The organism is Sphingomonas sp. PP-CC-3A-396, assembly GCF_004343105.1.
Lineage (GTDB): Bacteria > Pseudomonadota > Alphaproteobacteria > Sphingomonadales > Sphingomonadaceae > Sphingomonas.
This window is the reverse complement of record NZ_SLYF01000002.1, coordinates 454,040-511,180: the sequence shown is the minus strand read 5'-3', so window position 1 is coordinate 511,180 and position 57,141 is coordinate 454,040. Positions and strand designations below refer to the sequence as shown.

51 protein-coding genes, 1 tRNA gene and 1 pseudogene (2 of these 53 only partly in view) are annotated in these 57,141 nt (G+C 66.1%); 24 read left to right on the top strand and 29 right to left on the bottom strand.

Annotated features, from left to right (window positions below):
• On the bottom strand, positions 1-2,332 hold the 5' portion of the coding sequence (locus C8J40_RS06075) for a bifunctional [glutamine synthetase] adenylyltransferase/[glutamine synthetase]-adenylyl-L-tyrosine phosphorylase (RefSeq protein ID WP_132896207.1). 347 nt of this gene lie to the left of the window's left edge; only the first 2,332 of its 2,679 coding nucleotides appear in the window; the start codon lies at positions 2,330-2,332; the stop codon falls past the left edge of the window.
• An 83-nt stretch (positions 2,333-2,415) separates the two neighbouring features.
• Between C8J40_RS06075 and C8J40_RS06070 the strand changes: the two genes are divergently transcribed.
• Positions 2,416-2,598: a hypothetical protein gene (locus C8J40_RS06070; protein ID WP_207901152.1), complete on the top strand. Its 183-nt coding sequence runs from the start codon at positions 2,416-2,418 to the stop codon at positions 2,596-2,598.
• A 178-nt stretch (positions 2,599-2,776) separates the two neighbouring features.
• Here C8J40_RS06070 and C8J40_RS06065 read toward each other — a convergent pair whose 3' ends face one another.
• The 3 genes from C8J40_RS06065 to C8J40_RS06060 form a co-directional block, all read right to left on the bottom strand.
• Positions 2,777-3,430 (bottom strand): sigma-70 family RNA polymerase sigma factor, encoded by a 654-nt coding sequence (locus C8J40_RS06065; RefSeq protein WP_132896205.1) that lies wholly within the window; start codon positions 3,428-3,430, stop codon positions 2,777-2,779.
• Between the two features lie 128 nt (positions 3,431-3,558).
• Positions 3,559-3,696 (bottom strand): hypothetical protein, encoded by a 138-nt coding sequence (locus C8J40_RS20195; protein ID WP_165886511.1) that lies wholly within the window; start codon positions 3,694-3,696, stop codon positions 3,559-3,561.
• 133 nt (positions 3,697-3,829) lie between these two features.
• Positions 3,830-4,633 carry a response regulator gene (locus tag C8J40_RS06060; RefSeq protein ID WP_132896204.1) on the bottom strand — a complete coding sequence of 268 codons (804 nt, stop codon included), beginning with the start codon at positions 4,631-4,633 and terminating at the stop codon, positions 3,830-3,832.
• A 247-nt stretch (positions 4,634-4,880) separates the two neighbouring features.
• Here C8J40_RS06060 and C8J40_RS06055 point away from each other — a divergent pair, with 247 nt between their 5' ends.
• The 3 genes from C8J40_RS06055 to C8J40_RS06045 all read left to right on the top strand — a co-directional run bounded on the left by C8J40_RS06055 (position 4,881) and on the right by C8J40_RS06045 (position 7,185).
• Positions 4,881-5,084 carry a NepR family anti-sigma factor gene (locus C8J40_RS06055; RefSeq protein WP_132738058.1) on the top strand — a complete coding sequence of 68 codons (204 nt, stop codon included), beginning with the start codon at positions 4,881-4,883 and terminating at the stop codon, positions 5,082-5,084.
• 119 nt (positions 5,085-5,203) lie between these two features.
• Positions 5,204-6,733, top strand: coding sequence for a sensor histidine kinase (locus C8J40_RS06050; RefSeq protein ID WP_165911376.1), 1,530 nt, complete (start codon positions 5,204-5,206; stop codon positions 6,731-6,733).
• Between the two features lie 317 nt (positions 6,734-7,050).
• Positions 7,051-7,185: an entericidin A/B family lipoprotein gene (locus C8J40_RS06045; protein WP_132738056.1), complete on the top strand. Its 135-nt coding sequence runs from the start codon at positions 7,051-7,053 to the stop codon at positions 7,183-7,185.
• Positions 7,186-7,262: 77 nt separating this feature from the next.
• Here the strand turns inward: C8J40_RS06045 and tatC are convergent, their stop codons facing one another.
• The 8 genes and pseudogenes from tatC to C8J40_RS06005 all read right to left on the bottom strand — a co-directional run bounded on the left by tatC (position 7,263) and on the right by C8J40_RS06005 (position 17,963).
• The gene (gene tatC, locus C8J40_RS06040) at positions 7,263-8,045 is read right to left on the bottom strand and encodes a twin-arginine translocase subunit TatC (protein WP_132738053.1); all 783 of its coding nucleotides are present in this window, start codon (positions 8,043-8,045) and stop codon (positions 7,263-7,265) included.
• Positions 8,046-8,427: 382 nt separating this feature from the next.
• Positions 8,428-8,658, bottom strand: a pseudogene (gene tatB / locus C8J40_RS20700) (Sec-independent protein translocase protein TatB); the annotation flags it as partial.
• Between the two features lie 52 nt (positions 8,659-8,710).
• Positions 8,711-8,956: a Sec-independent protein translocase subunit TatA gene (locus C8J40_RS06030; RefSeq protein WP_056416986.1), complete on the bottom strand. Its 246-nt coding sequence runs from the start codon at positions 8,954-8,956 to the stop codon at positions 8,711-8,713.
• Between the two features lie 28 nt (positions 8,957-8,984).
• Positions 8,985-9,593 (bottom strand): SMC-Scp complex subunit ScpB, encoded by a 609-nt coding sequence (gene scpB, locus C8J40_RS06025; protein WP_132896202.1) that lies wholly within the window; start codon positions 9,591-9,593, stop codon positions 8,985-8,987.
• Positions 9,590-10,312: a ScpA family protein gene (locus C8J40_RS06020; RefSeq protein ID WP_132896201.1), complete on the bottom strand. Its 723-nt coding sequence runs from the start codon at positions 10,310-10,312 to the stop codon at positions 9,590-9,592. The genes scpB and C8J40_RS06020 overlap by 4 nt, the downstream gene beginning before the upstream one ends.
• Positions 10,313-10,720: 408 nt before the next feature.
• The gene (locus C8J40_RS06015; protein WP_132896200.1) at positions 10,721-11,722 is read right to left on the bottom strand and encodes a glycoside hydrolase family 3 N-terminal domain-containing protein; all 1,002 of its coding nucleotides are present in this window, start codon (positions 11,720-11,722) and stop codon (positions 10,721-10,723) included.
• Between the two features lie 107 nt (positions 11,723-11,829).
• The gene (locus tag C8J40_RS06010; protein ID WP_132896283.1) at positions 11,830-15,909 is read right to left on the bottom strand and encodes a translocation/assembly module TamB; all 4,080 of its coding nucleotides are present in this window, start codon (positions 15,907-15,909) and stop codon (positions 11,830-11,832) included.
• A 62-nt stretch (positions 15,910-15,971) separates the two neighbouring features.
• Positions 15,972-17,963, bottom strand: a complete 1,992-nt coding sequence (locus C8J40_RS06005; RefSeq protein ID WP_132896199.1) for an autotransporter assembly complex family protein — start codon at positions 17,961-17,963, stop codon at positions 15,972-15,974.
• 218 nt (positions 17,964-18,181) lie between these two features.
• On the opposite strand from C8J40_RS06005, the gene C8J40_RS06000 reads away from it, so the two are divergent.
• On the top strand, positions 18,182-18,379 hold the full coding sequence (locus C8J40_RS06000) for a hypothetical protein (protein ID WP_132738033.1): 198 nt from the start codon (positions 18,182-18,184) through the stop codon (positions 18,377-18,379).
• Between the two features lie 387 nt (positions 18,380-18,766).
• Here the strand turns inward: C8J40_RS06000 and C8J40_RS05995 are convergent, their stop codons facing one another.
• Positions 18,767-19,399 (bottom strand): S24 family peptidase, encoded by a 633-nt coding sequence (locus C8J40_RS05995; protein ID WP_243693226.1) that lies wholly within the window; start codon positions 19,397-19,399, stop codon positions 18,767-18,769.
• An 89-nt stretch (positions 19,400-19,488) separates the two neighbouring features.
• Between C8J40_RS05995 and C8J40_RS20190 the strand changes: the two genes are divergently transcribed.
• The 4 genes from C8J40_RS20190 (at position 19,489) to C8J40_RS05980 (ending at position 22,510) form a co-directional block, all read left to right on the top strand.
• Positions 19,489-19,665: a hypothetical protein gene (locus C8J40_RS20190; protein ID WP_165911374.1), complete on the top strand. Its 177-nt coding sequence runs from the start codon at positions 19,489-19,491 to the stop codon at positions 19,663-19,665.
• A gap of 2 nt (positions 19,666-19,667) precedes the next feature.
• A complete protein-coding gene (locus tag C8J40_RS05990; protein WP_132896198.1) occupies positions 19,668-19,988 on the top strand; it encodes a hypothetical protein in 321 nt (106 codons plus the stop codon).
• Between the two features lie 67 nt (positions 19,989-20,055).
• Positions 20,056-21,240, top strand: coding sequence for an acyl-CoA dehydrogenase (locus tag C8J40_RS05985; protein WP_132896197.1), 1,185 nt, complete (start codon positions 20,056-20,058; stop codon positions 21,238-21,240).
• Positions 21,241-21,376: 136 nt separating this feature from the next.
• Positions 21,377-22,510: a CaiB/BaiF CoA-transferase family protein gene (locus tag C8J40_RS05980; RefSeq protein WP_132896196.1), complete on the top strand. Its 1,134-nt coding sequence runs from the start codon at positions 21,377-21,379 to the stop codon at positions 22,508-22,510.
• Between the two features lie 139 nt (positions 22,511-22,649).
• Here the strand turns inward: C8J40_RS05980 and C8J40_RS05975 are convergent, their stop codons facing one another.
• Complete coding sequence (locus tag C8J40_RS05975) at positions 22,650-23,936, bottom strand: sugar MFS transporter (RefSeq protein ID WP_132896195.1); 1,287 nt, start codon at positions 23,934-23,936, stop codon at positions 22,650-22,652.
• A 105-nt stretch (positions 23,937-24,041) separates the two neighbouring features.
• Here C8J40_RS05975 and C8J40_RS05970 point away from each other — a divergent pair, with 105 nt between their 5' ends.
• From C8J40_RS05970 to C8J40_RS05950, 5 genes are all read left to right on the top strand, one after another.
• Positions 24,042-24,587, top strand: coding sequence for a (2Fe-2S)-binding protein (locus C8J40_RS05970; protein ID WP_132738018.1), 546 nt, complete (start codon positions 24,042-24,044; stop codon positions 24,585-24,587).
• 419 nt (positions 24,588-25,006) lie between these two features.
• Positions 25,007-25,945: an RcnB family protein gene (locus tag C8J40_RS05965; protein WP_132896194.1), complete on the top strand. Its 939-nt coding sequence runs from the start codon at positions 25,007-25,009 to the stop codon at positions 25,943-25,945.
• Between the two features lie 170 nt (positions 25,946-26,115).
• A complete protein-coding gene (locus tag C8J40_RS05960) occupies positions 26,116-26,760 on the top strand; it encodes a 2OG-Fe(II) oxygenase (RefSeq protein ID WP_132896193.1) in 645 nt (214 codons plus the stop codon).
• A gap of 458 nt (positions 26,761-27,218) precedes the next feature.
• A complete protein-coding gene (gene recJ / locus C8J40_RS05955; RefSeq protein WP_132896192.1) occupies positions 27,219-28,994 on the top strand; it encodes a single-stranded-DNA-specific exonuclease RecJ in 1,776 nt (591 codons plus the stop codon).
• Positions 28,995-29,055: 61 nt separating this feature from the next.
• Positions 29,056-29,130 (top strand) — tRNA-Glu (locus C8J40_RS05950).
• Positions 29,131-29,273: 143 nt separating this feature from the next.
• Here the strand turns inward: C8J40_RS05950 and C8J40_RS05945 are convergent.
• The 6 genes from C8J40_RS05945 to C8J40_RS05920 are packed head-to-tail and all read right to left on the bottom strand — an operon-like array spanning position 29,274 to position 35,466.
• A complete protein-coding gene (locus C8J40_RS05945) occupies positions 29,274-30,116 on the bottom strand; it encodes a CoA ester lyase (RefSeq protein ID WP_132896191.1) in 843 nt (280 codons plus the stop codon).
• Positions 30,113-30,565 (bottom strand): MaoC family dehydratase, encoded by a 453-nt coding sequence (locus C8J40_RS05940; RefSeq protein WP_132896281.1) that lies wholly within the window; start codon positions 30,563-30,565, stop codon positions 30,113-30,115. Before C8J40_RS05940 ends, C8J40_RS05945 begins: the two co-directional genes overlap by 4 nt.
• The gene (locus C8J40_RS05935; protein ID WP_132896190.1) at positions 30,565-32,418 is read right to left on the bottom strand and encodes a biotin carboxylase N-terminal domain-containing protein; all 1,854 of its coding nucleotides are present in this window, start codon (positions 32,416-32,418) and stop codon (positions 30,565-30,567) included. Before C8J40_RS05935 ends, C8J40_RS05940 begins: the two co-directional genes overlap by 1 nt.
• 2 nt (positions 32,419-32,420) lie before the next feature.
• Positions 32,421-32,696 carry a barstar family protein gene (locus tag C8J40_RS05930; RefSeq protein ID WP_165911373.1) on the bottom strand — a complete coding sequence of 92 codons (276 nt, stop codon included), beginning with the start codon at positions 32,694-32,696 and terminating at the stop codon, positions 32,421-32,423.
• A gap of 5 nt (positions 32,697-32,701) precedes the next feature.
• Positions 32,702-34,297: a carboxyl transferase domain-containing protein gene (locus C8J40_RS05925; protein WP_132896188.1), complete on the bottom strand. Its 1,596-nt coding sequence runs from the start codon at positions 34,295-34,297 to the stop codon at positions 32,702-32,704.
• The gene (locus C8J40_RS05920; RefSeq protein ID WP_207901151.1) at positions 34,297-35,466 is read right to left on the bottom strand and encodes an isovaleryl-CoA dehydrogenase; all 1,170 of its coding nucleotides are present in this window, start codon (positions 35,464-35,466) and stop codon (positions 34,297-34,299) included. Before C8J40_RS05920 ends, C8J40_RS05925 begins: the two co-directional genes overlap by 1 nt.
• Before the next feature lie 93 nt (positions 35,467-35,559).
• Here C8J40_RS05920 and C8J40_RS05915 point away from each other — a divergent pair, with 93 nt between their 5' ends.
• Positions 35,560-36,438 (top strand): LysR family transcriptional regulator, encoded by an 879-nt coding sequence (locus C8J40_RS05915; RefSeq protein ID WP_132896186.1) that lies wholly within the window; start codon positions 35,560-35,562, stop codon positions 36,436-36,438.
• A gap of 52 nt (positions 36,439-36,490) precedes the next feature.
• Here the strand turns inward: C8J40_RS05915 and C8J40_RS05910 are convergent, their stop codons facing one another.
• On the bottom strand, positions 36,491-37,519 hold the full coding sequence (locus C8J40_RS05910; protein ID WP_132896185.1) for a helix-turn-helix domain-containing protein: 1,029 nt from the start codon (positions 37,517-37,519) through the stop codon (positions 36,491-36,493).
• Positions 37,520-37,783: 264 nt separating this feature from the next.
• Between C8J40_RS05910 and C8J40_RS05905 the strand changes: the two genes are divergently transcribed.
• Positions 37,784-38,611: an alpha/beta hydrolase gene (locus C8J40_RS05905; RefSeq protein ID WP_132737829.1), complete on the top strand. Its 828-nt coding sequence runs from the start codon at positions 37,784-37,786 to the stop codon at positions 38,609-38,611.
• A gap of 96 nt (positions 38,612-38,707) precedes the next feature.
• Complete coding sequence (locus C8J40_RS05900; protein WP_132896184.1) at positions 38,708-39,403, top strand: HD domain-containing protein; 696 nt, start codon at positions 38,708-38,710, stop codon at positions 39,401-39,403.
• Positions 39,404-39,483: 80 nt separating this feature from the next.
• Here C8J40_RS05900 and C8J40_RS05895 read toward each other — a convergent pair whose 3' ends face one another.
• Positions 39,484-40,764 (bottom strand): MFS transporter, encoded by a 1,281-nt coding sequence (locus C8J40_RS05895; protein WP_132896183.1) that lies wholly within the window; start codon positions 40,762-40,764, stop codon positions 39,484-39,486.
• Between the two features lie 212 nt (positions 40,765-40,976).
• Here C8J40_RS05895 and C8J40_RS05890 point away from each other — a divergent pair, with 212 nt between their 5' ends.
• Complete coding sequence (locus C8J40_RS05890) at positions 40,977-42,140, top strand: metallophosphoesterase (RefSeq protein WP_243693225.1); 1,164 nt, start codon at positions 40,977-40,979, stop codon at positions 42,138-42,140.
• A 79-nt stretch (positions 42,141-42,219) separates the two neighbouring features.
• Positions 42,220-43,470 carry an arsenic transporter gene (locus tag C8J40_RS05885; protein WP_132896280.1) on the top strand — a complete coding sequence of 417 codons (1,251 nt, stop codon included), beginning with the start codon at positions 42,220-42,222 and terminating at the stop codon, positions 43,468-43,470.
• Positions 43,471-43,519: 49 nt separating this feature from the next.
• On the opposite strand, the gene wrbA is transcribed toward C8J40_RS05885, so the two are convergent.
• Both wrbA and C8J40_RS05875 read right to left on the bottom strand, forming a co-directional pair.
• Positions 43,520-44,122 (bottom strand): NAD(P)H:quinone oxidoreductase, encoded by a 603-nt coding sequence (gene wrbA / locus C8J40_RS05880; protein ID WP_132896181.1) that lies wholly within the window; start codon positions 44,120-44,122, stop codon positions 43,520-43,522.
• A 122-nt stretch (positions 44,123-44,244) separates the two neighbouring features.
• Positions 44,245-44,964, bottom strand: a complete 720-nt coding sequence (locus C8J40_RS05875; protein WP_132896180.1) for a pirin family protein — start codon at positions 44,962-44,964, stop codon at positions 44,245-44,247.
• Positions 44,965-45,111: 147 nt separating this feature from the next.
• Between C8J40_RS05875 and C8J40_RS05870 the strand changes: the two genes are divergently transcribed.
• The 3 genes from C8J40_RS05870 to C8J40_RS05860 all read left to right on the top strand — a co-directional run bounded on the left by C8J40_RS05870 (position 45,112) and on the right by C8J40_RS05860 (position 47,341).
• Positions 45,112-46,005 carry a LysR family transcriptional regulator gene (locus C8J40_RS05870; RefSeq protein WP_132896179.1) on the top strand — a complete coding sequence of 298 codons (894 nt, stop codon included), beginning with the start codon at positions 45,112-45,114 and terminating at the stop codon, positions 46,003-46,005.
• 192 nt (positions 46,006-46,197) lie between these two features.
• A complete protein-coding gene (locus C8J40_RS05865; protein WP_165911372.1) occupies positions 46,198-46,374 on the top strand; it encodes a hypothetical protein in 177 nt (58 codons plus the stop codon).
• 265 nt (positions 46,375-46,639) lie between these two features.
• Positions 46,640-47,341: a response regulator transcription factor CtrA gene (locus C8J40_RS05860; protein ID WP_055872989.1), complete on the top strand. Its 702-nt coding sequence runs from the start codon at positions 46,640-46,642 to the stop codon at positions 47,339-47,341.
• A 216-nt stretch (positions 47,342-47,557) separates the two neighbouring features.
• On the opposite strand, the gene C8J40_RS05855 is transcribed toward C8J40_RS05860, so the two are convergent.
• Positions 47,558-48,985, bottom strand: coding sequence for a phospholipase D-like domain-containing protein (locus tag C8J40_RS05855; protein WP_132896177.1), 1,428 nt, complete (start codon positions 48,983-48,985; stop codon positions 47,558-47,560).
• Between the two features lie 99 nt (positions 48,986-49,084).
• On the opposite strand from C8J40_RS05855, the gene dinB reads away from it, so the two are divergent.
• Positions 49,085-50,167 carry a DNA polymerase IV gene (dinB, locus tag C8J40_RS05850; protein ID WP_132896176.1) on the top strand — a complete coding sequence of 361 codons (1,083 nt, stop codon included), beginning with the start codon at positions 49,085-49,087 and terminating at the stop codon, positions 50,165-50,167.
• A gap of 20 nt (positions 50,168-50,187) precedes the next feature.
• Here dinB and C8J40_RS05845 read toward each other — a convergent pair whose 3' ends face one another.
• From C8J40_RS05845 to C8J40_RS05835, 3 genes are all read right to left on the bottom strand, one after another.
• A complete protein-coding gene (locus C8J40_RS05845; RefSeq protein ID WP_243693224.1) occupies positions 50,188-52,071 on the bottom strand; it encodes a CHASE4 domain-containing protein in 1,884 nt (627 codons plus the stop codon).
• Positions 52,071-53,972 carry an EAL domain-containing protein gene (locus C8J40_RS05840; RefSeq protein WP_132896175.1) on the bottom strand — a complete coding sequence of 634 codons (1,902 nt, stop codon included), beginning with the start codon at positions 53,970-53,972 and terminating at the stop codon, positions 52,071-52,073. Before C8J40_RS05840 ends, C8J40_RS05845 begins: the two co-directional genes overlap by 1 nt.
• 91 nt (positions 53,973-54,063) lie before the next feature.
• Entirely contained in the window at positions 54,064-54,978 is a 915-nt protein-coding gene (locus tag C8J40_RS05835) for an ROK family protein (protein ID WP_132737796.1), read from the bottom strand.
• 188 nt (positions 54,979-55,166) lie between these two features.
• Here C8J40_RS05835 and C8J40_RS05830 point away from each other — a divergent pair, with 188 nt between their 5' ends.
• Positions 55,167-55,769, top strand: coding sequence for a DNA starvation/stationary phase protection protein (locus C8J40_RS05830; RefSeq protein WP_132737793.1), 603 nt, complete (start codon positions 55,167-55,169; stop codon positions 55,767-55,769).
• Positions 55,770-55,923: 154 nt separating this feature from the next.
• Here C8J40_RS05830 and glmS read toward each other — a convergent pair whose 3' ends face one another.
• Positions 55,924-57,141, bottom strand: the 3' portion of a protein-coding gene (gene glmS, locus C8J40_RS05825) for a glutamine--fructose-6-phosphate transaminase (isomerizing) (protein WP_132896174.1). It continues 606 nt past the right edge of the window; 1,218 of the gene's 1,824 nt are visible here — the last part of the coding sequence; the start codon falls outside the window, past its right edge — the gene reads right to left on this strand; its stop codon occupies positions 55,924-55,926.

The following is a 57,141-nucleotide window of genomic DNA, read 5'->3' as shown; positions in this document are numbered from 1 at the left end:
CATCGAGCGGCCCCTTGGGTGGCTTGTGCGCTGCCATGTCCGCGCGCATCGACCGCGCCTCGGCGACCACGTCGCGGGTCGGGCGGTCGCCTTCGAGCACGCCGCGGACGATCTCCGCGACCGAGGCGCGCTCGTCCAGCGAACCGAACACCGGCCGCGCCCGGGTGAGCGCCATATGCTCCCACGTCCACGCATCCTCGCGCTGGTAACGGGCAAAGCTGTCGAGCGTGACGACCAGCGGCCCCTGCCCGCCCGACGGCCGCAACCGCGTGTCGATCTGGTAGAGCGGGCCCGCGGCCGTCGCGACCGACAGCGCTGCGGTCACGCGCTGGGCGAGCCGATTGTAATACAGCGTTGCACCAAGCGGTTTCGGCCCGTCGGACTCCGCGGTGAAGTCGCCCGTGAACAGATAGATCAGGTCGAGATCGGACGCGTGCGTAAGCATCGCGCCGCCCATCCGCCCGAGCGCGAGGATGACGAGCTCGCTGCCCGGCACCGCCCCATGCGTCTTGGCGAACTCCTCGATCGTCGCGCGCGCCAGCACGCCGATCGCCGCCTCCGCCACCCGCGCATAGCCGGCGGCGACGTGCAGCGGATCGGACGCGCCTGCGACGATCTGCGCCCCGAGCGCGAACCGCAGTTCGCCGACCACCCGGCGGACATGATCAAGCCGCGCCTGGTAATCGCCCCCGGCATCGCCTGCGCGCATCGCCGCCTCCAGCGCCGCGATATCGCCGACCGGCTCGAATGCGGTCGCGTCGATCAGCCCGTCGAGCAGGTTGGGTCGTCGCCCAAGATCGTCGGCGAGCGTCGGCGCGTGGCTGAGGATCGCGGCAAGCAACGTCGCCAACCCCGGCCGCGCTTCCAGCAGACGAAAGATGTTGATCGCGCTCGGCAGGCGTTCGAGCAGTGCATCGAGCCGGAGCAATGCCGCCTGCGGCACCGGTGCGGTCGCAAACGCAGTGACGAGGGTCGGCAACACCGCCTCTAGCGCCTCGCGCGCGGCCAGACTGCGCAGCGCCGGATAGGCCCCGCCCCGCCACGCCTCGATCCGACGGCGCGCAGGCTCGGGCTCGTCGAACCCGGCAGCGGCGAGATCGGCCTCCAGCGTCACCGCGTCGTGCGAGAATGCAGGACGCACCGTGTCGTCGAGCGCATCATAGATCCGCCCGGTCTCCGCCACCCGCGGCGCGAGCAGAGCCAGCAGCGCCCCCGCATCCTCCAGACCGTGCAGCTTTGCCACGCGGTCGAGCGCTTCCCCGGTCGGCAGCGCATGAGTCTGGCGATCGTCGATCATCTGCACGCGGTGCTCGATCGTCCGGAGCAACGTGTAGCCGTCGATCAGCGCCTGCGACTCGTCGGTGCCGATCCAGCCCGCCTCGGCCAGCCGCGCGAGCGCATCGCGAGTCGCGGGCGCACGGACGCTCCGATCGCGCCCGCCGTGAATCAGCTGGTGGATCTGCGCGAAGAACTCCGCCTCGCGTATCCCGCCGCGCCCGCGCTTCAGGTCATAGCCGGGGCCGAACGCCTGCCCCTGCGAATGGTGATCGCGGATCCGCGCAGAGATCCCGCGAATTTCGCCGATCGCCCCGAAATCGAGCGCGCGGCGCCAGACGAACGGCCGGATCGCATCGAGAAACCGTTGGCCGAGCGCGACGTCGCCCGCCGCAGCCCGCGCGCGGATGAACGCGGCGCGCTCCCACGGCAGCGCCTGCGCCTCGTAATAGCCGATCGCCGCCTCCACCGGCAGGACGATCGGCGTGATCTCGGGCGAGGGGCGCAACCGGAGGTCGACGCGCAGGACATAGCCATCGCCGTCACGCGCCTGAAGCAGCTCGACAACGCGCTTGCCGATCCGCACCGCCGCCTGCTCGGGCTCCTCGCGCGGTTTCCGTGGCAGCGTCGCGGGGTCGAACAGCAGGATCGGATCGATGTCCGACGAATAATTGAGCTCGCCGCTGCCCTGTTTGCCAAGCGCGATCGCGGTAAAGCCAAGCGGCTCTGCGCCGGGCGTCCGCTCCTCGATCGCGGCACGGATCGCGGTATCGAGTGCATAGTCGGCGAAGCGGGTCAGCGCCCCTGTCACCGCGGTGAGGTCGAGCACACCCGCCAGATCACCGACGGCGACGTTGAGCGCCATCGCGCGCCGTTCGAGCCTCAACCGTTTTGCGACCGGCATATCGGGCTCGGCGCTCGTCAACCCCAGATCAAGACGTCCCGCCGCGAACGATCGCGCGATGACCGGCTCACGGTCGAGAATCATCGATAGAAAAGGCGACCACAGGCGCGCGCGATCAACCGCGTTATCTAACTTATGTTCAGTATTCGGCATGACCACCCCGCAATACTCAATAATTAAAAGTATCGCTTGACAAACGAAAGCAACTAATTTCGCGATCGCACGTTGTGCGCGGTATGATGTATTCTTCTCTCACGATCAAACGCGAAACGGATGGTCAACAGATCGTGCGGCGCCCCCGCGTCACCGACGCGGTCGGCGATGTGCTGCGCAATGCCTTTAGTGAACAGGATGGCTTACCCGCCGATATGGCGCGGCTTTTGCGCCAACTGGATGGAACGGGTCAGAGCTTCCACTGATCGGGAAGCCACCCGGGCGGCACCAGCTTAGCCAGGCCATGATTTGGGCACGCCTGTCCGAAGCGGTCCAGCGTCGCCGACCCATTCCGGCGTCCACGGCACCGCGTAACTTTCAGACAGTGAACTGCGGCACCGACCATCCCGGAACATCTCCGGGGTGAGCGCTATGCATCGCCGTTTATCGACCGCGACTCAGATGTTCGACGTCACCCATGATCGAATCGAGCGCCGTCTTGCTGGTGTCCGTCTCATGATCCCGGCGTGATGGCAGCGAGCCGTCGGTCAGGATCGTCTCCAACGCGACGCGACCGCGCGCGACGCGGCTCTTGATCGTGCCGACCGCGACGTTGCAGATTTCCGCGGCCTCTTCGTATGCGAAGCCACCCGCACCGACGAGAATCAGCGCCTCGCGCTGCGGCTGCGGGAGATGCATCAGCGCACGCTGCATATCGCCGAGTTCGACGTGACGATCCTGGCTAGCAGGCGCGGCGAGAATGCGATCTGCTACCAGATCGTCCCACTCGCCCTTGAAGCGCGCGCGACGCATCTGCGACAGATACAGGTTGCGCAGGATGATGAAGGTCCAGGCGCGCATGTTGGTGCCAGCCTGGAACCGCAGACGTGCGGCCCAAGCCTTGAGCAGCGTCTCCTGAACCAGATCGTCCGCGAGATCGCGGCTTCCGGATAGCGAGCGCCCGAACGCACGCAGATGAGGGATCACCTGCGCAAGCTGAACCTTGAACTCGGCGTCGGACAAAGAGACATGCTCCACCGGCGCGACGACTTCGTCGATATCGTCCTCATCGTCGGTATGTGGAGCAGGCTGAACCATGAAAATCCTGTCAGTATCGATCGTTAGCTTACGAGCGCGTCATCGGACGTGCTGCACCAAGCGTAGCAGGTTGCAGGCAAACATAGGCGTTCAGACCAGCAATGCCAGCCATGTACGCCTAACTTATGTCAGCGAATAACGAGGAAGCCAAATATCGCTATGACGAGCACCAGGGATATGACGAGGATATACCGGGTCATATGCGGGGTAGAGCCTGCGCGGGCATCTTCGGTGGCAATATGAATGGGTTCGTTCGGATCAGCCATGTCGAGTAAACCCCCGAAAACCGTTTTGGGTCCGCAACCATTTACGGAAGCGAACCCAAGATGCATCGACACGGACACGCGATCAAGCGGTTGGAAAAAACTGACCGCTAACGCTGCATGTCAGCCGGCGATCTTACGCGACAGGAACGGTCGCCTGATCGAAGAACAGCGCCTGGCTGATCGCCGCCTTCACCGTGGAGCGCTGGAACGGCTTGGTGATCAGGAACGTCGGCTCGGGACGCTCGCCGGTCAGCAGACGCTCGGGGAATGCGGTAATGAAGATCACCGGAACCTCGAACTCAGCAAGGATATCCTTGACGGCGTCGATGCCCGAACTGTCGTCGGCAAGCTGGATGTCGGCCAGCACGAGGCCCGGCCGCGTTTCCATCGCCAGCGCGACCGCTTCGTCGCGGGTGACGGCAACACCGGTCACATCATGGCCCAGATCCCGAACGATCGTCTCGATATCCATCGCGATGATCGGCTCGTCCTCGATGATGAGGACCTTGGCCCGCGTCTGGCTCTCGATCTCGGAAAGCGCCTCGGCGACGAGATCGTCGACTTCGCTCGAATCGACCTCGATCAAATAGGCCGCGTCCTCTGGCGTGAAGCCTTCCATCGCGGTCAGCAGCAGGGCCTGACGCGAAAGTGGCGTCATACGAGCGAGACGCGCACGGGCCACCGCCTCATGACCGCCGCCGTCCGATATCGTTTCATCGGCAACCTCGTCGAAATTGGCCGAATTCCAGATCACCTGGAACATCCGATACAGGCCCAAGCGCGGATCTACGTCCCGCGGGAACTCTTCGGGTGCGGCGACGATCGCCTCGAGCGTAGCGCGCACATATTTGTCGCCGTGCATCTGACTGCCGGTCAGGGCCCGGCCGTAGCGCCGCAAAAAGGGAAGGTGCGGTGCGAGTTGCTGTCCAAGCGACATGGGTAACGAATACTCCCTGATCCTACGCGGCCCCTCATGTGTCGGGTGCCTCGTATCATTGCAATGGCGATAGCCGAAAAAGCATCCTTTGGTCCAAAAGGCACATAAGGCTGGACCAAAGGTTCGATTTTCGCTTGAACAGGGAACTAACGAGACAGTGTTTGGTTTCACCTCCATCGTAGGCGACTCCGCAACCCGCTCGACATCCGTCGTGGCGGGTTTGCATATCGCCCTTTTGTGACATGGTATGCCAGATGATCAGGTTCGCGTCGTGCAGGGGGAAGTTTTGAGTTTGGGCCACGACACGCAGAATACAGTGCCTGCTACCACCTCCACAAAGGGGCCGGACAAGGATCAGCAAATGGGGTCGGCCCTTCGTTCGGTTTATCAGAAAACCGTCGATGAGGCGATCCCGGAGGATCTGCTGGACCTTCTCGGCAAGCTAGACTGAGCGCGGGCCGCATGGCCTCGCCGCAAAATTCCATCCCAGTTCAGCCCGCCGTAACCGCCATTGCCACCGAGCATGACGACCAGACCGACGGCCGACGCGAAACCCGGCTGATTTCGGCGATGGGGCGGCTGCCCACGGGCGCCAAGCTGTTTCTGATCCTCAGCGCGGCATTGTTGCCGTTGGCGCTCATAGCCGTTTTCGCAACCTTCCAGACGACTCGCCTGGCCGATACCGAGGCGCGGGCGCGCCTGCGCGTGACCGCGAACGAAAGCGCGCGGGCGATCGCGATCGAGTTGGTCGGCGACATGACCGCATTGCGGGTCGCGGTGAACGCGCTCGGTAACGATCCCGCCGACGCGCCGAGTTGCGCGCGGGCGCAAGGCGTATTCGCCCAGCAATCCTCCGCCGGTACACGGTTCGTCATCACCGACCGCGCCGGCGGCGTATTATGCGGCACACCGATCCCGATGCCTGCGGCACTCCGCCAGACCGACATGCCGATCACCGCGGATATCATCCCCAACCGTGGGCTGGTGCTGGCGATCTCCGGGCCCGGTGGCGATACGTTCGCCCGCGCCTATTTCCCGCAGCCGTTCCTGCAAAAGATCGGCCGCCCGTCCAGCCGTGCACTCACCTTCAGCAGCGCGCTAGTGCTCGACGAAGATGCCTTGACGCTCGAGACCATCCCGGATGAACGCCCGCTCGATCGCATGGAGACGATGCGGACCGATCTGGGCGTTGCCGGGATCGCCTTGCGCACCAGCATCCGAAGTGCGCCGGTCACCTCGTCGCTGGTCGTGGCGATGCTGCTTCCGTTGCTAATGTGGCTCGCAGCAGCAAGCATCGCATGGTTCGTCGTCGACCGTCTGTTGATCCGACCACTCCGCCGCCTGCGTGGCGCAGTCGCTGCGTTTACGCCGGGTGAGACGCTCGATCTCGGCGAGGTCCGGACATTGCCGGCACAGGAAATCCGCGAACTCGGCGACACCTTCCAGGCGATCAGCCAGACTGTGGCCTTGCACGAAGCCGGGCTCGCGGAGGGGCTCGTCCGCCAGACCAAATTGACGCGCGAAGTGCATCACCGGGTCAAGAACAACCTACAGGTCATTTCCAGTCTCATCAATTTCCATGCGCGTAGCGCGCCGAGCGAGGATGCGACGGTGGCCTATGCGTCGATCCAGCGCCGCGTCGATGCGCTCGCCGTGGTCCACCGTAATCATTTCGCCGAACTCGAAGAGAATCGCGGCCTGAACCTGCGGACGATGATCGGCGAACTATCGGCGAACATTCGTGCGACCGCGTCCGAACGATCGCATGGATTGGGGATCACGCTCGATATCGATCCATACCTGGTCAATCAGGACGTCGCCGTGGCGATCGCGTTCCTGGCGACCGAAACGATCGAGCTGGCGATATCCTGTGATCCCGCCGCGCAGATTCGGATCGTCGTCAAGCCTGCCGACGCGCCCGAACGCGCGCTGTTGCGCGTCGTCTCGCGCGCCCTCGTGGAGAGCGATGCGTTTCGCGAGGCCGTCGTGCGCTATGGCCGCGTCATGGAAGGCCTGTCGCGGCAGTTGCGCTCGCCCTTGCACCACGACCCGCTGGTCGGCGCTTACGAGATCGCGTTCGCAGTCAAGGGGCGCGACTGATCGGCAGCAAGTCGCTGACGGTTAATACTTGTTAGCCCTAGTTTTTTTCGGATAATCGTCGCGCGACGGGAACATCTTGGGGCGCTCGCCGTTCAACATTGCGGACAGCGACTTTATGCCCCCCCGCTCTCGCTGTCCAAGTCATAGGCCCGGATGCATCACCCTCCCCCCCCGGTGATGCATCCGGGCCTTTATCGTTCGATGCCCGTGCGCAAGCCGCTGAATCCGCGCAAATAGTGCCCGGTCGATCGGAACGAACCGCGATCCCGAACATTTCACCCCCGGTGGCATTCGTGCCTTTTCTAGGAGGAAGTTTCATGCGTAAGTTGGTTGGATTGGTTGTCGTCGCAGGCGCGCTCATGGTTTCGGCATGCAACACCGTTGAGGGTGCAGGCAAGGACGTGGCATCGGCGGGCAAGACCGTCGCGAAGACCGCAGACAGCGCCAAGTAAGCCTCGCGCTTTTGATACGAAACGGGGTCCGGTGCACATGCACCGGACCCCGTTTTCGTATCAGTCCTTGGTAGCCTTCAGCTTTCGACGATATCAGTCGACTCGCCCTCGACCGCCTTGGCCTTCGCCCGGCTGCGCTCGGTGAACCAGATCCCGATCAACGCGAGTTCGTACAGAATGACCAGCGGGATCGCGAGCAACAGCTGCGACCCGATATCCGGCGGCGTCAGCACCGCTGCGATCGCGAACGCCGCGACGATCGCGTAGCGCCGCGCGCCGATCAGCTGCTTACGCGTGACGATCCCTGCCCGCTCCAGCAGCATCAGCAGCACCGGCAGCAGGAACGAGATCCCGAAGCCGAACAGAAACTGCATCGTGAACGACAGGTAGTTGCCGATCGCCGGCAGCGCTTCGCGATGAATCCCGCCGACCATCCCGTCGAACCCGAGCAAGAAGTGCAGCGCCATCGGAATGGCGATGTAATAGGCCATCGCCGCGCCGGTCAGAAACAGCACCGGAGTCGCGAGGATAAACGGCAGCAGCGCGCGCTTCTCCTTTTTGTACAGGCCGGGCGCGACGAACTGCCAGAGCTGGTTCGCGATCACCGGGAACGACAGCATCATCGCCGCGAAGAACGCCACCTTGATCTGGACGAAGAACGCTTCGAAGATCTCGGTATAGATCACCTTGTTCTGCCCCGCCGCGAGCAGGGGGTGGACCAGGAAGCCGAAGATATCCTCGGCAAAATACATCGCGATCCCGAACGTCACGACCAGCGCGGCGATGCAGTACAGCAACCGCCGCCGCAGCTCGATCAGATGGTCGAGCAACGGCGCCCGGCTTGCGTCGATCTCGCTCATGCTATGCTTTCGGCGTTTGGGGAGGCGTTCACAACCATAACGCTCACGATGACGCTATGTCGGACTTGCCGGTCTTGTCGTCGGGATGGACCACGGTCGAGACCGGGGTATTCAAAGCGTCCTTACCACAATCCGCGAGCGGCTTACCGTCATGGTCGGTCGGAACCGCAGCCGTGTCGGACGAGGTGGCGGTAGACGATGACGCGGCGGGGAGAGCGCCGTCGGACGGAGCGGCGGCCACTACCGGCTTCTCGACCATCACCGGCTCGTTCGTGTGATCGTCCGCATCGTCGATAGACCGGTAATCGCGCCGGTGCTCGTCCGTTTCCGGCGAATGCACGACCTGTGCAGTATCCGCCCCTGCGTCCGCACCCGTCTGCGGATGCTCGCGCATGATGCGTTCGTTTTCCGAGGCCCAGCGCTTTTCCATCTCTTCGAGTTCGGCCTCGCGAACCATCGAATCGAAGCCCGAGCGGAATTGTCGCGCAACGCCGCGCGCCTTGCCGACCCAATAGCCGACCACGCGCATCGCCTTGGGGAGGTCCTTCGGACCGATCACGACGAGCGCGACGAATGCCACGAGCAGGAACTCGGAGGGCGCGATATCGAACATTCAGCCGCGCCTATCTAGGGTCTTCAACTCTGCCAACTTCAGCACGCTTGCTTCAGGCAGGACGGTCGTCGCGGACGCGATTGCCGTCGCGGTCGAACGCGGGATCGGCAGACTTCTGCGCTTCGATCCGCGCCGACGGCTTAGCCGGCGTCTCGTCGTCGTTCTCCGACATGCCCTTCTTGAAGTTCTTCACGCCCTTCGCGACGTCTCCCATCAGGTTCGAGAACCGACCGCCGCCAAGAAGGAGGATCGCGACTACCGCGAGGACGAGCAAGTGAATCGGGCTAAAACCGCCCATGGCCATTCTCCTGAAAACTGGACCCTATCTAAGGCTCATCCCGTCCCAATGCCAGAGATTGCGCCACCCCATTGCCATCTTCATCATCTTCAAGCCGATCGAAGGCGAGATCGACCGGATCGAGCAGCCCCGCAGCGCGCAGATCGTCGATCCCCGGCAGGTCGCGGCGGCTCGCCAGCCCGAAATGGACGAGAAATTCGGGGCTCGTCGCGAACATCAGCGGCCGCCCCGGCACCTCGCGCCGCCCCGCCGGTTTTACCCAGCCCGCCTCCATCAGTACGTCGAGCGTCCCCTTAGAGATTTGCACCCCGCGAATCGCCTCGATCTCCGCGCGCGTGACCGGCTCGTGATAGGCGATGATCGCCAGCGTCTCGATGCCGGCGCGGCTGAGCCTGCGGGGCTCCTCGCGGTCGCGGCGCAGCATGTGCGCCATGTCCGGCGCGGTCTGGAACTGCCAGCGTTCGCCGCGCCGGACGATATGGATACCGCGCCCGGCATAATCGGCCGTCAGCCGGTCCAGCGCCGCGCGGACATCGCCCGCCCCGACATGCGCGCGGATCGAGTCGATCGTCAGCGGGCTCTCGGCCGCGAACAGCACCGCCTCCACCGCGCGCACGAACTCATCCGGCGGCGTCACGCGCGCGCCCTGAGATAGAGCGGCGCGAACGGCGAGGCCTGGCGCAGGTCGATCTTCCCCTGTCGCGCGAGTTCGAGTGCCGCGACGAAGCTCGATGCGAGCGCCGATCGCCGCAACCGCTCGCCTGCTTCGGGCAGGAAGCTTTCGATCACGCTCCAGTCGATCCGTTCGCCGACCAACATCGACACGCGCTCCAGCGCTGCCTCCAGCGTCATCACCTCGCGGTCGGCGACGACATGCATCACCGGCCGCGTCCGCGCGGAAATCCGACCGTAAGCGGCGATCAGGTCGAAGATCTCCGCCTGCCACGCCGCCTTCCGCACAGTCCGCAGCCCTTCGGGTGCCCCACGCAGGAAGACGTCACGCCCGGTACGATCGCGCGCCATCAGCCGGGCGCCGGCCTCGCGCATCGCACTCAGCCGCTCGAGCCGGAGTTGCAGCCGCAGCGCGAGTTCTTCCGGGTCCGGTTCGGCGAGCGGGTCGCGCGGCAACAGCAACGCCGATTTCAGATACGCCAGCCACGCCGCCATCACGAGATAGTCCGCCGCCAGTTCGAGCTTCAGCGCGCGGGCGGACTCGACATAGGCGAGATACTGCTCGACCAGCGCGAGGATCGAAATCTTCCGCAGATCGACCTTCTGCCCGCGCGCGAGCGATAGCAACAGATCGAGCGGCCCCTCCCACCCGTCGAGATCCAGCGTCAGTTGGGCGTCGTCCATTGGCGCACGCTACATCATGCAGGAAAACAGCGCATCCCGGGGTGTTGCGGTAGCTTGGCGCGAGAACGCGCTGGCGATGGGGACCGCTGGCGCGCGGATGGAGTGACGTGGCTCTGGCTCGTGGGGCGGGTCACGCAACCTCAAGCTCTCCCCGCAAACTGACGCCCCCCCCCAAACCGTTCGTGCTGAGTAGCGGCCGAGTAGGCTCGTCAGAGCCGTATCGAAGGCGCGTATCGAAGCACAGGTTCCAAGCACCACGCTTACCAAAGATCCACCCCGGCGGAGGCCGGGGCCCAGTTGGGGGACGTCAATTGTCGGCGTCGCGCTTCGTTACTGCGACCTCTCCAACTGGACCCCGGCCTCCGCCGGGGAGGTGAATAGGGAGATGTGCACTAGTCTTAAATAAGCTCAGACCCGCGCCAACAGCGCGTCCCGCGTAGCGATCAGTTCGGCAAAATTACCCTTCGCCGCCCCGACCGACGCCATCGCCCGGTCCAACCGCGCGCGCGCCGCTGGCGAGATTTCCTCCAGCCGCCCGGCGATCTCGACCATCTCGTCCATCCGCGCCCAGCAATCGAGCACCAGATCGCACCCAGCCGCGATCGCCCCGGCCGCCTTGTCGCCGGCGGTGCCCGACAGCGCCTTCATATCGATGTCGTCGGTCATCAGCAGCCCGTCAAAGCCAATCCGCTCGCGGATGATCCGCTCGATCACGATCGGCGACAGCGTCGCGGGGCGGTCGGCGTCCCACGCGTCGAAGACGATATGTGAGGTCATCCCCATCGGCGCCTGGTTGAGCGTGCGGAACGGTTCGAGGTCGATCTCGAGCTCGGCATCGGTCGCGGTGACGGTCGGGAGGTGGTGGTGCGTGTCGAGCTTGGCGCGACCGTGACCGGGCATGTGCTTGACGACACCGACGACGCCGCCTTCTGCCAGACCCTCGAGCATCGCCCGACCCAACGCCGCCACCCGCATCGGGTCCGACCCGTAGGTGCGGCACGACACCGCCTCGGTCGTATCCGGCTGCGACACGTCGAGCAGCGGCGCGCAGTCGACGGTGATGCCGACCTCGCTGAGCATCACCCCCAGCGCCTGCCCGTTTGCGCGCGCCGCCTGGATCGCGGTCATCGGCGCGCGCTCGTACGCCGCGTCGAACACCGGGCCCGCAGGGAATGCGGGCCATTCAGGGGCCCCCATCCGCGCGACGCGTCCCCCCTCCTGGTCGATCAGGATCGCCAGATCGTCGCGTCCTGCCAAGGCACGGAGCGAGTCGGTCAGCGCGCGGACCTGCGCGCGGTCGACGATGTTGCGCTTGAACAGGATGTAGCCGGCAGGCTCGCACTCGGCGAAGAACGCGCGTTCCTGGGGCGTGAGGACGGGGCCGGACAGGCCGAAGATGACGGGCTTCATGACTGGGTCCTAAACCGAAAAAATTCCCTTACCGTTCGCCCTGAGCGAAGTCGAAGGGCCTGCGCATCGGAAGCGGCTTCGACTTTGCTCAGCCCGAACGGGGTTGCTCAATAATCCTTCGACACGCGGACGTTGGCGCTCTGGCGACCGAGCGTCGAGATGCTCGACAACAGCGACAGCCAGCGCGTGACCTGGAACTCGACCTGCGTGGCGGAATAGCCCTGACCGTCGGTGACGATCTCCGCATACAGCCGCCGCGTCACGTATTTACCCGCCGCGATCGAGGTGCCCTGCCCGGTCTGCGGATCGGCCGGCAGAATGCGCAGGCGGTCGAGCCCGGCCGCACGGCGCACCGCGTTGATCGGATTGAGCCCGCTGCCGCCGCCCTGCAACGCCGCCACCGCCGCCGCCAGCTGCAGCGCCTCGGGTGCGGACAGATTGGTGATCGAGGTGCCGAACAGCAGCCGCGAAAGCAGCTCGTCCTCGGGCAAGGCCGGCGTGCTGGTGAAGCTGATCTCGGGTTTCAGCGCGTACCCCGTCACCCGGATCGACGCGCTGAGCCCGGTCGAATCCGCGTTCGCCTCGATATCGAGCGCGGGGTTGGCGGGCACCTGTCCGTCGAAGCGGATCACGCCGCGCGCGAGTTCGAACTTGCGACCGGCGAACTCGTAATCGCCGCGGATCAGCGTCGCGCGGCCGGTGATCGCCGGGTTCTCGGGCTGGCCGGCGATCTGGAGGTTGGCGGACCATTCGCTGGTAAGCCCGAGCCCGCTGACCATCACCTGGTTCGGCGCGCGCGCCTTGATCGCCAGCGTCCAGGGCTTGGTCGGCGTCTCGATCTCCTCGCCACCATCGGGCAGGTTGATCTCGCGGATGTTGAGTTGCGGGACGGCACTGGCAGCGGTGGCCTGGCCGAGGCGGTAGCGGCTCTTGTTCAACACCACGTCGCCCGCGATCGTGCCGCCCGAGCCGTTCGACTTGAACGTGAGTGGCCCGGAGACGGTCGCGCCGATATCATCGCGGTTGATCATCACCGCCTTGTCGGCCTGCAAGGTCAGATCGAGACCGACACCGTTGGCGGCGGCGAACTCGAACTGGCCGGTGCCGGTGACGCGGCCGCCCTTGCCCGCGTCGGCGCCGAACCGGTCGATCACGAGCCGCGATCCGCCGAAGCGGCCGGTCGCCTGGACGTTGGACAGAACGGTGCCGGTGGTCGCGCTTTCGATCCGCGCGCCGTTTGCCTGAACGATCCCGCGCAGCGTCGGGTTGGCGAGCGTGCCGACGACGTCCGCGCCGATCGCGACCGGGCCGGACAGGTCGAACAACTCGACACCGGTGAGCCGCCAGAGCGTGTCGGCGGGGCCGCTATACCGCAGCTGGCCGAACAGGCGGGCGTTGCTGATCCGCGAGGCGAGATCCCCCTGCCCGAGTGGCGCGAGCTGGGCTTGCGCACGGCCGATCGTCTTGCCCGCCGACGCGATGACGGCGCGCAGGCCGAGCTTGTCGGGGGAGAGCACCGCCGCGACGCCGACGTCGATCGGGCGTGAAGAGAGAACGAGGCCAGCGCGGCTAAGCCCGCGGATCGTGACGTTCGCCTTCCCCGTCGGCGCGGCACCGTTCGCGGTCGCGACCGTGACGCTGCCCGACGCGCTGCCGCTGAGGCCGAGCCCGGGATAGGCGATGTCGAGGATCGCGAGCGGCATCCGCGTCAGGCTGGCGTCGATCGCGGTGCTGGCGGCGGTAAAGCGGCCGCCGACCTGTGCCTCGCCCCCGGAGAAGCTGAGCCTGGTCGGCGCGAGGTGCCAGCCGTCCTCGGCCTGGGTGACGATTGCCGGGGTGAGCAGTTTCAGCGGCCGGCCATCGAGCGTGCCTTGCGCCGAGATCGCGTAGCTGTTGGCGGTGACCTGCGTCACGCTCTGGATATCGAACGCGCGGCCGCGGGAGCCGGCGATCGACGCCTTGATCGTGCCGACGCCGCCACGGAGCGACGCGGACCCGCTGAACCGGGCGAGGCTGAGCGCGCCGCGACGCAGCCCGAGGCCGGTCGCGGTGGCCTCGATCGAGGTACCAGCGGGGTCGAGCAACGTGACGAAATCGAGCTTGCCCGAGCGGAGCGCGACGGTGTCGAGCGTCGCGGCCTTGGCGGCGAGATGCCCTTCGATGCGCTGGATCTGACTGACCGGGCGGAACAGGAGTTCACCCGAGATCCCGCCGCCTGCGACAGCGAGCGCGCCGTTGAAGCCGCCATCGACCACCGCGACATTACCGCTCGCGCGCGTGCCGGCGACGTTCAGTGCCGCGACCTGGATCGTCGCACCGGCACCGGGCGGCAACAGGATCGCGCCGTTGGTGGTGAACGGCCCGAGCCGCGATCCTCCGCCCGCGGTGAACGCGAACCCCTGCGCCGTCGGATCAAGATGCGCGCGGACGTTCGACAGGCCGAGCGTGGCGTTGGGGCTGGCGAAGACGAGGTCGAGCGTCGGCTTCTCGATCTGGCCGTCGAGTTTGAGCGTGAGCGGGCCGTAAGTCTGCTGGCGCCCGCCGCCCTCGAAGTGGAAGGTGCCGTCACGGCGACGAAAGCCGTTGCCGGTCAGCCGGATCTGCGGCGCGGTCAGCACGAGGTTGGTGAAGTGCAGGACGCCGTCGGTGGTACGTTCGAGGTCGGTGGTGATCCGCGGCAGTCCCCCTGCGAGACTGCGGAAGAAGGCGTTGTCGAGCCGCACCATCTGCGCGCTGCCTTGGCCGATGACGCGCGTGCCCTTGCGGTTCGGGCCGGGGACGACCCGCAAGGTCGACTTCACGTCGACGATGCCGAGGCCGGGGATCAGATACCGCCCCAAGCCACCGTTGATGCCGACCTCGAACTGGCCGTTGCGCAGGTCTACCGCTAGATTGATGCTGCCGGTGAGTTTGTCCGACCGGAGCTTGAGCGCATCGCCGGTCAGCAATGTCGGCGTCACGCGGAGCAGCCCGTCGACCGACAGGTTGCGCAGGATCCCGCCCGCCACGCTGCCGACTCCGGTCACGCGCGCGGCGGTGAAGCGGATCGGGACGGTCACCGGCGCGGCGGACAGGCGGCCCTTGCCGACGGCGTGCGCGTTCTCGAAACCGGTCTGGTCGAACGCGAAGCGGCTCGCGTCGAGGCGGTAGTCGAACGCCGCGGTCGCGAACGGGCCGTCGAGGATTGCGCGGAGCTCGACCATGTTGCCGGTCATGTTGTCGAACAGCGCAGGCGGTCGCAGCAGTCGCGCCTTGATCCGCACGTCGCGGTAGGCGTTTGCGGCGAGATCGACGATGCCGGTCGTGTCGATCGCAAGTGCGGGGGTGCGCAGCGAGAGTTGCCCATCGAGCCGGCGGTTGGCGAACCCCGCGCTGCCGTTGACGAGCACGCGCGGCGCGGTCAGCCGTTGCAGGCGACCATGCAGCAGCGACGACGGCGAGATCGTACCCGACAGCGTGTAGCGCCCGGCGACTTGGGCGAGAGCGAGGTCGACGACTCGGGTCGCGCCGATCATGCCGTTCGCGTGGCCGTTCCATTTGGCCCAGCTGCCGTCACCGGTGACCGCGAGCGCGACCGGCCCCTTCGCCTTGACCATCCGCGCGAGCACGCCATTGGCTGCGCCCTTGGCCGCGACGTCGATGTCGAAGCGGTCGCGCGCCGGCTCGGCATCCATCCGGAGCTTCAGGTCGTCGCTGCCGGCAATGCGCGCTTTCAGGTCGACCAGCGCCCGGCCCGAGCGGATGTCAGCATGCCCTTCGAGCGTACCGATTCGCTGCGTCCCCAGCACGCGCTTCGCAAGCGTCAGCCGTCCGACAGAGAGCTTGCCGATATGGATATCGAAATCGGGCAGGATCGGGCCGCGCGTCTTGGACGGCCGAGTGCGCGGCGTGTGAGTCAGGATCGCGCGATCGACGATCAGCCGCTGGATCTCGAGCCGGTTCGAAAACCAGTCGAACGGCGACCAGTCGAGCGTGACGTTGGGCGCCTGGAAGACCAGCCCCTCAAGATCGTACACGCGCAGATCGATCAGCCGCGTATCGCCGTATAGCGAGCCGTCGATCCGCCCGACCGTGAAGCGTAGCCCGTTGGCTGTCTTGATCGCCGCGATCCGGTCCGCGACGAAGCGGTGGCCGATCCCCGTGTCGACGATGAGCAACGCGGTACCGACGATCGCGAGCAACGCCATGATGGCGCTGACGATCCACCGCCACCACGCGATCCGACGCTTCGGAAGAACGACGTCTTCGGTCAAAACGCCTGCCCCAGCGAAACGTACACGGCGATCCGGCTGTCACCCGGTTGCGGGTTGATCGGCGTGCCGACGTCGAGACGGATCGGCCCGAAGTTCGAATAATAGCGCACGCCAATCCCGGTGCCGTATTGCAGCCCGGTGAATTTCGGCAGCGGCGAGGTGTAGATGTTGCCCGCGTCGAGGAACGGCACGATCCCGAAGCTGCCGAGCACGCGCACCCGCGCCTCGATCGAGAATTCGGTCAGGCTGCGGCCGCCGATCGGATCATTATTGGGGTCGCGCGGGCCGATCGACTGATAGCCATAGCCGCGCACCGACGCGCCGCCGCCGGCGTAGAAACGCCGCGACGGCGCGACCTGATCGCGCGGCGCGCCGACTATGGTACCAAGGCGGGTGCGGGCTGCGAGCACTACCCGACTGCCGAACGGCTGGTAGACGCTGCCGTCGAACTGCGTCCGCGCATAGCCGAACACCGAGCCCTGCAACGATACTTCGGGGCTGAGCCGCCCGCCGAGGCGGAAACCCTTGGTCGGGTTGAGCAGATCGTCCGAACCATCGTAATTGAGGCTGGTCGGCAACGCGCCGATGAAGAAGGTGCGGCGGCGTGGGTCGCCGGTCGACAGGATCACGTCGCGCTCGTCCGACGCGAGCAATTCGGCACCGACCGACCAGGTCCAGGTCTTCTGGAAGAAGATATTGGTCTGGCGCTCGAGGCTGCCCGCGAGCGAGAACGTCTTCGCATCATAGGCGTCGCGGTTTGTGTGCACCGCAGACGCCTGGAGCGTCAGCACGCGGTCGCGCGCCTGGAAATTGTTGCGCCGGAACACGATCGAGCCGAGCTGTTCCTGCGTCCCCAGCACGCCGCGCAGCGTCAGCGCGCCCTCGGGCGGGAACAGGTTGCGGTGCGTCCAGCTGAGTTCCGCGCGCGCGCCCTCGCCGGTACCATAGCCGAGCTCGCCTGCGACGGTGTGCGGCGGCGCGGGGTCGAGCTTGACTGCGACGTCGACGGTGTCGGGCGTCGCGCCCTGTACTGGCTTCAGGTCGACCGAAGACACCAGGCTGGTCTGGATCAGCGCGCGGCGGAGATCGTCCAGCTTGGTCGCGTCGTACAGATCGCCGGGCGAAAAGCGCGCGATCTCCGCGACGTGGTCGGCGCCGAACACGCGGTTGCCGGGCAGCGCAAGGATCTGGCCGAATTTGCGCGCGCCGCCGGGTTGCACGGACAGATCGAGCGTCGCGGTGCGGGTGGCGTGATCGACGACGATCGCGGGGTCGCCGACCTTGGCGAACGGAAAGCCCTCGCGACCGATCTGCGTGGTGAGCTTCGCCTGCCCCGCGACGATCGCGTCGGAATTGACCGGATCCTCGGGCTTCACGCCGAACGCGGTCACGAGCCCCGACGCCTTGTCGCCCGCCGCGGCGATGCCGTCGATCGTCACGTCCTTAAACGTATAGAGCGTGCCGGGCGTCGCCAAGAGCACGACCATCGGCTTCGCGCCGGGCTCGACCCGCGTGACGACGTTGGCATCGTAATAGCCCTCCGCGCGGAGCAGGCTGTTGAGTAGGTCGGCATCCTCGCGCGCCCGGCGATCGAGTTGCGCGGCGTTGGCGGCCTGGTGATCATTCGCGTCCAGCGTCGACAGGGCGGCGAACCGCTGGCGCAGCAGCGTGTCGTCGATGCCGTCTATGCCATCGATCCGCCACGCATAGCGGCTCTCCGCATTGGCATCGACCGCGGCGATCGTCGCCGCCGGGTCCATCGGCGAGGTCGCGAGGTCGGGCCAAGCCACGCCGATATCGGGCAGCGCGGCGAGCGGCGAGTTGGGATCGAGCGACATCGGCGTGTCGGCCGCCGCACTTGCTGAGGGCGTTGCCAAAGTCTGCGCGGGAGCGGGCGTGATCTGTGCACCCGCGGCGGATACAGCTCCGGCGGTCGTCAGAACGAAAAAGGCGGCGGCCGGCCCGGCTCGCCCGACGCGGAACACCATGTCCGGCTCCTAGCCGGGCTTGTCGTGACGGAACAGTATGTAACGCCGTATTTCCGCCACGTTTCATCCGGGCATAGGCGTGTCATAAGGTTTGGGCGCTCGACGGCAGCGTAAGTAGCCCGGCGCGACGTGAGGCCGGCATCGCATAAACCGGATAGGGAGCATCGAGCAGCGCCGGGTAGCTGGCATCCGCGCGCGGCGCGTGGCAGGACAGGCCGATGGCCGATCCGACTTCCCGCGACACCCTCCCCCCCCACAAGGACCCCAGCGCCGCGGGTGGATTCCTCGTCGCGCTCGGCATGCTGGGCGGCGCAGGGGTCGGCTTTGCGATCGGGCAGGCCACGCCGGGGTTTCTGGTCGGGACGGGACTGGGCGTGATTGCTGCGGTTTTGGTGTGGGTGAAAGACCGACGGTAGAGGCCGCTCCAGGCTACCCACTCCCTCCTCCGTTCGTCCTGAGTAGCCGTCGAGTAGCTGCAACGCAGCGTATCGAGACGGCGTATCGAAGGACAGGTTGGCGCGCGGCCCCCATGCTTCGCTACACGCCCTCGATACGCTCCTGACGGAGCTACTCGGTCGCTACTCAGCACGAACGGGGGTCGGCACGAGCGGTGGTCGGCACAGACAGGCGGCCCCGGACAGATCGAACTCGCGATCCTCCCCCGCCAGGGGGAGGTGTCGCCGAAGGGGACGAAGGGGGAGGACACGCAACGGCGGTTGCTCTTTCCTCCCCCTCCGTCAGGCTCACGCCTGCCACCTCCCCCTTGCGGGGGAGGATCGCACGGACCCGACACGTTCACGCCCTCAACGCGGCTCGCGCATTTGCCACACGACGCGGCCGATCACGGCGATCCGCCCCTGCGGAATCGGCCCCGCCGCAGGGTTGTCGCTGGTCGCCACCAGCTGCCCACCTGCCAGCGCAACCCGCTTCACCATCACCGCGTCGTCGATCCGGATGACATACACCCCGCCCGTCGCACGCGGCGTCCGGTCCGCGGTATCCACTACGATGTGATCGCCGTCGAACAGCCCCGGCTCCATCGAACTGCCACGGACCCGAATGATCGCCGCCTGCCCGTCCCTCAGCCCAAGCTTCCGCGCTAGGCCGGGGTCTAGCGTGTCCGTGCCCAGCACGATCTCGCCATCGACCTGCGCACCCGGCCCTGCGGACGCAGCGACATCGAGTTTGCGGATTCGGAAACCCGTCGCGCGATCGGGTGGCGCGCCGAGCACGGCTTCGCTCACGCCGAGATACGCCGACAATAATTGTCGATCGCGTTCGCCCAAAGTCCGCGGCGATCCGCGGCGGACATATTGCTGGAGATACGCCGCATTGCGCCCGAGCATCGCCGACAGCGCCGCAAGGCTATCACCCCGCGCCGCCGCCAGCGTCGCCAGCGCGGTCCTCGGGTCGGGATCGGATGCGGTTTTCGACACCACCCGACCCTAGCGTAGGAAATTTCCTAGACAAGTAGGATTTCGCGGAACAGATCAAGAACAGGGCAATGGACTCGGGAGGAACGACGGTGACGATTCTCATGAAGATCGATCGATATCTGCGGCAGACCGGCATGCCGATGACCAAGTTCGGGCGGCTGGCAGTCGGCGATCCGCGGCTCGTGCATGACCTGCGACGCGGTCGTCAGGCGCGCGAACCGATGGTGGCGCGGATCGAGGCATTTATTGCGAGCAACGGATCATGAGAATGGACGCGATCCGCGGCCCCGATGCGGGCACGCTGCTGATCCGCGCGCTTCGTGGTCACGCGAGTGCGGCGGGCCTGGCGATGCACGTCGAGTCGATCGCGTGCACCCCGTGGGCGAGCGCGACGTTTGTCGGGACGCTCCACCGGCTGACGATCGCGGCGGTCCCCGTACCCGGTCTTCGAGACTGGATCGATGGCCTGCCCGACGCGGAGTTCGCGATGCGCGGGCATATCGTCGCCGATCTATCGGTCGACTGCGTTGAGACGATCGGCGACCGGGAGCACGTGACGATCGCGGTACTGACGCTGATCGATGCTTAAACGGCTCGTCAGGGCTGGACTTTCGCCTGCCGAACCACGAAGTCGGCGGTCAACGAAGGAGATGCAGATGGCCGGAATGGGCAAGTTCGATTGGGCGGATCCGTTCCTGCTCGACGATCAGTTGAGCGAGGACGAGCGGATGATCCGCGACAGCGCGAAGGCCTATGCCGACGACAAGCTCGCGCCACGGATCATCGACGCGTTCCAGCACGAGCGTACCGATCCCGCGATTTTTCGCGAGATGGGTGCTCTCGGGTTGCTCGGGCCGACGATCCCCGAGGAATATGGCGGCGTCGGTGCGTCCTATGTCGCCTACGGGCTGGTCGCGCGCGAGGTGGAGCGGATCGACTCGGGCTATCGCTCGATGATGTCGGTGCAGTCGAGCCTGGTTATGTACCCGATCAATGCGTTCGGGTCCGAAGAGCAGAAGCGCAAATACCTGCCCAAACTCGCAACCGGCGAGTGGATCGGCTGCTTCGGGCTGACCGAGCCGGATGCGGGGTCGGACCCCGGCGGGATGACGACGCGCGCGAAGAAGACCGCCAACGGCTATGTGATCTCGGGCGCGAAGACGTGGATATCCAATTCGCCGATCGCGGACGTGTTCGTGATCTGGGCGAAATCCGATGAGCATGGCGGCGGCATCCGCGGCTTTATCCTCGAGCGCGGGATGAAAGGGCTCGAGACGCCCAAGATCGAGGGGAAGCTGTCGCTGCGCGCGTCGATTACCGGGATGGTGATGATGGACGAGGTCGAGGTCGGCGAGGACGCGCTGCTGCCCGACGTGCAGGGCTTGAAGGGGCCGTTCGGTTGCCTCAATCGCGCGCGCTACGGCATTTCGTGGGGCGCACTCGGCGCTGCCGAATTCTGTTTTCACGCCGCGCGGCAGTACGGGCTCGATCGCAACCAGTTCGGGACGCCGCTCGCTGGGCGTCAGCTTTTCCAGAAGAAGCTGGCGGACATGGAAACCGAGATCGCACTCGGATTGCAGGCGTCGTTGCGCGTCGGGCGGTTGATGGACGAGGGTCGGTTCGCGCCGGAGATGGTCTCGATCGTGAAGCGCAACAATGTCGGCAAGGCGCTCGACATCGCACGGATGAGCCGCGACATGCACGGCGGCAACGGGATTTCGGGGGAGTATCAGGTGATGCGCCACCTGATGAACCTGGAGACGGTCAACACGTATGAGGGTGCACATGATGTTCATGCGCTGATCCTTGGCCGCGCGATCACGGGTATCGCTGCGTTTTGACATCCCCCGTCACCCCAGCGAAAGCTGGGGTCTCCCTCCGCAAGGGCACGCTCCATTACCGGGAGATCCCAGCTTTCGCTGGGATGACGAACTTAGGTGACGCGTCGATGATGATGGGTGATGGGATGAGACCGTGGTGAAAGACACCCCCCTCACCGGCCTCAAAGTCGTCGAACTCGCCCGCATCCTTGCCGGCCCGTGGGCAGGCCAAGTTCTCGCCGACCTCGGCGCCGACGTCGTCAAGATCGAGAGCCCTGCCGGCGACGACACCCGCACCTGGGGCCCGCCGTTTATCGACAACCCCGACGGCAGCCGCGACGCCGCGTATTTTCATGCCGCCAACCGCGGAAAGCGATCGGTCGTTGCCGACTTTACGACCGCTGACGGCCAGGCGATCGTCCGCGACCTGATCGCCGACGCGGACGTCGTGATCGAGAATTTCAAGGTCGGCGGGCTCGTCAAATACGGGCTCGATTACGCCGCGCTTGCCGAGATCAATCCGCGGCTCGTCTATTGCTCGATCACCGGGTTCGGGCAGGACGGGCCTTATGCCCCGCGCGCCGGCTACGACTTCATCGTCCAGGGCATGAGCGGGATCATGGACCTGACCGGCGAGCCCGACGGCGCGCCGCAGAAGATCGGCGTGGCGTTCGCCGACATCATGACCGGGCTGTATTCCGTGATCGCGATCCAGGCGGCGTTGGCGATGCGCGAGCGCACCGGCCGGGGTCAGCAGATCGACATGGCGCTGCTCGACACGATGACCGGGGTGCTGGCGAACCAGGCGATGAACTGGTTCGCCAGCGGCGTGTCGCCGACGCGGGTCGGGAATGCGCACATGAACGTGTGTCCGTATGCGGTGTTTCCGTGCGCGGATGGGTGGTTCATCCTGGCGGTCGGGAATGAAGGGCAGTTCCGGCGGTTCTGCGACGCGATGGTCTTGCCCGAGATGCGCGACGATCCACGGTTCGCGACCAATGCCGGCCGGTTGGCGTTCAAGGATTTGCTGTTCGCGGGGATCGAGGCGGCGACGTCTCTGGTGCCCAAGCTCGAGTTGCTCGCGCGGCTCGAGGCAGTCGGGGTGCCGGCCGGGCCGATCAACACCGTCGCGCAGGCGTTCGAGGATCCACAGGTGATCGCGCGGGGGATGGCGATCGACGTGGTGCGGCCGGATGGGTCTCTGGTCCCCGGGCTTCGCACACCAATCCGGTTTTCGGATGCCGATCTCGCGACCGGGCGGGCGGCGCCGATGTTGGGGTCGTCGGAGTAGGCGGACGCCCCAGGGCATCGTCCCTTACACCGCCACCCGAAAACGTCGTCACCCCAGCGCACGCTGGGGTCTCTCACGGCAGAAGCGCGCGGCTAAAACCGGGAGACCCCAGCTTTCGCTGGGGTGACGGCTGGATCGTTCAGGCTACCACCGGCTTCCGAGCGTAAAGCCCGTACGCCAGGATCAACGCGTAGCAGATCGCCGGGAGTAGCAGCGCGAAGTGCAGGCTGCCCGATTTGTCCGCCAGCATTCCCGTCAAATACGGGATGATCGCGCCGCCGACGATGGCGGTGGCGATGACGCCCGACCCTTCCGCCGCACGCTTGCCGAGACCTTCGGAGGCGAGGCTGAAGATCGTCGGGAACATCACCGCGTTCATCAAGCCGATTGCCAGCAGCGCCCAGCCCGACACTGCGCCCTCGGTGTTCGCCGAGATCAGGATCAGCGCCAGCGTGCCCGTCGCGACGCCCGCGAGTACCTTGCCCGGCGACACCTTGTTCAGCACGTACGCGCCGATGAACCGGCCGACCAGCGCGCCACCCCAGTAGAACGGCACGTGCTTGCCCGCCGCGACGTCGCTCAGGCCCATCACGCTCGGTTGCATCAGGTAATTGACGATCAACGAGCCGACCGCGACTTCGGCGCCGACGTACAGGAAGATGCACGCGGTCCCCATCGCGAAGCGCGGGCGCTTCAACAACGTGAACGCGTGGAAGATGCTGCCGGTCTGGTCCTGCTCCTCGTTGAGCCGGTTGCGACGGGTCCAGACGACCGCGGCGACGATCAGCAGCGCGATCGCGAGGCCGATATAGGTGTGCACGACGGTCCGCGACGACTCCGTCCGATACGCGTCGAGCGCGGCGCCGGTGAGCTTGGAAGAGTCGACCGTCGCCAGCCCGCCGAGGATCAGCGCGGAGCCGACATACGGGAAGATCGTGGTGCCGAGCGAGTTGAACGCCTGCGCGAACGTCAGCCGGCTCGATGCGGATTTGGGATGGCCAAGCGCCGAGATCAGCGGGTTGGCGACGACCTGCACGACGGTGATCCCTGCGCCGAGCACGAACAGAGCGAACAGGAACATGCCGAAGCTCGCCTGCCCTGCGGCGGGGATGAACAACAGGCAGCCCGCGGTCATCGTCACAAGGCCGATCGACGCGGTCCGCATATAGCCAGCCTTGCGCACGATCGCGGCGGCGGGGATCGAGAATAGCGCATAGGCGAGGAAGAACGCCGACTGGACCAGCATCGCGGTCGCGTGGTCGAGCGTGAAGAGCTCCTTCATCTTCGGAATGATGATGTCGTTCAGCGAAGTGATGCCGCCGAAGATGAAGAACAGCGCGAACACGAACACGCGCAGGTCGGGCGCATCGTAGCCGTGGCTGGCATCGCCGCCCGCCGCTGGTGTGGATTTGGTATCGACGTGCATCGTGTAGCGCCCTCTCGCGGTATTATTCGTGCGACATAAGCCGGGGGGCCGCCGCGTGGCAATGCCGGTTGGTGCGATCCCGCGCGGCGCGCTAGGACGGCGGACATGAGCCGCTTCACCGTCAACAACGAGCCGATCGAATACAGACTCGATAACGATACGCCGCTGCTGTGGGCGCTGCGCGATGCGTCGAACCTGACGGGGACCAAATATGGCTGCGGCACCGGGCATTGCGGCGCGTGCACGGTCGATATCGATGGGCGCGCGATGCGGAGTTGCCGGGTGCCGATCGGATCGATCGAGGGCGCGTACGTCACGACGATCGAGGGCCTGTCGAGGGAGCGCAATCATCCGGTGCAACTGGCGTTCATCGCGGAGGCGGTGCCGCAATGCGGGTTCTGCATTCCGGGGATGATCATGGCGGCGGCGGCGTTGCTGAAGCGCAATGCGGATCCGGGCGAAGAACTGATCCGCGAGCAGATCACCAATCTGTGTCGGTGCGGGGTGTATCCTCGGGTGGTCGAGGCGGTGCAGCGCGCCGGGCGGGCGATGCGCGGGGAAGAGGTTATTCCGGCTGGGCCGCGGCCGGGGATCGATCCGGCGGACTCCGCTCGGCTGGTGCCAGCGCTGGTGCCGCCGCCGGCGCGGTAGCGGCCCTGCTCATAACCAAGCTTGTTCTCCCGCGAAGGCGGGAGTCCAGTCTGGGCTCCCGCCTTCGCGGGAGAACAAGGAGGGCGCGCCGTTGGATAGGTCGCCCATGCAACTGCCGTCCGTGTAGCGACCGCCCCTGTAGCTGCCGCCACCCCGCCGCTGCACCACCCCGGCGGAGGCCGGGGCCCAGTTGGAACGTCCAGCGTGACAGATCGCAGCACGTCGTTACATTCCATCCCCAACTGGGCCCCGGCCTCCGCCGGGGTGGCGGCTACGACACGATGCAGCGATCAACCGCCCTCGCCACCCCAACCTGTCTAATCGCTGACGAACCCATTCAGCCTCTCCACACCCCGCAACGCCTAGAACCAACACATCATAGGAGCCGGCTCGTGCGCCGGCAGTCGAGGACCACGGCGATGACGGGCAAGTTACTCAAACTCTTGATGGCAGCGTCGGCGTTGGTGCCGGCTACGACGATGGCGACCGCCGCCACCGCGCAGCAGGTCGACCAGGACCGCGGGGACCGCGGCAACGATGGTTCGCGCCAGGATCGTGGCCAGCGCCCTGATCGCGGTGACCGCCCCGACCGCGGACCGCGCCCGGACGGCCAGGCTTTCCAGCAGCAGCGTCCCGATCGTCCCGCCGCGCCGGACCAGGGCCAGCGCCCGCAGCGCGCCGACCTCGGCGTACAGGCTCAGGTACGTGGTGACGGCCCGGATGGTCGCGGCCGGCCCGACTGGAACGGTCAGCGTGGCAACGGCAAGGGGTGGAACGGCCAAAATCGTCCCGGCCCGCAAGCCGGTCAGGATCGCGGCGGCTGGAACCGCGACCAAGGTCGCCCCGGCTTCGATCGCAGCAACCAACAGGTAAATCGCGGCCAGTTCGACCGCAATGGACGCAATGACGGTCGAGGCGACGGTCGGGGCGACTGGCGCAACGGCGGCCGTGACGGCTACCAGAACCGCCAGCCCAACCGTGCCTACGGCAACGTCCCGAGCTATGGCCGCGGTGGCTACAATCAGGGGCACTACAACCAGGGCGGCGCTTGGAACCGCGGCTGGCGCAACGACAACCGCTACGCCTGGAGCAACTACCGCGCGTCGAACCGCGGCGCCTATCGCCTTCCGCGCTACTATGCGCCGAGCGGCTGGGGGTCGGGCTATCGTCGCTTCGGCGTCGGCTTCTCGCTGAACAGCATTCTGTACAACCAGAATTACTGGATCCAGGACCCGTACACCTACCGCCTGCCCGAGGCGTACGGCCCGTATCGCTGGGTGCGCTATTACAACGACGCGTTGCTGGTCGATCTCGACAGCGGCCGCGTGGTCGACACGGTGTACGACATCTTCTGGTAGGCGCCCCCTCTAAGAATTGCGCCTACCCGTCACGCAGTAACAGGGGAGAGCCCCGTGGTGACAGACGTCGCCGCGGGGCTCTTGCGTTTCCCCCTCTTGCCTTTCGGGGCGAGTTCGCCAAATCCTGCGGCGTGGGTATCTTTTCAAAAGCCAAGAAGGTCGATCCGGCCATGGCCCTCCGCCAGGCCGCCGGATCGCAGGTCGCCGCCCGGCTCAACGCCAATCCCGCGGTGCAGCGCATCGCGATGGACACGGTGCAATTCTATTACCAGTCCGACTTCCTCGATCCCAAGACCTGCAAGCAGCTGATCGCGATGATCGATTCCAAGCGGCGGCCGTCGACCTTGTTGTCCGATCGCCCGAACAGCAGCTTCCGCACGAGCGAGAGCTGCGACATGGATCGCTGGTCACCCGAGGTACAGCCCACCGACGAGGCGATCGCGACCCTGCTCGGGATCGACCTGCTCCACGGCGAGACGATGCAGGGCCAGCGCTACGCCCCCGGCCAGCAATTCCGCGCGCACCATGATTATTTCCACGAGTCCGAAAGCTATTGGGCCAAGATGCAGGAACAGGGCGGCCAGCGCACCTGGACCGCGATGGTGTTCCTCAACGACGTCCCCGAGGGCGGCGCGACGTGGTTCCCGCAGGCGGGCATCAAGATCGCCCCGAAACGCGGCATGCTGCTCGCATGGAACAACATGAACCCGGACGGGACGCCGAACGGGCTGACGCTGCACGAGGGCATGCCGGTGATGGAGGGCGTGAAGTATATCGTGACGAAGTGGTTCCGCGAGCGGCCGTGGATCAAGTGAGGGGGCAGGCTGACCGTCGCGTAACTGCCCCCTCCTCCGTCGTGGAGCCCGCACTCCGAAGCCCCCGTCGCACATTGCCCGCCGCGCCCCCCTCCCCGTTCGTCCTGAGTAGCCGTCGAGTAGTCGCCGAAGGCGGCGTATCGAGACGGCGTATCGAAGGACAGGTTGGGACGCGGAACCCATGCTTCGATACGCACCCTCGATACGCTTCTGCGAAGCTACTCGGTCGCTACTCAGCACGAACGGGTGCGGGGGGCGGGAGCGTCTTCTCCTTCCACCGCCCCCCACCAACAAGCCCCCTTTCCACCCCCTTCACGTCATCCTGACGAAAGTCAGGCAGAGCCATGAACGCCCACTTCCGTAATCCTGGATCCTGACTTTCGTCAGGATGACGGTGCGAGCGCTCGCCCAATGCACGGTCCGCTCGACAATCCCCCCGCAGCCACTACGTCCAAGGCATGACAGTTCTAGGCGTAACCTCCTCCATCCTCGGCCAACCCTGGCGCTGGCGCGCGCTCGCCGCCGACGGCCGGGATGGCTTTGGCGTCGACGCTTTCGGGGGCGGCTCGGGCGACGATCTCGTCACCCAACTCCTCCTCGCCCGAGGCTGCCCCCGCGACGCGCTCGACGCGCACCGCATGCCTTCGATCCGCGCGTTCATGCCCGACCCGTCGATCTTCCGCGACATGGACCGCGCCGCCGAGCGCCTCGCCGACGCCGTGCAGGCCGGCGAACAGGTCGCGATCTTCGGCGATTACGACGTCGACGGCGCCACCTCCGCCGCGCTGATGGTGCTGGTCCTGCGCGATCTCGGCATCAAAGCCCGCCCCTACATCCCCGACCGCCTGCTCGAAGGCTATGGCCCGTCGGGCGAAGCACTCGTCCGCCTCGCCGGCGAAGGCGCCTCGCTGATCGTCACGGTCGACTGCGGCGCGCAAGCGTTCGACGCACTCGACGCCGCCCGTGACGCGGCAGTCGACGTGATCGTCATCGACCATCACAAATGCTCGACCGCGCTCCCGCACGCGCTGGCGCTGGTCAATCCCAACCGGCTCGACGAGACCGAGGGCGCCGCGCATGGCCATCTTGCCGCGGTCGGGATGTGCTTCCTCGCCGCCGCCGCGCTCGTCCGCACGCTCCGCGCACGCGGCTTCTTCAAGGACCGTGCGGAGCCGAAACTGATCGACCTGCTCGACATCGTCGCGCTAGGCACCGTCGCCGACGTCGCCCAACTCCGCGGCCTCAACCGCGCGTTCGTGTCGCAGGGCCTCAAAGTCATGGGCGCGCGCAAGAACATCGGCGTCGCCGCGCTGATCGAGGCGTCACGCCTGACTCGCAACCCGACCTGCACCGACCTCGGCTTTGCACTCGGCCCCCGCATCAACGCCGGTGGCCGCGTCGGTCGCGCCGACCTCGGCGTCCGCCTGCTGACCACGCCGGACCCGGACGAAGCCCGCCAGATCGCCACCGAACTCGATCGCCTCAACGAAGAACGTCGCGCAATCGAAACCGCCGTGCAGGAAGCCGCCGACCTCCTCTCCAGCCGAGACCGCGCGGTCGCCGTCGTCGCCGGCCACGGCTGGCACCCCGGCGTGATCGGCATCGTCGCCGGTCGCCTGAAAGAAAAGCTCGGCCGCCCGTCGATCGTCATCGCGATCGACGAGAACGGCATCGGCAAGGGCTCCGGCCGATCGATCCCCGGTGTCGACCTCGGCGCAGCGGTCATGGCCGCCCGCGAACACGGCTTGCTCGTCGCCGGCGGAGGCCATGCGATGGCGGCCGGCCTGACGATCGCCGAGGCCGCCATCCCCGCCTTCACTGACTTCCTCGAAGAGCGCCTCGCCGCCGCGGTCGAGCGCTCGAACGGCGACCGCGCGCTGCTGCTCGACGCGGTCCTCGCCGCCGGCGGCGTCAACCCCGGCTTGGTCGAATCGATGGAAGCCGGCGGCCCCTACGGCATGGGCTGGCCCGCGCCACGCGTGGCAATGGGCCCGGTCCGCATCATCAAGGCAGACATCGTCGGCAACGGCCATGTCCGTACGATCGTCGCGGGCGACGACGGCCGCAGCATCAAGGCGATGGCGTTCCGCTCAGCCGAATCCGCGCTCGGCCAAGCCCTGCTGGGCGCCGCCCCCCACCGCAAACTTTGGCTGGCGGGCCGCGCGAAGATCGACGACTGGTCCTCGCGCCCCTCGGCCGAGCTTCATGTCGAGGACGCAGCGTGGGCAGACTAAATTCTTGTATCGAAACGCTTGACGCCTCGGCCCCTTCCCCTTAGTCGGCCTCCACCACGCAGGCCCCTTCGTCTAGCGGTTAGGACGCGGCCCTTTCACGGCTGAAGCACGGGTTCGATTCCCGTAGGGGTCACCATCGGCTGAAAACAGCTGATTTTGGTGAGTGAATTTAGAGCGGTTGCCCTCGACATCGGAATGATTTTGCTCCCGGTCTTCTGGCGGGCGGTTTCCGCGAATTACTGTCAAGGACATGTCGCGATCGCACGGGAATCGTGGCGTCTACGTTGCGCGGTCGAGTATCCGGCGTGCCTGCTTTAGATGTGGTGCGTCCACCATCCGACCAGCGACCTGCAACGCGCCCGCCTCCGGCTGTGCAGCGAACGCAGCGACGATCGCGCGCGCGTGTGCGATCTGCGCCGCATCGGGCGTGAAGGCAGCGTTGATCGTCGCCACCTGCGCCGGGTGGATCGCCATCATGCCCGTGAAACCATCGCGCGCCGCGCGCTTTGCATATGCCGCCAGCCCCTCGACATCGCGAAACGCCGGGTAGACCGTCTCGATCGCCGATACCCCCGCCGCATGCGCGCCGAACAGCGCGAGCGACCGCACCATCTCATACGGCGCGGTATAGCGGCCGTCGTCCTCGCGCGAGGTCGCCGCACCGATCGCGGCGGGCAGGTCCTCCGCCCCCCAGGTCAACCCGGCGAGCGCCACGCCACACCCAGCATAGCTGCCGAGTTGGAAGATCGCGGCCGGGGTCTCGGTCGCGATCGGCAGGATCGGCGTGTCGATCCCTGCCTCGGTTAGCCGCTCCGCAAGCAAGCGAACGCTGGCCGCCCCTTCCGCCTTGGGCAGCACGATTGCGTCCGGCGAGAGGCCGCGCAGCGCCACGAGGTCTTCGCTGCTCAGATCGGTATCGAGCGGGTTGATCCGAACGAAGACCGCGACCCCACCCCGCTCCGTGCGCAACCGCGCCGCGACCGCCGCTCGCGCGGCGTCCTTGGCCGATGCCGCCACCGAATCCTCCAGGTCGAGGATCAGCGCGTCGGCACCACTCGCCGCGGCCTTGTCGAACCGCTCGGGCCGATCGCCGGGCACGAACAGCAGCGATCGCAACCTCATGCCGGCGACCGCTTGATCAGCGCGCTGCGCAGGCACTGGCACACGACCTCGTCACGCTGATTGAGCAGGCGGTGTGCGAACGTGACGATCCCCGCATCGGGTCGCGACCGGCTTTCCTTCAGCGCATGCACTTCGGTTTCGGCGCGCAGCGTGTCGCCGATGAACACCGGTTTCGGCATGACGAGCTTGTCGTAGCCGAGATTGGCGACCAACGTGCCGAGCGTGGTGTCGCCGACCGACAGCCCGACCATAAGTGCGAAGGTGAAGGTGCCGTTGACGAGGATCTGGCCGAACTCGCTTGCGCGCGCGGCCTCGGCATCGAGGTGCAAAGGCTGCGGGTTGTGCGTCATCACCGTGAACAGCAGATTGTCGGTCTCGGTCACGGTGCGGCGAATTTCGTGGACGATCGTGTCGCCGACCGTCCAGTCGTCGTAGAAACGCCCGGCCATCATTCGCTCCCCTTATCGATGCGAGCGAGCATCGTGCTTTCGGATACCTGCGCGCCTTCGGTTACCTTCAGTTCCGCGACGACGCCATCGAACGGCGCCAGCAACGCCTGCTCCATCTTCATCGCCTCCAGCACCAGCATCCGCTGGCCCTTGGTCACCGCCTGCCCGTCCTCGACCAGCACCGCAATGACACGGCCCGGCATCGGCGCCAGGATCGCGCCATCGCCCTCGCCCGCCCCGGCGATATGGTCGGCACGGCGCGGACCGAACGGCCACGCCTCGCCGTCGAGAAACAGCACGCCGTCCTCGACGACCGCCGCCGACGCCCGGTCGCCGGTGACGAGATACGGCTTGCCCGCGACCTCGACTGCGACCTGCGAGGACGGCGCCGCATTGGTGCGGAACCCACGCAGGCTGGTCCAGGGATCGCCGGTCACGGCAGGCAGGATCGCCGCCGCCGCCGCCGCCAGCACAGCCGGCGAAGGCTCTGCCGCCGGGATCAGCGCATCGACATGACGCTCGATGAACCCGGTATCGACGCGTCCTGCAACGAAATCCGGATGCGCCGCGGCACGCGCAAGAAACGCGGCGTTGGTCCTGACCGGCCAGACCTGCGTGCCACGCGCCGCCGCCGCCAGCTTGCCCGCGGCCTCGCTTCGGGTAGCGCCGTGGACGATCAGCTTGGCGATCATCGGGTCATAATAAGGCGTGACTTCGCCGCCTTCCTCGACACCGCTGTCGATCCGGACACCGGTGGGAAACCGCAGCCGGTCGAGCGGACCGGTCGACGGCAGGAACCCCGTGCTCGGGTTCTCGGCATAGAGCCGCGCCTCCATCGCCCAGCCGGTGATCGACAGCTCGTCCTGTCGCTTCGGCAGAGGTTCGCCGCTCGCGACGCGCAACTGCCACTCAACCAGATCCTGCCCGGTGATCGCCTCGGTCACCGGATGCTCGACCTGGAGCCGGGTGTTCATCTCCATGAACCAGATCCGGTCGGCGCGCAGGCCGTCCGATCCGTCGGCGATGAACTCGATCGTTCCCGCGCCGACATAGTCGACCGCACGCGCCGCCTTCACGGCCGCCTCGCAGACCGCGGCGCGCGTCGCATCGTCCATGCCGGGTGCGGGGGCTTCCTCGATCACCTTCTGGTGGCGGCGTTGCAGCGAACAGTCGCGCTCGAACAGATGGACCGCGCCGCCGTGCGTGTCGCCGAACACCTGCACCTCGATATGACGCGGCGAGAGGATGTATTTCTCGATCAGCACCTGCGTGTTGCCGAACGACGCCGCGGCCTCGCGCTTGCAGCTCTCGAGCATCTCGGCGAAGTCGCCCGCGGCATCGACCTTGCGCATGCCCTTGCCACCGCCGCCCGCCACTGCCTTGATGAGCACCGGATAGCCGATCGCGTCGGCCTCGGACTGAAGCCGTTCGGGTGACTGGTCCGCCCCGAGATAGCCCGGCGTGACGGGCACACCCGCGGCGATCATCCGTTCCTTGGCGGCGTCCTTCAGCCCCATCGCGCGGATCGCTGCGGGCGGCGCACCGACCCAGACGAGACCGGCGGCGATCACGCTCTCGGCGAACTCGGCATTCTCCGACAGGAAGCCGTAGCCGGGGTGGATCGCTTCCGCGCCGGTCGCGCGTGCCGCCTCCAGCAGCCGGTCCTGCCGCAGATAGCTATCGGTCGCCGCCGCGGTACCGATGCACACCGCTTCGTCCGCCTCGCGGACGAACGGCATGCCAGCGTCGACGTCGGAATGCACCGCGATCGTGCGGATGCCGAGCCGTCGTGCGGTGCGGATGATGCGGCGGGCGATCTCGCCGCGATTGGCGATGAGAAGACTCTGGATCATGCTTAGCTCTCCAGTCGCAGGGCGACGGCGTCGGTGCCACGTTCGGCGACCGCGTCCAGGATGACGGTGACGATGCGGTCGAACCGCGCGCCGATCGTCGCGCGCGCCGCTGCGGCGTTGACGATGTGCAGGCGGATCGGCGGCGCGACGACTGCTACGAGCAGATCGAACAGCGCGTCGAGACTGCCGCCATACCATTCCACCCCCGACGCCTCGCGGATCAGCGTGTGGAAGGCGGCTTCGTCGGCGATCGAGGCACCGTCGATGGTCAGGTCCATGCCCATCACATCCGGAACAGGCCGAACTGCGCGCGCTCGGGGATCGGCGCGTTCAGCGTGGCGGAAAGGGCGAGGCCGAGCACGTCGCGGGTCTGCGCGGGGTCGATGATACCGTCGTCCCACAGCCGCGCGGTGGCGTAATAGGGATTGCCCTCGTCCTCGTATTTCTGGCGGACCGGCGCTTTGAAGGCCTCGGCCTGCTCAGGCGTCCAGCTGTCCGCGTCGCGGTGGACGGTCGCCAGCACGCTCGCGGCCTGCTCGCCGCCCATTACCGAGATCCGCGCATTGGGCCAGGTGAACAGGAAACGCGGGGCAAACGCACGCCCGCACATCCCGTAATTGCCCGCGCCGAAGCTGCCGCCGATCAACACGGTGATCTTGGGCACCGACGCGGTCGCCACCGCGGTCACCAGCTTGGCGCCGTTCTTGGCGATCCCCTCCGCCTCGTATTTACCGCCGACCATGAAGCCGGAGATGTTCTGGAGGAACAGCAACGGCACGCGACGCTGGCAGGCGAGCTCGATGAAATGCGCGCCCTTCAGGGCGGACTCGGAAAACAGCACGCCGTTGTTGGCGAGGATCGCAACCGGCATGCCCCAGATCTTGGCGAAACCGCAGACCAACGTGGTGCCGTACAACGCCTTGAACTCGTGAAATTCGGAGCCGTCGACGATCCGCGCGATCACCTCGCGCACGTCATACGGCGCGCGAACGTCCTGCGGCACGATGCCGTACAGCTCCGCCGGATCGTATTTGGGTGCGCGCGGGGTGGCGATCTCGATATCGACGGACTTCGGACTGTTGAGCGTCGCGACGATATCGCGGACGATCAGCAGCGCGTGCTCGTCATTCTCCGCGACATGATCCACCACGCCCGACTTGCGGCCATGCGTCTCCGCGCCGCCCAGTTCCTCGGCCGAGATCACCTCGCCCGTCGCCGCCTTTACCAGTGGCGGCCCGGCGAGGAAGATCGTGCCCTGGTTGCGGACGATCACGCTCTCGTCCGACATCGCCGGCACATAGGCGCCGCCCGCGGTGCAGCTTCCCATCACGCAGGCGATCTGCGCGATCCCCTCCGCGGACATCTGCGCCTGGTTGAAGAAGATCCGGCCGAAATGATCGCGGTCGGGAAACACCTCCGCCTGATGCGGCAGATTGGCGCCACCGCTATCGACCAGATAGATGCACGGCAGGCGGTTTTCGCGCGCGATCTCCTGCGCGCGCAGATGCTTCTTCACGGTCATCGGGTAATAGGCGCCGCCCTTCACGGTGGCGTCGTTCGCGACGATCATGCACTCGCGCCCCGACACGCGGCCGATCCCGGCGATCATCCCCGCACCGGGCGCGCCGTCGTCGTACATGCCGTTCGACGCCAGCGCACCGACCTCCAGGAACGGCGATCCCGGATCAAGCAGGCGCTCGACTCGGTCGCGCGGCAACAGCTTCCCGCGCGACACGTGCCTCGCACGATGCTGCTCCGATCCGCCAAGCGCGGTCTTCGCGACGGTCGCACGCAACGTCTCCGCCAACGCCCGGTTATGCGCGGCGTTCGCCTGGAACCCCTCGGACGTCGCATCGACCTGTGTCGTGAGCGTCGGCATTACTGGGCCTTGGGCGCGTCGTGGCCGATCAGCTCGCGCCCGACCAGCATCCGGCGGACCTCGTTCGTCCCTGCACCGATATCGAGCAGTTTGGCGTCGCGCCAATAGCGCTCGACCGGCCAGTCCTTGGTATAGCCCGCCCCGCCCAGCGCCTGGATCGCCTCGTTCGCGACCTTCACCGCGTTCTCGGACGCCAGTAGGATACACCCCGCCGCATCGAACCGCGTCGTCTGGCCCGCGTCGCACGCCTTGGCGACCGCATAGACGTACGCACGCGACGAATTGAGCGCGACGTACATGTCCGCGATCTTCGCCTGCATCAGCTGGAATTCGCCGATCGGCCGCCCGAACTGCTTCCGCTCGCGAACATAGGGCAGCACCACGTCGAGACACGCCTGCATGATCCCCAGCTGGATGCCCGACAGCACCACGCGCTCGTAATCGAGCCCCGACATCAGCACGCCGACGCCGCCGTTGAGCGGCCCCATCACTTGGCTCTCCGCCACGAAGCAATCGTCGAACACCAGCTCGGCGGTCGGCGATCCGCGCATCCCGACCTTGTCGATCTTCTGCCCGATCGAGAAGCCCGTGAAATCCTTCTCGATCAGGAACGCGGTGATGCCCTTCGATCCGGCGTCGGGGATCGTCTTGGCGTACACGACCAGCGTGTCGGCATAGGTCGCGTTGGTGATCCAGAACTTGGTGCCGTTCAGCCGCCAGCCGCCATCGACCTTGTCCGCGCGCAGCTTCATCGACACGACGTCCGAGCCTGCGCCCGCTTCCGACATGGCAAGGCTGCCGACATGCTCGCCGGAGATCAGCTTGGGCAGGTACTTCGCCTTCTGCTCGGGCGACCCCCAGCGGCGGATCTGGTTGACGCACAGGTTCGAATGCGCGCCATAGCTGAGCCCGACCGACGCCGACGACCGGCTGATCTCCTCGCATGCGATCAGATGCTCGAGATAGCCAAGCCCGAGTCCGCCATCCGCCTCCTCGACAGTGATGCCATGCAGCCCGAGCGCGCCCATTTCGGGCCATAGCTCGCGGGGAAAACTGTCCTCGGCATCGATGCGCGCCGCGATCGGCTCGATCCGGTCGAGCGCGAACCGCCGCGTGGCGTCGCGGATCGTGTCGGCCATCTCGCCGAGCCCGAAATTCAGGTCTGCCATCATCATCTCCTGTCGATCTTTTGACGACTATCTACGGGATTGCCCGATCGCTGAAAAATTGAAAGATCGCGATCAACGCTATAGATAACGTCTATGATCGATCGCTATCATCTGCGGTATTTCCTATCCGTCATCGATACCGGCAACTTCTCGCGTGCCGCCGCTGCCTGCAACGTGTCGCAGCCCACCCTGTCGGTCGGGATCGCCAAGCTCGAAACCGCGCTGGGCCACCCGCTGTTCAACCGCACCAACCGACGCGTCGCGCTGACCGAGGCCGGCGCGCGGCTAGTCTCCCATGCACGCACGATCGAGGCGACCTTCGCCGCTGCCGAGCGCGAGGTGATCGGCACGCCGACCCAGCAGACGCTGCGGCTCGGCGTGCTGGCGACGACGCCACGCCGCTGGATCGAGGATTTCCTGCGCGAACACCGGTCGCGCGGTGCAGGCAGCCAGATCGAGATCGTCGAGGGCAAGGAGCGCGACCTGCGCGAGCGGCTCGCGCGCGGCCGGATCGACGTCGCCTTGATGCTCCTGCGCGATGGCGACGATTACGCCAGCCAACGCCTTTTCACCGAAGGCTACAGCCTCGCTCTCGGCACCGCGCACCCGTTCGCGGGTCGCGACGTGATCCGTGCGGAGGAACTCGGCAACGATCCGATGATCGTCCGTCGCCACTGCGAACTGCTGCCCGAGACCAGCCGCTTCTTTACGACGCGGGGCGTGCGCCCGGTGTTCGCGTCGCGCACGACCAGCGACGACAAGGCGCTGAGCTATGTCCGCGCGGGCCTCGGCATCACGGTGATGCCCGATTGTTTCGGCGAACCCGGCATCGTCCGAGCACATCTTGAGGGCTTCGACTTCACGCGCGACATCGGCCTCGTCTTCGCCCCGCACGCCGACCCGAACGAGCTCGCGCAATCCCCCACGATCACGGCGCTGGTCGCAGCGGTTCATCCCGACGAAACGCGCTGACTATCGGCAGGTCGCGCACCATGTCCCGTTCCGTGCGACCATGCATTGGCGTTCAGGGCTGCAAGCCGGCGGCGTGACCAAATCGCTTTCGATAGTCCCGCGGGCTTAACCCCATCAGTTTGGAAAATGTCAGGCGGAACGACCCCGGATCGCAATACCCGACATCATACGCGACCTGGTTGATCGGCGTCGTCGTCGTCTCCAGCATCTCCCGGGCCTTTTCGATCCGCAGGCGCTGGTGATATTCGTTCGGCCGCAATCCCGTGGCCCCATGGAACCGCCGCGCGAACGTACGCAATTCGAGCCCCGACCAACCAGCCATGTCGGTGACGCTCGCCTTGAGCGGGCCGCGCGCATGCAAATGCCGCTGCGTCTTCAGGATCGCGGCATCGCCGTGTCCCATCTCGGGCGAGAAGGTGCTGTAGAAGCGCTGCTCCCGCCCCGGCGGATCGATCATCATGAAGCGCGCGGTCTCCATCATCGCGACAGCACCCAGCAAGCGCCGGACGACGACGAGCCCGAGGTCGGTCCATGCCATCACCCCGCCGACCGTGATCAGGTCGTCCTCCTCGGTCAGCAACGCGTCGAAATCGACCTGCACGGTGGGGAACATCGTCGCCAGATCGGGTGCGCAGATCAGGTGCGTGGTGGCGCGACGTCCGTCGAGCAGCCCCGTCTGCGCCAACAGGAACGTCCCGCCACAGATCGATCCTAGCACCGCCCCCGCCGCATGACGCGCCGTGAGCCAGTCCGACCATTTGCGGTCGGTCTCGATACCCAGCGCAGCGGTCTCGCACGGAGGAATGATGATGACGCTAGGCATGTCCGGTTGGATAGCTGCGCCTGTAACTGTGATCGCGTCGGGGACCGTATCGAAGGTCCGCATGATCCCGCCGGCGCCGGTATCGGCGAAGTGGCTGAGCCGAACGACCGGCGCATCCACGCCCAGACGCACCCGGCTCAGATCGTCGGTGATCCGGAACAGGTCGGTCAGCCCGTGGACGATGCCGAGCATGACCTTGTCCCGCACGACGATGGCGATCTCCACGGGTCGGGGCGCGCGGATGGTTCGGGTCGTCATTTGTCAGTTTTCCCCCGCGTTTTGTCAGTTCGGCCCGTCACGCCCGTAATAGATGCAAGTTAATACACCCATGGCGGCAACACGCCGACACTATTCGGGGATCACACCATGCCGACGCCCAAGCATTCAGGAATACAGCCACTTCTCAGTGGGTCGCGTCGCGATATTCTTTTGGGAACCGCGATCATATCCGCGCTCGCGCTTGGTGGTGAAAGCATGGCCGGTCCGCTGAAACACGGTCAACACGCTGCAGGAGACAAGACCATGAGCACGATCACCGTCAAGGATGGCACCGAAATCTTCTACAAGGAATGGGGCGCGGGGCAGCCGATCGTGTTTCATCATGGCTGGCCGCTCAGTGGCGACGACTGGGACACGCAGATGATGTTCTTCTCGCAGCAGGGCTATCGCGTGATCGCGCATGATCGTCGCGGGCATGGCCGGTCGAGCCCGGCATCCAGCGGCAACGACATGGATACCTATGCCGCCGACGTCGCGGCGGTCACCGCGCATCTGGGCTTGCGCAATGCGATCCACATCGGCCACTCGACCGGCGGTGGCGAGGCGATCCGCTATGTCGCGAAATACGGCAGCAACGGCCGCGTCGCCAAGGCGGTGCTGATCGGCGCGATCCCGCCGCGGCTCACGCGGTCGCCGACCAACCCCAATGGCGTGCCTCCCGAGGCGATCGACGGCATCCGCGCCGGCACCGCCGCCAATCGCGCGGACTTCTACAACGGATTCGCGACCGGCCCGTTCTACGGTTTCAACCGCGCCGGCGCCAAAATCCTGCCCGCCGTCTCCGCCAACTGGATGCGGCAGGCGATGGTCGGCGACATCAAGGCGCAATATGACTGCATCACCGCGTTCGCCGACACCGACTTCACCGCCGATCTGCAATCGATCGACCAGCCCGTGCTGATCCTGCACGGCGAGGACGACCAGGTCTGCCCGATCGATACGACCGGGCGGATGGCGGTCAAGCTGCTCAAGAACGGCTCGATCAAGACCTATCCCGGCTATCCGCACGGCATGGCAACGATCCACGCCGATGTGCTGAACCCGGATATCCTGGCGTTCATCCGTAGCTGAGCGGGACGGCGGACGGGTTATTCCCCCGTCCGCCAACCGATAGATCCTGTTCGTCCATCACGCCGCCGCGTTGCGCGGGCGCGCGGGAGACTCGCCATGTCCTCGACCCTGCCAGACGCCGCGATCCTCACCGTCGTATCCGACCCGCTATCGCACGGCCAGCTACGCGCCCGGTTCGCCGATCTCACTGAGACACCGGCAATCCTGAAGGCGTTCGACTTCGCACGTGATCGCATGTCACCGGTGCTGTTCAACCACGTCACCCGATCCTGGATATTCGCGGCCAAGATCGGCGCGCGGCGCAACGAACCGTTCGACGCCGAGATCGTCGCGGTGACCACCCTGCTCCACGACCTGGGCTTTACCGCGCACGGCAAGGGCCCACACCGGTTCGAGGTCAACGGCGCCAACGTCGCGCGCGCGTTCGTGCGCGACCTGGGATTCGATGATCGCCGCGCGCAGCTCGTATGGGATGGGATCGCGCTGCACGTCACCCACTCGATCAGCCTGTTCAAGGAGACCGAAGTCGCCTTGTCCTCGCGCGGTATCGGCGTAGATTTTGGAACCGCGGACTACGCCACGCTGGATCCGGCCGAGATCGCCGCGGTGATCGATGCGGTCCCTCGGCTCGACTTCAAGACCGAGTTCGCCAGTTGCGCAATCGCCATGGCAACAACCCAACCGGAGTCGACTTACGACACCTTTATCCGCGACTTCGGCGACCGCTATCTCCCCGATTACCACGCCCCGTCATGGGTGGACGCGATCGCCGCCGGCCCTTTTGCGGAATAACTGCCCCTGCCCCGGGGCTCTCATCACGCTCGAACACGTGGGCCGAGCCGCTAAAGCGCGAAGCCAGCCACGATCCACGTTTAGGACGTGAGCTTGTCCTTGGTCTCGGGCATCGCCAGCACGTACAGCCCCAGCCCCAGCGCGGCGATCGTTGCGAGTGTCAGGAAGCTGGCGGTGTAGCCCGCCCAGACGATGATCGCGCCCGCCAGAGTCGCCGACAGCGCCGCGCCCAAACCCTGCGCACTCGCCACCGCGCCCTGGCTGACGTTGAAGCGGCCGGTGCCCTTGGTCAGGTCGGCGATCACAACCGGGAACAACGCGCCGAAGATCCCTGCGCCGACGCCGTCCATCGCCTGCACGCCGACCAGCCACCACGGATTGTCCGACACGGTGTAGAGCGCGCCGCGCGCGGCGAGAAATGCGAAGGCGACCAGGAACAGCGGCTTGGTCCCCCAGCGATCGGTGTTCCGCCCGACCACGATCGCGACCGGCACCATCACCAGCTGCGCCGCGACGATGCAGGCGGCAGTAAGCGAGGTCGCCTGATCCTTGCCGACGGTCCGCGCGAGCAGCTGGCTGACCGAGGTCAACATCGCTGCGTTGGCGAGATGGAACAGGAACGCGGTCAGCGCGAAGATCATCAGCGGCTTGTTCTCGAGCAAGGCCTTCCACCCGCTCGGCTGCTCGCAATCCTCGTCACCCTCGTCGGGTTCGCAATCGAGCCCGCGCGCGACCGCATTGTCGATATCCTCGTTCTTCAGGCGCGACGCACTGATGATGCTGGCCACGGTCAACCCGCCCATCAGCCAGAACACGACGACCGGGCCGAACTTCCAAGCTAGAACGCCCGCCAGCGCCGCCGAGACCGCGTTGCCGGCGTGGTTGAACGCCTCGTTGCGGCCGACGCGCTTGGCGAACAGCTTGGGTCCGACCAGCCCGAGCGTGATCGCCGAGATCGCGGGGGCGAACACCGCGCCGGCGATCGCCGCGATCGACTGCGTCACGGCGACCGCTGTAAAGCCGCTGACGATCGGCAGCGAGATGCTGCTGAGCGTGACGAGCAACGCAGCGATCATCACGATCCGCGGTTTGTTCTTGGCGCGGTCGATCAGGCTGCCGGCCGGGGTCTGCGAGATCAGCCCGACGATCCCGGCGATCGTGAGGATCGCGCCGACGGTCGCTTCGTTCCAGCCATGCGCGGGCCCACGCACCGCGATCAGGTAGATCGCCAGATACGGCCCGAGACCATCGCGGACGTCGGCCAGAAAGAAGTTCAGCGCGTCGAGGGTCCGCGTGGGGACCTTGCCGGACTGCCCGCTTCCACTTGTGGTTTTGAGCGCCTTGTCCGCGGTTATGGCCATCAAGAGTCCTTCGAAGTCGCTGTTCGTCGAGCGCTAAAGATCTGGCTGGCGGCAAAGTTTCCGATGCCTAAGAATATATACGATCCGCTTTTTTCCAATGATCTCTTAGGTTAAACCGAAACTGAACGAGCAGGTTCAGGTTCAAATCATGAAGAAAATGTCACGGAACGATGCCTTCATCGTTGCGCTTGGCTGCGAACGGCAGAAATGACTTGAAAGCAACTATAATGGCAGGATGCCTGACCTGGATTCACTTTGGCGACCTGCATGTCGACGACGCCGATGGGTATGAAGGACTGTCGCGATTTCGCGCACTCGTGGCGACGGCGCAGGCGCATATGGGTCGGGGGCCTGAGGGCAGCGCCGTCGATTTCGCATTCCTGCCGGGCGACAATGCCAATCACGGGACGGACGACCAATATGCGCGGATCGCCGACGCGATGACCGGGCTGTCGCTTCCCTGGCATGTGCTGGCAGGCGATCATGATTTCGAACCCGGCGACCTGACCGCGATGCATGCGATCACGGCCAACTTGGCGCCCTATGCCGTCACGATGAACGGCTATCGCTGCCTATTCCTCGATATAGTCTCCGCTGGTGACGGCGGCCCCGACTTCCGGATCGACCCCGACCAGCGGCGGTGGATCGAACGCGAACTGAGCGCCGCGACCGCCGCCGGTCTGCGCAGCGTAGTCTTCATGCACGCCTATCCGGGTGATCTGCGCGACGATCCGGATGGGATCGCCGGGCTGTTCGCCGCGCACCGCGTCGCGTTCGTCGATACCGGCCACACGCATTACAACGAGCTGCTCAACGACGGCCGCGTCGTCTATGGCGCGACCCGCTCGACCGGCCAGATCGAAGAGGGCGCACCGGGGTTCTCGGTCGTGACGCTCGACGACGGCGTGCCGAGCTGGCGGTTCCAGGCGATCGACGATCCGTGGCCCTTGGTGCAGATCACCGCGCCAGCCGATCGTCGCCTGATCACCGATCCGGATCATCTCGGCCAGGTTCCGAACGGGTCCTTCGTCGTTCGCGCCAAGATCTTCGGCCACCCTGCCCCGACCGAAGCCTTCGCGCAGCTCGACGATGGCGTCGCGGTCGCGATGACGCGCAACGAAGCGGGGCTGTGGGAGGCAGCGATCGACGGTGCTGCCGGTGGTCTCCACCGGCTGAGCGTCCACAGCGATGGCGGTGAAGACGTGATCGAGATTCTCGTCCGCGCGCCTCGGCCCGTCGACCGCCCCGGACCACCGCGTCTCAAGCGCAATCCGCCAACTGCCCTGGGCCGCGACGTCCACGCCATTGGCGCATGGCCTGAGCGTGGGATCGACGGTGCGCAGCGTGGCCCGAACAAGAACGGCCTGGACTGGTGATCCGCATGACGAGCGACCATGCTCTAGCCGCACGACAGATGGTTTCTAACGGGGTACCCCATACGTGACACACCCCGACATGGTGGCCCGGTACGCGATCTGGGCGATCTGCTTCATCGCGACGTTCGGCGTCATTACCCGGCCGTTAAAGCTTCCCGAGGCGGTGTGGGCGGTGACCGGCGCGGTCGTGCTTGTCGTGTTCGGCCTGTTGCCGTTCGGCGATGCATGGGCCGCGGTGCTGAAGGGCGGCGACGTCTATCTGTTCCTGATCGGCATGATGCTGCTGTCCGAGGTGGCGCGCGCGGAAGGACTGTTCGACTGGGTCGCGGTGCACGCCGTGCGGATGGCGAAGGGGTCGACCAGCCGGCTGTTCGCGCTGGTGTTCGGCGTCGGCATCGTCGTCACGACGTTCCTGTCGAACGATGCGACCGCGGTCGTGCTCACGCCGGCGGTCTATGCCGCGGCGAAGAAGGCGAAGGCGGATCCGCTGCCGATGCTGTTCGCGTGCGCGCTGATCGCCAATGCGGCAAGCTTCGTGCTGCCGATCTCGAACCCCGCCAATCTCGTTCTGTACGGTGGCCAGATGCCGACGCTTGGCGCGTGGATGGCGTCGTTCGCATTGCCGTCGGTGATGGCGATCGGCGTGACGTTCGCGATGTTGCGCTGGGTCGAGCGCGAGCGGCTGGGGAGCACGTGCGAGACCGACGTAGAAACCACCACGCTACCACGTGGCGGGCTGGTCGCGCTCGGCGGGATTGTCGCGACCGCGGTGCTGCTGATCGTCGCGTCGGCCCGCGGCTATGATCTCGGGCTGCCGACGTGCCTGGCGGGCATCGCGACCACCGCGGCGATCTGCATCGGTGGCCGCAAATCGCCGGTGACGACGCTGCGATCGGTGTCGTGGGCGGTGCTGCCGCTCGTCGCGGGGCTGTTCGTACTGGTCGCGGCGCTAGCGAGCACTGGCGTCATCGCAATGCTTGCGCGCTGGCTGGCGGCAGGTGCCGCCAATTCGCCTGCCGCAACGGCCGGGGTTGCCGGGACGATCCTGGCGTTCGGATCGAACCTGATGAACAACCTGCCCGCCGGACTGATCGCCAGTACCACGCTGGGACAGGCACACGTCCCGCAGATCGTCACCGACGGGTTGCTGATCGGCGTCGACATCGGGCCGAACCTGTCGATCACCGGCTCGCTGGCAACGATCCTGTGGCTCACCGCGATCCGTCGCGAAGGCGAGGATGTCGGCTTCTGGCGCTTCCTGAAGGTGGGCGCGGTTGTCATGCCACCCGCCCTGTTCGCCGCGCTGGGCGCGCGCCTGCTGATCGGCTGATCGCAAGCGCAAAACGACGCGGGCGTTGTCGCCCGCGTCGCGTCTCGGTTCAGGCGCTCAGCTTGGCCGCGGTCTCGGCGATCCGCTTGCCCTGATAGCGGGCGCCATCGAGCTCTTCGTTGCTCGGCATACGGCTGCCGTCGCCGTCCGAGATCGTCGTCGCACCGTAGGGCGAGCCGCCCTTGACCGTGTCGACGCCCATCTGCGCCTGGAACCCGTAATCGAGCCCGACGATCGTCATGCCGTGATGGATCAGGTTGGTGATGATCGAGAACAACGTCGTCTCCTGGCCGCCATGCTGGCTCGCGGTCGAGGTGAATGCGCCGCCGACCTTGCCGATCAGCGCGCCCGAGAACCACTGGCCACCGGTCGTGTCCCAGAACTGCGCCATCTGCGCGGGCATCCGGCCGAAGCGGGTCGGCGCACCGACGATGATCGCGTCATACTGTTCGAGCGCGGCGGGGCCATCGATCTCGGCATGCGCGGTATCGGTCTTGAAGTGTGCGGCCTCGACGACCGACTGCGGTGCGGTTTCGGCGACGCGGCGGATATCGACCTCGGCACCACCGGCGCGCGCACCCTCGGCGACGGCATCCGCCATCTGCTCGATATGGCCGTAGGACGAGTAATACAGCACGAGAACCTTGGTCATTGTCAGTCTCCTGGAAAGTCCATCACCCCAGCGGACGCTGGGGTCTTCATGAGGCGAGTGCGGCGGCCTGAACCGGGATACCCCAGCGTTCGCTGGGGTGACGGTTAGGTCGCCGCACGAGTTTATTCCGAGTCGACCAGAACGATCTCGGCATCATCCTGTGCCGTGATCGTGACAGTCTGACCGCCGAGCAGCGCCGCGCCATCGCGTGCGCCGAACGCTTCGTCGCCGATCGTGATCGCGCCGGTCGCGGGCACCAGATACACGTGCCGCCCCTCGCCGATCGCATAGTCGACGCTGTCGCCGGCCTTCAGCGTCGCCGCCAGGACACGGGCATTCGCGCGGATCGGCAATGCATCGCCGTCCCCCTCGAACCCACTCGCGAGCGTCACGAACTGCCCCGAGCGTTCGCCCTTCGGGAACGGCTTGGCACCCCAACTCGGCGAGCCGCCCTTGCGCGATGGCTCGATCCAGATCTGGAAGATCGTCGTCGTCTCTGGTTCGAGGTTATACTCGGCATGGCGGACGCCGGTGCCCGCGCTCATCACCTGGACGTCACCCGCCTCGGTGCGGCCTTTGTTGCCGAGCGAATCCTGATGCGTGATCGCGCCGCTGCGGACATAGGTGATGATCTCCATGTCCTGGTGCGGATGCGGCGGGAAGCCCGAGTTCGCGGCGATCTGGTCGTCGTTCCACACCCGGATCGCGCCCCAGCCCATCCGCGCGGGATCATAGTAGCTAGCGAACGAGAAATGGTGACGCGCATTAAGCCAGCCATGATCGGCATGGCCGAGGCTTTCAAAGGGGCGGCGGTCGATCTTGGTCATCGTCGTGGTCGTCATGAAATGTCTCCACTGGTTGCAGCCAAGATAAGCGCGGCGATAGGAACGTAAATAGAAACGCTGGAAACCAATCGTTTCGGTGCTAGCGTGCCCGCCATCTGTAATCCTCCCCCGCCAGGGGGAGGATACAATGGAGGAGCTCCCCTTATGCGCCTGCCCGATCTCGAAGCCTGGGCGATCTTCGCCAGCGTCGTCGAGCATCGCTCGTTCAGCGCCGCCGCCGATGCGATCGGGCTGAGCAAGGCGACCGTGTCGAAGGCGATCACCCGGCTGGAGGCGCATCTCGGCCAGTCGCTGTTCCACCGTACCTCGCGCAGGCTCGCGCTGACCGAGGCCGGCAAGCCGCTCGCGGAGCACGCCGCGCGCATCCTCGCCGAAGCGCGGCTTGCGGAGGAATCCGCCAACGACGCGGCCAGCGCGCCGACCGGCCGCGTCCGCCTCGCCGCGCCGATGAGCTTCGGGATTACCAACGTCGCGCCACTGCTCGCCGAATTCCTCGCCGCGCATCCGGGGATCGAGGTCGACCTGCACCTGTCGGACGCGCGGGTCGACATCGTCGCCGAAGGGTTCGACGTCGCGCTCCGCATCGCCGAACTTCCCGACAGTTCGCTCCGCGCGCGCAGGCTCTGCACAATCCAGGCGCATCTCGTCGCAGCGCCGCGCTATCTCGAAGCCCATGGTACGCCGACACATCCCGCGCAACTCGGCGAACACAAGCTGTTCGGCTATTCCAACGTCGTCGGACCCTGGCGCTTTCAGGGCCCAGGCGGCGCGGAGGTGTCGGTGCGCGCACACGGACCGTTGACCGCCAATAGCGGCGAGGCGATCATACCGGCGTTGGTCGCAGGGCTCGGGATCGCGCGACTTCCCGATTTCATCATCGACGCGTATCTCGCCACGGGCGCGCTCACGACGATCCTGTGCGACTGGGCGCCTGCCCCGATCGGGTTACATCTTCTGACCCCACCCAGTCCGCTCCGCCCCGCCCGTGTCGAAGCGCTGATAGAGTTCCTGACGCGGCGACTGCGCGACCCGCTCTGAACGCACAGCATGCGCGGCTGCGATTCAGCGGCGCGACTCGTCCCGGCCCCGGCTCGCCCTGACGCGGCCCAGAGCTCACTCCGGGTCAGATCGGCATCCTTATGCGGTGACGTGCCGTTCCTGGCGTCGCTTCAAATCGACGTCGGCGCCGAGCGTCGATATGCGCGCAACCGCCAGCGATCGAGATTTTCCTTGTCCACCATCGTTACCGCCGCCGACTATGAGCGGTTGGCCGACGCGGAGCTCAATGCCGCCGCGACTGCCGATACCCTCTCCCAACGTCGGGCGCATCTTGATCAGGCATCGGTCTACGCGACGCTCAGCGAAACGACTCGCCATGACGTCGACCGACAGACGGCACGCGGTTGATGAAATAATTGCCGATGTCGCGGCACGTTTCGCGTCACGGTGTGGGCTCGCCTGGAATTGTTCGGCAACCTCGCCGCAGTGCCGATCCGCCGGGCGGCGACATTTCCCCTGCACCCGAGCGCGCGTCGATTTGGCCCGCCACCGTACAGGGCCGCGAGCCTTAGTTCGAAATTAACCTTTTGCCTTCAGATGTTGTGTGGTTAATAAATCGAAGTCGAGCTGCTGACATGGGGTGTCGGGCGGTCTCGCGAAAAGGGGACGACGCATGCGGGTGCTGCTGATCGAGGACGAGCCGACCACGGCGAAGGCTATCGAGCTGATGCTGACGACCGAAGGGTTCAATGTCTACATCACCGATCTCGGGGAAGAAGGCCTCGATCTGGGCAAGCTGTATGATTACGACATCATCCTGCTCGACCTCAACCTGCCCGACATGCACGGCTATGACGTGCTCAAGCGCCTGCGGGTGGCGCGCGTTTCGACGCCGGTGCTGATCCTGTCGGGCGTCAACGAGATGGACTCGAAGGTTCGCAGCTTCGGCTTCGGCGCCGACGATTACGTCACCAAGCCGTTCCACCGCGAGGAGCTGGTCGCGCGCATCCACGCCGTCGTCCGCCGCTCCAAGGGGCACAGCCAGTCGGTCATCCGCACCGGCAAGCTGGCGGTCAACCTCGACGCGAAGACGGTCGAAGTCGATGGCAGCCGCGTTCATCTGACCGGCAAGGAATATGCGATGCTGGAGCTGCTCTCGCTCCGCAAGGGCACGACCTTGACCAAGGAAATGTTCCTCAACCATCTCTATGGCGGGATGGACGAGCCGGAATTGAAGATCATCGACGTGTTCATCTGCAAGCTGCGCAAGAAGCTCAGTCTGGCATGCGATGGCGAGAATTACATCGAGACCGTCTGGGGTCGCGGCTATGTGCTGCGCGAACCCGACGAGGTGCTCGAAGCACAGGTCGCGTAACTCCCCAGTTTTCGGGAGCGCTAGAGGCTGCGGTACCGGGGGGTGCCGCGGCCTTTTGTGGGTTTCGGGGACTTCGCTTTATCCTCCCCCGCCAGGGGGAGGTGGCTGGCGCTTGCCAGTCGGAGGGGGAGGACACGGAACAGAGGTTGCGCAGGCCCCCCCCTCCGTCACCTTCGGTGCCACCTCCCCCTTGCGGGGGAGGATTAGGCGTTGCCCTTACTTCTTCCGCCGCAACCGCCGGAACAGGCCGCGCTTGCTGAGCGACTCGAACATCTCCTCCGGCCCTTCGGGATCGAGCACCTCGTTGTCGGCCAGCCATTCCTCGACCGACGACAGATCGGGCACCGCATAGGGCTGCACCGTCTTGCCTTCGCCGCGCAGCCGCTCGATCGTTTCGATCAGTGAGCCCGTCTCGGCGATCAGATCGGTCACCACCGATACCTCCACACCGAGATGTTCCGCGATCAGCCCATCGCGAATCGCCGCAATGCCCTGCGACGTCGCTTCGTCGCTGGCGCGGATTGCGAGGTCGCATTCGGTATCGAGCCGCAGCGAGCGGTTGTTCATGTTCGAAGAGCCGAGCCGGAACACGTCCTCGTCGGCGATCAGGATCTTGGCATGGCAATAGATCGCCTCGCCCCCCGCGGTGTACGGATGATACATCCGCAACCGGTTGTACGTGTCGCGCCGGTGCAGCGCCTCCATCAGCCGCGCGCGTGCGGTATCCATCGCGATCGGTTCGAGCCAGCCTTGCGCGGTGGTCGGATTGATGATGACGATCTCGGGGCCGTTGGCTTCGCCGAGCCGCTTGGCGACTGCCTCGGCGATCTTCCGCGACGCGAAATACTGGCTCTCGATGTACAGATGCCGCTTTACGCGGGCGATCTGGCCCAGGAACAGCGCCTCACTCTCGTAGACCGGCTCCTGGTCCGACATTTCGGGTTCGCTGCGCGCGATCGCGACGTCGACGTCGTGGAAATCGACCTCTAGCCCCTCGGGCCAGCTCTTCCCGCCTGGCTTGCCTGCCGCCATCTTCATCCCGCCCGCAAGATGCCAACGGCGACGGAACAGCTCTCCCAGCGCATGCGCGATCGGGCCCTGCACCGCGCTGATCGCGTCGTGCCACGGCTTGTACGGCTTGCCAGACGGCTGGACGCGGTGCGGCTCGTCGTCGCGGTGATCGCGCGTGTCCCAGCGATCGCCGGTCATGTCGATCCCGCCGCAGAACGCCAGCGCATCGTCGATGATCACAATCTTCTGATGATGCGACGCCGCGGTCGGATGATGCCCATCGAGCTTGGTGTGGATGCGCGGATGTTTCATCCACTTCATCATCGTGAAAATCGTCGAGCCGCGGAACAGCGACTTGATCGCGCCGGTATCCCAGCGCAGCACAAACACTTCGAGCTCGGGCTCGCGCTCGACCAACCACAGCATGAATTCGCCGAGCTTCTTCGGTTCGCCGGGCCGCGCGACGCCAGGTTCGAGCTCGATGCGGGCGTCGAAATCCCAGCCGATCAACAGGATACGGCGCTTTGCCCCCATCATCGCGACGCGCGCGGTCCGGAAATACTTCTCCGCATCGACGATCACCGCCATCTGTTCGGCGCGTTCGACCCGCCAGCATTCCGTCCCGACCTGCATTCGCGTCCCTTCGTTGCCCGTCGGCAGTACCCGCGGCCGCGCGATTGGTTGCGGATGCACCCTGTATCGCCGCCCCTCACGCGCCTATCTAACGCGCTGATGCTTCCTCCTACCCAGCCTCCCGCGCAGCGCAAGGTGATCCATGTCGACATGGATGCCTTCTATGCGTCGGTCGAGCAGCGCGACGATCCCTCGTTGAAGGGCAGGCCGGTGGCCGTCGGTGGATCGCGTGCGCGCGGCGTGGTGGCGGCGGCGAGCTACGAGGCGCGCGCGTTCGGCGTGCGCAGCGCGATGCCCTCCGTAACCGCGATCCGGCGCTGCCCCGACCTGGTATTCGTGCCACCGCGCTTCGACGTATACCGCGGCGTCTCCGACCAGATCCGCGCGATCTTCGCCGACTACACCGCGCTGGTCGAACCGCTGTCGCTCGACGAAGCGTATCTCGACGTGACCGAAGATATCCGTGGCCTGGGCACTGCGGCGGCGATCGCGGAGGAAATCCGCGCCAGGATCAAGGCAGATACCGGACTCACCGCGTCCGCCGGGGTCAGCTACAACAAGTTCATCGCCAAGCTTGCCTCGGACCAGAACAAGCCCGACGGGATGTGCATCATCACGCCGAAACGCGGCGCTGCGTTCGTCCAGTCGCTACCGGTCAAGCGGTTCCACGGCGTCGGACCGGTGACCGCGCAGAAGATGGAGCGGCTGGGGATCCTCACCGGCGCCGACCTGTTCGCGCAGAGCCTCACGTTCCTCCAGGCGCATTTCGGAAGTTATGCGGACTATCTCTACGGAGCGGCACGCGGCATCGATCATCGCCCGGTGCGGGTCGATCGGGCGGCCAAGTCGGTTGGGGCGGAGCGCACGTTCGAGACCAACCTGACCACCGCGGAAGACCTCCGCGCGGCGCTTCACCGGGTGGCGGATGCTGCATGGGTACGGATCGAACGGCACGGCACGCGCGGTCGGACGATCACGCTGAAACTCCGCCACGCCGATTTCCGTACGATCACCCGCGCCAGGTCGTCGCAGGCTGCGGTCAGCGACAAGGCGGCGTTCCTGGCGGCGGGACTCGAACTGCTGATGGCGCAACTGCCGGTACCCGACGGCGTGCGGCTGCTCGGCCTGACGCTGTCCGGAATCATGGGCGACGACGACGAGGTGCAACCGAGCCTGTTGTGACCTGTTCGGGCCGGCGCGCGTTACGCCGCATTGGAGATCGCTGCATCGGCCGCATCCAGCGTCAGCAGCGCGACGGCGCCAAGCCCTGGCCCGTCGCTTTCTAGCCGCAGCGTTCCCTTCATCGCGGCCATCGAATTGGCGCACCAGTGCAGCCCGAGCCCGCCCGACTTGTGCGCCCGCGTCGAGAACCCGCGTTGAAACAGCATCGCCCCGGCCTCGGGGGAAAAGCCTTCGCCGTCGTCGCGGATTGCCACGGTGACTCGGCCCTTCGTTTCGGTGATGGTCGCCACGATCGATCCGCTGCCCGTGCCGCGCGCGACGATCGATTCGACCGCGTTGCCGAAGATGTTGCCGATCACCTGACTGAGGATGACCCGGCTCGCCATCACCGGGCTCGGGCCGGCGAAAAAACTGAACGCGATCGAGGTGTCCAGCGAATAGCGCGCGATCGTCGCATTTCGGGCGATGATGTCGCTGATGTCGCACACCTCCAGCGCGGGGCGTTCATGCGCGGCGCGTTGTTGCTGGCCGATGATTTCCAGAACATACGCCATCGCCTCGCGGCCGACCGCCAGTTCGCGGCGCATGGTCTCGCGATCGGTGGTTTCGGCGTCGATCGCGGCCGCGACGAACATACTGAGTTTGCGGCGACGTGCATCGGGTACGTCGCCGCGCGCGAGTTCGGCGATCGCACGATCGATCGTCGTCCGGTCGACCGCGGCGGACTGCGTAATTCCCTGGCTGAGGATCGTGCTGATCGGATTCAGCGCGTTGCGGACGTTGTGCATGACCGCGACCGCGCTTTCGCTTCGTCCCAAATCGAACGACTGGACTTCGATCTGTTCGCTCAGGTCCTTCAACTGACGCAGCATCGCATTGAAGCTCCTGCCGAGCGAGCCAACCTCGTCGCGCCGGCCGTCCTCTTCCAGCAGCGCTAGCGAGCCCGATGCCCGCACCCGCTGCATGTGGCTTTCGACACGGTGCAGCGGACGCAGCACGAGCCGCTCGATCATCCGCCGGAGCATCACCAGTACCAGCAAGAGCAACATGGTCGACCCGACAACCGCGAGCAGCAGCATGCGCCGCCCCAACAGCGAGACATCGCGGGGGACGCTGAACCGCGCGCTGGCGACGGCATGACCATCGGCCCCGATCATTGGCACCGCAATCGTCAGCTTCGTGGGGCCGGCGGCAATGGCGACGGCATTGCCGGCCGCTGTGGTGTCGATCTGCGCGCGGGCCCGCAGCACCGTGGACGCTTGCTCCGTCGTCATCACGCGCGCCATCAGGACATACCCGCGCGGGGTGCCACTACCGTCCGAACGACGGACGCGGGCAACGCCGATCGCTGCCACCAAGTCGCCGATACGGGCATAGAACCGTCCCGAGCTGCGCCGGTCAAGCCCCGTGGCAAGATCGGTTCGCGCGATCATCGTCGTCAGTTGCTGACGCCGGATGTTCGCCTGCGTGCTACCAGCCGCATCGCGCCAGCGGGCGATCACGACTCGGTTGGCGGGGCTGACATAGGCCATGCCGTCGACCCCGATCTCGTACATCGCCTGCGGTAAAAGGCTTTCGCGATCGAAACCGGCGCGCGGGTCGGCCATGTAGGCATAGCTGCCGTTCCAGTCGCCATAGTCGCGCACCGCATTTTCGACGTTGGCGGCATAGTCCGATACAGCAGCGCGCGCCCGCGCGACCTGCCCGGCGGTCGCCTTGTCCTCGAGCTGGGTGAAGCTGGGCGTGATGATGCTGGCGAGCAGCAGCGTGATCGCGATCGTCGCCGCCAGCCCGACCGCGGTCATGATCATCACCAGCTTGGCACCGAGCGACGAGCGTGTCCGCGTGCGTCCGAACTGCCGGCCCAGAACAGGCGGCAGCCGGCCCATCGCGGCAGACGGCATTAGCCGCGTATCCCGAACGTCTGGCGGATCTTATGGTCGTCGTTGGACACGTCGTCGCTACCGTCGACCGTGCCGGTCAGCGCCATCTCGAGCGCGCGATCGGCGGTGACCGGGCGCGAGAAGAAATACCCCTGCATATGGCTCGCGCCGGCGAGGCGCAGCGCCTGGACCTGCGCCTCGGTCTCGACGCCTTCCGCGATCACGCCGAGGCCGAGGGCGCGGCCGAGATGGATGATCGAATGGACGATCGCGGCGCTTTCGCGTTCGCGGCCCATGCCATCGATGAACGACTTGTCGATCTTCAGGCAATCGAGCGCGAACTTGCGGATGTTGTAGAGGCTCGAATAGCCCGTGCCGAAATCATCGAGCGCGATCCGGAAGCCCATTTGCCGCAGTTTGTAGAGCGTTTCGGCGGCACGCTCCGCATCGTCGAAGATCGCGGTTTCGGTAATCTCGATCTGCAGCCGCGCCGGCGCGATGCCAGCACGCTGAACGCTCTTCACGATGTGCCCGACGAAATTGTGGCGGCGAAACTGGCGCGGGGAAAAGTTCACCGAGACATATTGGCCAGGCCATTGCTTCAGCACGTCGAGCGCCTCGCCCAGCACCCAGTCGCCAAGTTCGTGGATGAGGTTCGATTCCTCCGCGATCGGAATGAAGATCGCCGGGCTCATCAGCCCATATTCCTGTGTATTCCACCGGACCAGCGCCTCGAACCCGACCACCTCGATCGCATCGCGGGAGACGATCGGCTGATAGACCAGGCTGAGTTCGCCTCTTTCGATGGCTTGGCCGAGACCGGATTCGACGCGACGGCGAAAACGGATGCCTTCGTCCATGCTCTCGTCGAACAGCCGGACGATGCCGCGCCCGCCGCGCTTCGCGTCGTTGAGGGCAAGGTCGGAACGGCGGATCACGTCGACCGGATCGCCGCCCTGCCCGCCCGCGGTCACGACCAGTCCGGCGGAGGCCCCACCCTGCACCGAATTGCCGAACACCTGCAGACTGACCGAGCACGCGCTGATGATCAGTTCGCAGGCCATCACCGCCGCCGCCTCGCCCGGCGTCTCGAACAGGATCCCGAACTCGTCGCCGCCGAGCCGCGCGACGATCGCTCCCTCGGGTGCAGCCTGATTGAGGATCGCACAGATTTCGCGGATCAGCGCATCGCCGGCGAGATGCCCGAGCGTGTCATTGACCAGCTTGAAGCGATCGAGATCGATCATCACGGTGGCGAACAGCCCTTCGTCGCGCGTCCGTGCCGCCAGCGCGCGCAAAAAGGCGAGCCGGTTGGGTGCGTCGGTCAGCGAATCGTGCGTCGCCATGTGCAGCGCGCGGCTCTCGTTCGCCGCCAGTTCGGCACCCTGTTCCTCGAGTTGCACGACCTGCGCCGCGAGCAGGTCGCGCGCCGTCGCCAGATCACGATCGTTCCGCCAGCGCTGCGCGAGTGCGGTCGCGGTCTGCAGGATCTCGGCAACCTCGAATGGCTTGGCGATGTAGAAGATCTTGTCGGCGGGGCCGGCGACCTTGCTGATCTCGATCGGCGAGAAATCCGAATAGCCGGTGACGATGACGATGTTGATATCCGGATCGAGCGCGCGGATGCGTTTCGCGGTTTCGCGGCCGTCGATTCCCGGCGGCATCCGCACGTCGATGAACGCGACCGCAAACGGCTCGTCGTCGACCACCGCCCGCTCGATCGCCGCGACCGCGTCGAGCCCCTGGTCGCAATAGGTCAGTACGAACGCGGGCGCATCCTCGGTCGCATCGACGCCATCGTCGCCGAACAGCTCGACCGCCATCGCGTCCAAGGCGGACCCGGTACGCGATCGTGGCCCGGCGAAACTGCGCCGGTAGCTGTCGTGCATCGGCGGCTCGTCGTCCACGATCAGAATGCGCATCGGAAACCGCTCCTCGTGAGACACGACCGTCGCCGTCCAGCGATGGCATACGTGCCTCCAGTTCTTGCTACGAAGCGGTAACGAGGTACGGTTAAGACGCCGTAAACGACGTTTCCAGCTGATGGCCGAGCGCCTGTCCGCCGAGCACGATCGCCCCGAGCGGCCCGGCATTGTTACCAAGCGCAGGCGGCACGATGAACGTATCGGTCAGCGCGACCTCGGGCAGAGTGATATAGCCCCCCAGGCTGCGCGTCATTGCTGCGCGGACGCGGGGGAACAGGTGCGACGCGCCCATCACACCACCGCCCATCACGATCCGTCGCGGGATCCCGGTCAGTACCAGCGTGTGACACAGCTGCCCCAGCGCATCGGCGACCCCGTCCCAGACCGGATGCTCGGCCGGTGCCTCGTCCGCAGGATGGCCGATCCGGGCGGCGATCGCCGGACCGGCGACCAGGCCTTCGATGCAGGCGCCGTGGAACGGGCAATTGCCGATCCAGTCGTCGCCGTGGAACCGTGCAGGCCGGATATGACCGAGCTCGGAATGCGTCAGCCCGTCGACCGGGCGGTTGTTCGCGATCAACCCCGCGCCGACGCCGGTACCGACGGTCACGTACGCGATATCGGGCAGCCCCTTCGCCGCGCCCCAGAACGCCTCGGCGAGCGCCGCGCCGACGACGTCGCTGTGGAAGCCGGTCGGCACGCCGTACCGGCGCTGCAACCGCCCTGCGACATCGGTGCCCGCCCAGCCCGGCTTGGGAGTCGAGGTGATGTGGCCGTAATCATGAGAATGACGATCGATCGAGACCGGACCGAAGCTGGCGATGCCGATCGCGACGAACCCGCTCCACCGGTCGAGCACGGCTTCGATCGCCGCCATCGTCTCGTCGGGCCGGGTAGTCGGGATACGCACGGTTTCCTCGATCTGGTCGGGCCCGCGCGCAAGAATACAGATGCATTTGGTCCCGCCGAGTTCGATACCTGCGACCAGAGGTGCTTCCGTCATCCCAAACTCCCAACACGTTGCGGCGGCCCGCTTCCTTTGTGGACGCCACACAGTCAAGGGGGCGCCGACGGGTAATGATGCTAAGCCCACCGGACGCGATCACTGTGAGCGGACAATTCGTTCGCAGTCGATCCGCGGAGTCGTGCGTTCAACGAGTTCGGTTTACGTCAACAGACAGGAATTTCCCGATGGCGAAGAAGCCCGCAAAATTGCCCAAGCTCGATACCTCGGTCGAGGCGCAGCCGCAGTACAAGGTCGAGTATCGCGAGATCCAGCCTTACGGCACGCTCAAACGCCTGCCGATCGCGCTGGAAGACAACGCCCGCGCGCAGAGCGTCGCGACGCTGAACCAGGTGCTCGCGGATACGATGACGATCCGCGACATGTACAAGAAGCATCATTGGCAGATGTCGGGCGCCACCTTCTACCAACTGCACCTGCTGCTCGACAAACATTACGAGGAGCAGGCGGCGCTGGTCGATCTCATCGCGGAGCGGATCATGGCGCTCGGCGGTATCTCGATCGCGATGGCGCACGACGTCGCCGAGATGACGACGATCCCCCGCCCGCCCAAGGGCCGCGAGGATGTCCCGACGCAGCTCGCCCGCCTGCTCGAAGCGCACGAGATCATCCTGCGCCAGGCGCATGAGGGCGCCGAAGCTGCCGACGAGTCCGGCGACGATGGCACCAACGACCTGCTGGTGAGCAACATCATCCGCACGCACGAGCCGCAGGTGTGGTTTCTCGCCGAGCATCTCGCCGAGACCGAACTGGTCCGCAGCGACAAGTAAGGCGATGTTTGCAATCCTCCCCCGCAAGGGGGAGGTGGCAGGCGCCAGCCTGACGAAGGGGGAGGAAAGGAATTACCGCTGTTGCGCGTTCCTCCCCCTCCGTCACCTTCGGCGCCACCTCCCCCTGGCGGGGGAGAATTTAAACGCTCGTACGCTACTCGACCGTGACGCTCTTCGCGAGGTTGCGCGGCTGGTCGACATCCGTGCCCTTGAGCACCGCCACGTGATACGCCAGCAACTGCACTGGCACCGCATAGACCAGCGGCGCGATCAGCGGGTGGACCTTGGGCATGGTGATCGTCGCCATGCAGCCTTCGCCGGCCGCCTGGATGCCGTCGTAATCCGAGATCAGCACGACCTTGCCGCCGCGCGCCATGACTTCCTGCATGTTGCTGACGGTCTTGTCGAACAGCGGCCCTGACGGCGCGATGACGATGACCGGGACATGCTCGTCGATCAGCGCGATCGGACCGTGCTTCATCTCGCCGGCGGCATAGCCCTCGGCATGGATGTAGCTGATCTCCTTCAGCTTCAGCGCGCCTTCGAGCGCCAGCGGATAATCCGTGCCGCGGCCAAGATATAGCACGTCGCGCGCGCTCGCGATCTTGTGCGCCATCGCCTCGATCGCCTCGTCATACGCAAGCGCGCCGTTGAGCGCGGCAGGGGCCTCGGCGAGGTGGCGGACGATCTCACGCTCTTGATCCTTTGTCAGCAGCCCCTTTGCGCGCGCCAGGTTTGCGGCAAGCGCGGCCAGCACGGCAAGCTGGCAGGTGAACGCCTTGGTCGAGGCCACGCCGATTTCCGGCCCGGCATGGGTCGGCAGCAGCAGATCTGCCTCGCGCGCCATCGAGCTAGTCGGCACGTTCACGACGACCGCGATCTTCTGGCCCTCGGCCTTGGCGTGGCGCAGCGCTGCCAGCGTGTCCGCGGTCTCGCCCGATTGCGAGATGAACAGCGCCAAGCCGCCGTCTTCCATCACCGGCGCGCGGTACCGGAACTCCGACGCGACATCGAGATCGACGGGAACGCGCGCGAACTGCTCGAACCAGTATTTGGCGACCATGCCGGCATAGAAGCTTGTCCCGCACGCGACGATCGTCACGCGCTTGATGCTCGACAGATCGAATTCGGGGATCGGCAGCGAGACCTCGCCTTCCATCCGCTTCAGGTACGAGCGCAGCGTCTGCGCGACGACGATCGGCTGCTCGTAAATCTCCTTGAGCATGTAATGCTTGTGGTTGCCCTTCGAGATCACATCGCCGGTGACGCCCGAAATCGTGATCGCACGCTCGACGGGCGCGTTGTCGCGGTCGTAGACCTGCGCACCGTCACGCGTGAGCACGACCCAGTCGCCCTCGTCGAGATACGCGAT

Coding starts and splice junctions, on each gene's coding strand:
- C8J40_RS06070 (WP_207901152.1), top strand. CDS start 2,416: ATGATGTATTCTTCTCTCACGATCAAACGCGAAACGGATGGTCAACAG.
- C8J40_RS06065 (WP_132896205.1), bottom strand. CDS start 3,430: ATGGTTCAGCCTGCTCCACATACCGACGATGAGGACGATATCGACGAA.
- C8J40_RS20195 (WP_165886511.1), bottom strand. CDS start 3,696: ATGGCTGATCCGAACGAACCCATTCATATTGCCACCGAAGATGCCCGC.
- C8J40_RS06060 (WP_132896204.1), bottom strand. CDS start 4,633: ATGTCGCTTGGACAGCAACTCGCACCGCACCTTCCCTTTTTGCGGCGC.
- C8J40_RS06055 (WP_132738058.1), top strand. CDS start 4,881: ATGCCAGATGATCAGGTTCGCGTCGTGCAGGGGGAAGTTTTGAGTTTG.
- C8J40_RS06050 (WP_165911376.1), top strand. CDS start 5,204: ATGGGGCGGCTGCCCACGGGCGCCAAGCTGTTTCTGATCCTCAGCGCG.
- C8J40_RS06045 (WP_132738056.1), top strand. CDS start 7,051: ATGCGTAAGTTGGTTGGATTGGTTGTCGTCGCAGGCGCGCTCATGGTT.
- tatC (WP_132738053.1), bottom strand. CDS start 8,045: ATGAGCGAGATCGACGCAAGCCGGGCGCCGTTGCTCGACCATCTGATC.
- C8J40_RS06030 (WP_056416986.1), bottom strand. CDS start 8,956: ATGGGCGGTTTTAGCCCGATTCACTTGCTCGTCCTCGCGGTAGTCGCG.
- C8J40_RS06020 (WP_132896201.1), bottom strand. CDS start 10,312: ATGGACGACGCCCAACTGACGCTGGATCTCGACGGGTGGGAGGGGCCG.
- C8J40_RS06015 (WP_132896200.1), bottom strand. CDS start 11,722: ATGAAGCCCGTCATCTTCGGCCTGTCCGGCCCCGTCCTCACGCCCCAG.
- C8J40_RS06010 (WP_132896283.1), bottom strand. CDS start 15,909: ATGGCGTTGCTCGCGATCGTCGGTACCGCGTTGCTCATCGTCGACACG.
- C8J40_RS06005 (WP_132896199.1), bottom strand. CDS start 17,963: ATGGTGTTCCGCGTCGGGCGAGCCGGGCCGGCCGCCGCCTTTTTCGTT.
- C8J40_RS06000 (WP_132738033.1), top strand. CDS start 18,182: ATGGCCGATCCGACTTCCCGCGACACCCTCCCCCCCCACAAGGACCCC.
- C8J40_RS05990 (WP_132896198.1), top strand. CDS start 19,668: ATGGACGCGATCCGCGGCCCCGATGCGGGCACGCTGCTGATCCGCGCG.
- C8J40_RS05985 (WP_132896197.1), top strand. CDS start 20,056: ATGGCCGGAATGGGCAAGTTCGATTGGGCGGATCCGTTCCTGCTCGAC.
- C8J40_RS05975 (WP_132896195.1), bottom strand. CDS start 23,936: ATGCACGTCGATACCAAATCCACACCAGCGGCGGGCGGCGATGCCAGC.
- C8J40_RS05970 (WP_132738018.1), top strand. CDS start 24,042: ATGAGCCGCTTCACCGTCAACAACGAGCCGATCGAATACAGACTCGAT.
- C8J40_RS05965 (WP_132896194.1), top strand. CDS start 25,007: ATGACGGGCAAGTTACTCAAACTCTTGATGGCAGCGTCGGCGTTGGTG.
- C8J40_RS05960 (WP_132896193.1), top strand. CDS start 26,116: ATGGCCCTCCGCCAGGCCGCCGGATCGCAGGTCGCCGCCCGGCTCAAC.
- recJ (WP_132896192.1), top strand. CDS start 27,219: ATGACAGTTCTAGGCGTAACCTCCTCCATCCTCGGCCAACCCTGGCGC.
- C8J40_RS05945 (WP_132896191.1), bottom strand. CDS start 30,116: ATGAGGTTGCGATCGCTGCTGTTCGTGCCCGGCGATCGGCCCGAGCGG.
- C8J40_RS05940 (WP_132896281.1), bottom strand. CDS start 30,565: ATGGCCGGGCGTTTCTACGACGACTGGACGGTCGGCGACACGATCGTC.
- C8J40_RS05935 (WP_132896190.1), bottom strand. CDS start 32,418: ATGATCCAGAGTCTTCTCATCGCCAATCGCGGCGAGATCGCCCGCCGC.
- C8J40_RS05930 (WP_165911373.1), bottom strand. CDS start 32,696: ATGGACCTGACCATCGACGGTGCCTCGATCGCCGACGAAGCCGCCTTC.
- C8J40_RS05925 (WP_132896188.1), bottom strand. CDS start 34,297: ATGCCGACGCTCACGACACAGGTCGATGCGACGTCCGAGGGGTTCCAG.
- C8J40_RS05920 (WP_207901151.1), bottom strand. CDS start 35,466: ATGGCAGACCTGAATTTCGGGCTCGGCGAGATGGCCGACACGATCCGC.
- C8J40_RS05915 (WP_132896186.1), top strand. CDS start 35,560: ATGATCGATCGCTATCATCTGCGGTATTTCCTATCCGTCATCGATACC.
- C8J40_RS05910 (WP_132896185.1), bottom strand. CDS start 37,519: ATGACGACCCGAACCATCCGCGCGCCCCGACCCGTGGAGATCGCCATC.
- C8J40_RS05905 (WP_132737829.1), top strand. CDS start 37,784: ATGAGCACGATCACCGTCAAGGATGGCACCGAAATCTTCTACAAGGAA.
- C8J40_RS05900 (WP_132896184.1), top strand. CDS start 38,708: ATGTCCTCGACCCTGCCAGACGCCGCGATCCTCACCGTCGTATCCGAC.
- C8J40_RS05895 (WP_132896183.1), bottom strand. CDS start 40,764: ATGGCCATAACCGCGGACAAGGCGCTCAAAACCACAAGTGGAAGCGGG.
- C8J40_RS05885 (WP_132896280.1), top strand. CDS start 42,220: ATGGTGGCCCGGTACGCGATCTGGGCGATCTGCTTCATCGCGACGTTC.
- wrbA (WP_132896181.1), bottom strand. CDS start 44,122: ATGACCAAGGTTCTCGTGCTGTATTACTCGTCCTACGGCCATATCGAG.
- C8J40_RS05875 (WP_132896180.1), bottom strand. CDS start 44,964: ATGACGACCACGACGATGACCAAGATCGACCGCCGCCCCTTTGAAAGC.
- C8J40_RS05870 (WP_132896179.1), top strand. CDS start 45,112: ATGCGCCTGCCCGATCTCGAAGCCTGGGCGATCTTCGCCAGCGTCGTC.
- C8J40_RS05860 (WP_055872989.1), top strand. CDS start 46,640: ATGCGGGTGCTGCTGATCGAGGACGAGCCGACCACGGCGAAGGCTATC.
- C8J40_RS05855 (WP_132896177.1), bottom strand. CDS start 48,985: ATGCAGGTCGGGACGGAATGCTGGCGGGTCGAACGCGCCGAACAGATG.
- dinB (WP_132896176.1), top strand. CDS start 49,085: ATGCTTCCTCCTACCCAGCCTCCCGCGCAGCGCAAGGTGATCCATGTC.
- C8J40_RS05845 (WP_243693224.1), bottom strand. CDS start 52,071: ATGCCGTCTGCCGCGATGGGCCGGCTGCCGCCTGTTCTGGGCCGGCAG.
- C8J40_RS05840 (WP_132896175.1), bottom strand. CDS start 53,972: ATGCGCATTCTGATCGTGGACGACGAGCCGCCGATGCACGACAGCTAC.
- C8J40_RS05835 (WP_132737796.1), bottom strand. CDS start 54,978: ATGACGGAAGCACCTCTGGTCGCAGGTATCGAACTCGGCGGGACCAAA.
- C8J40_RS05830 (WP_132737793.1), top strand. CDS start 55,167: ATGGCGAAGAAGCCCGCAAAATTGCCCAAGCTCGATACCTCGGTCGAG.